Origin of the sequence: Pantanalinema rosaneae CENA516, assembly GCF_050753385.1 — a bacterium.
GTDB lineage: Bacteria > Cyanobacteriota > Cyanobacteriia > Leptolyngbyales > Leptolyngbyaceae > Pantanalinema > Pantanalinema rosaneae.
Window position 1 is genome coordinate 1 of sequence record NZ_JBLZFZ010000043.1, and the last position, 57,292, is coordinate 57,292.

Consider the following 57,292-nt stretch of genomic DNA (forward strand, 5'->3'; position numbering starts at 1 on the left):
AGATGTGTATAAGAGACAGCCCCCGGACTCTCCCCAAACCGAATCAATCTCGTAAACTCTCCTGCTCCCTTTCTTCCCCCTCTCCCCACCGTTCTTGCCGTGATCACTGGTAAAACTAAGCTTCTGGGCGTGATTGGTCATCCGATCGAGCATTCTCTCTCCCCGGTCATGCATAATGCGGCGATCGCTGACCTCGGTGTGGATTATGTCTATTTACCATTGCCCGTCCAACCCGCTGATCTGGCTTCAGCCATGACGGGATTTGCCGCGATCGATCTGCAAGGTTTCAGTGTGACAATTCCCCACAAACAGGCGATCATCCCTTTCTTAACGGCGGTGTCCCCGATCGCCCAAGCTGTCGGAGCCGTCAACACCGTTTGGCAGACTGAATCCGGCTGGCGCGGTACCAATACAGACGTAGAGGGATTCATCGCTCCCCTAAAAGCCCTGGAGCAGGATTGGACGCAGGCAGAGGTGGTGATTTTAGGCAATGGTGGCGCTGCGCGGGCAGTGGTCGTCGGCTGTACCCAGTTAGGCTGTCCGCAAATCCATGTCGTGGGACGCGATCGGCAAAAATTGAATCAATTTCAGCAAAGTTGGAACCATGCCCCACTGACAGTGAATCTCCAAACCCATCTGTGGCAGGAGTTACCGGAATTATTACCTCAAACGACGCTATTGGTAAATACGACTCCGATCGGCATGTATCCCCAGGTCAACGATTCGCCCCTCGCTGCCGATGCGATTGCGCTGTTACCCGCCCAGGCAATCGCCTATGACCTGATTTATACCCCCAACCCGACCCAGTTTTTACAGATTGCCAGTCAACGGCAACTCGTCGCGATCGATGGCTTAGAAATGCTAGTCCAGCAAGGAGCGGCAGCATTCACCATCTGGTTGCAACAGCCCGCTCCTGTGGAGATCATGCGGCGATCGCTGCGGCGGCATCTGGGATGGGAATCCTAAACAGAAACCTGCTGGTTTTAGGGTACACTACCCTTTTGGGGTGAAATCCTCTGGATGGCACTACCGCAAGCTAGCATACAAGTAGATAACGGGGAATCAATATGGTAGAGCGTCCAATCAAGAAATCGGAACGGCTGGCAAAGGCTGAATCAGCCGAGGGTCAGGGAGCTTCTAGCTTGCCATCTGCTGAGGAACGACGTGAACGTCCGGCTCGGGGGCGGGACAAAGGTGGCAAAGGCAAAGGTCGCGGGAAAGGCAAAGGTCGGGATGAAGATGAAAAACCCCAAGCCATCAATCCCGCTTTAATGCGTGGTCCGAAACCGGCTAAACCACAACCACCCAAAGCCGAAGAAGTCGCAACCGAAGCGACTGAAGAAACTTCAGAGGCGATCGCGGAAGAACCGGCTCCTGAAGAAGTCACAGCTTAAGTCGCTCAGAGATCGGGATCCCGATCGCCGTTTGAACAATCGGGGTGAAAGATTCGAGTCAACATCCTTGCCACAGCAACAAGGTCGATCGACTCAATCCTTCACCCCGATTGCGTTAGTCCCGCTTGCAAAACCTCCCCATCTTCCCTATTTCCCCATCCTCTCTATCTCCCTATCTCCCCCATCCTCTGCCCTCTACTCTTCCTGCGGATACTTCAACTTCCACTGACTCCGGATCAAGTCCATTGTCTCCATAATTCGCAGGGTTTCATCCAACGGCATCAGTGGGCTTTCCAGTTCGCCGTTTCTCAGGCAACGCATGACTTCCGCCGCTTCATACCCAAACCCATTTCCCGCGATCGGTTCCACGATCGTGGTCGATTTACGCACTAGTGGCATTAATAGTCCCTTAAATCGCTGTACCAGGGGATGCTGTTTTAGCTTTTGTTTCAAGCCCGGTTTGAAATGCACCATGCCTGTAGTTAATGCCACTGGTTCCGGCGACTGCATCACCGAAATGCGATGTGGACGGTAAAACGGTTCATGAATCACAATCTTGCCCCGATCGCCCACAATCACCGCTTCATTCGTACTGTAGGAACGCAAACTACAGGATAAAGTCGCTAATTGCCCCTGCGGAAATTTCAGGACGATCGCCGATTGTTCGTCCACTCCGGTTTCGCCGATCGTGGCTTGGCTGACCACACTCTCAGGAGTACCAAATAACCGAATCGCCAGGGATAACAGATACACGCCGCGATCGAGTAATGCCCCACCGCCTAATTCCAGATTGAAAAAGCGACTCTTGGGGTCATACGCCATTGCGGTGCCAAAATCGGCGGTTAACAAGCGAGTTGTGCCAATTTCACCACTATTAATCAGCGTTTGCACCTGTTGAATCAACGGCATAAACCGCATCCACATCGCTTCCATGCAAAACAGTTGTTTGGCTCGGGCTAGTTCAATCACCTCCCGCGCTTCCTGAGCATTCAACATAAACGGTTTTTCGCAGACCACTGCTTTCCCCGCTTCTAAACACATCAGGCAGTCGGCTTGATGCCGATGATGGGGCGTACCCACATACACCACATCAATGTCGGGGTCTTTGACTAATTCTTCATAGCGACTATAGGTTCTGGGCACGTTAAAGCAACGGGCAAACTCCTGCGCCGCCGTTTGGGTACGAGAGCCGATCGCCCGCAACTCCGCATCCGGTAATAACTGCAAGCCCTGAGCAAATTGCCCGGAAATAAACCCCGTTCCCAGAATTCCCCAACGAATCGGTTTTGGCATAACTGTAGTGTTGATCGGTGCTGGTGATTGCGGTTTCCACCTTACGGCAAATCTTTCTGTCGATTCAAGCTCTGCAACAGATCATTAAACTGCCCAGGGTAAGGGAGCGATCGGTTCAAAAGTGGAGTGAATCTTACAAGCGGTGCCTGTGCCGATCGCGTTATGAATCGCTAAAGCAATCTCATTAATATGGTAGGAATAACGAGCCGATAACCGACAGGGACGCTGTTCCTTAATCGCCTGTGCCATTTCAGCAACCCCTCGGCTAAAGTCCATTTGCTGGGAACCCTTATATTTGAACTTAGACGCTGCCCCACCACTGACTAACGGATACTTCTCCTTTAACGGGTTCATTAAGGTTTTGCGGCGAATCGTCATCATCCGTTGAATATAAACGGGCGAGGTGTAATACCAGCAATCTTTGGTACTGAGAATGCCATCATCTCCAATAATCCGCAGGGTGTGATCGTGGGGTGCAATGATGCTACAGGTGAGGCGAACCACCACCCCAGAGGCAAACTTGATGCAAGCCACCGAAAAGTCGGGAGTATCAGGGGGATCAAGTACCACATCGCTCACCTTATCCGGGATTTGGCAGGAGGCAAACGCCGTCACACTCACGGCAGGTCCGAAAAAGGCAGCTAACCAGGTGACATAGTATCCAGCATGTTCCAGCGTACAGCCCACTTCAAACTCATCTTTATACGGCCAGGGAATGCCAGATTCACTGACCCATTTCTGGTACGCCATCTGATGCACCAGACCATCGTCCATCTCGGCATACACCACTCGGACTTTACCCACTTGATTTTCCCGCAGGGCTTTCCAGATCGTCTGCGCCGTTTCACCCAACAAGCTACAGGGAGCCGAGGATATTAATAGACCTTTCTGTTCCGCTAAGTTGACCAACTCCTCTGCTTCTGCCAAGTCCATTGATAATGGCTTTTCGGAATACACATGCTTACCTGCTTCCAGGCAGGCTTTAGAGACTTCGTAATGGCTACGGGGATTGGTCAGATTCAGGACGATCGTCACCCGATCGTCATTGAGTAGTTCCTCTAGCGATCGGTAGGCGGACACTTTGTGAAATTGAGCGAAATGAGTCAGACGTTCGGGAACGCGATCGAACACCCCCATTAACTCCAACTCAGGATGAGCCGCCAGGGTTTTCACGTAATAGTCAGCAACAAATCCACACCCAACGATGGCAATTTTCATTAGTTTTTAGGATAAATGTCCAGGCTTTAGCTGCAATCCGCCCAACGTTCTAGCAGGTTTTGGGGGTAGGTGGCAAGCTTACGCTTAATCTCTGAGCATTATTTTAACCTCGCTATATTGGAGAACGTTCCGCAATCAAATCCCGTAAAACTCAATAAACAAAATTCGTCCGGATCCGGTATAGTTCTATGGGGGACAGGTTAATGTCTCGTCTGAATGGTTCTTGTCGGTTCTTGAACGAGCCTCAGGAACGAGGAAGGCGAAGAGTTCGTGTCCCCGGAGAGCGAATTTTCGGCAAGACTGGTGTTGTCCAGATCGTCCGGCTTCTCCAGGCACAGCAAATACTCAACCGTTCGAGGGGTGGCTGATTCAGTTGCAGAGTTTGCACTTGGTCATAAATCGCTGGTTCTCGTTCCGCGTTCTTCTTTGAGCATTGCTGTTGGCAAGACTGCTAGAGTGTTGCACTTTAGAGTCTGATCCAGTCCGCCCAAGCTATATCGTTAGCTCCCCGGTGATTCCGTTCTGAGGGCTCAAGCTTCAGTCCTTAGCACATTAGAATCATCAGGTTGGCTTGTCTTGTATAGCGGTTTTCAATGTCCAAAACTCGGTTGGGGTGATTTTTCGTGAGTTCCCCAGTCTTGTTTGCATGACATTGCGATCGGTCGCCAAAATCCCTTGTTCTACACCTTGTCAGGCAATTGTATGGAATTGTAAAATCCTTTGCAGTTTGGAGCGTAAACCGCTATCTATAGTAGTGTCACTTTCAGGGGAGCCTATATACAGTGTTTTCGAGGCTCCAACCCAGTCACGCTACGATCGCCTGAAAGGTTCCGTCATCAATTATCCCATTAGCCAAATTACCGAACTATGAGCTACCAAGAACGCCTGAATCCCTGGGTTATTAATAAGCTACTGCCTAACTTAAAGCACCTCGCCGTCATTCGGTTCCGTCGTCGCAATGATGCTGAAGCTTATCTGAAAGTGCTGAAAGAAACCCAACCTCATGCTCAGTTTATGATCGCATTTGAGGCGAATCAAAGTGAATACGCCAGCCAAGGCGAATAATTGTCAAGTTGCAATGCTGGCAGTTTAGCTGTTTGGTACGAGATCGGGGAGTGTGGTGTTGAGCTAAGTGAACCATCTTATGATGGGTTTTACCCAATCTGCAAACACATTTACCAGTAGTGAGCAATCTGCTGGTCAAGGTCTACACCTGTATCCGAATCAAAGCCATAATCTCAGGTGGATCAAGTAAAACAGGTGAATGCCAATAACAACATCACACTGAGTGATCTGATCAGCCAACAAATCACTGAGCGGTCTGGTCACAGAATCACGTTTGCCGACTATATGGATCTGGCACTGTATCATCCCCAATATGGATACTATGCCGCCACCGCCAACCAGATTGGAGCGCAGGGAGACTTTTTTACCTCGCCCCATCTCGGAGCCGACTTCGGAGAATTGTTGGCAGAGCAGTTTGTGCAAATGTGGCAGATCATGCAACGCCCCCAGCCATTTACGTTGGTAGAAATGGGGGCGGGTCAGGGATTACTGGCAGCAGATATTCTCCACTATTTGCGTGATCGCTATCCTGAGTTCTATGCCTGTCTCAACTACATGATTGTGGAACGGGCAGCGGCTCTGATTACCGAACAGCAACGCCAATTACACGATCTGCAAACAGGCGGATTGTCTCTGAGTTGGCGCACCTTTGCCGAGATTCCATCCCAGTCAATTATTGGCTGTTTTTTCTCCAATGAATTAGTGGATGCCTTACCGGTGCATCAGGTCATGGTGGAGTCTGGGCAACTGCGAGAAGTGTATGTCACGGTAGCCAATCAGCCAGCCGCCGGCGATCGCACCTTTACCGAAGTGACTGGTGATCTCTCCACCTCCCGCTTAGCCGATTACTTTCAATTGATTGACATTGATCTGTTATCATCCCGCTACCCATCGGGCTATCGCAGCGAAGTCAATCTGGCGGCATTAGACTGGATGGCAACCGTTGCCGATCGCTTAAAGCACGGGTATGTTTTAACGATCGACTATGGTTACACCAGCGATCGCTACTACCATCCCAATCGGAACGAGGGCACCTTGCAGTGTTACTACCACCATGCCCATCATTCCGATCCCTATATTTATGTAGGGCAGCAAGATATCACCGCCCATATTGATTTCACAGCCTTGATGCGACAAGGAGAACAGTGTGGATTATCCACGATCGGTTTCACTCGGCAGGGATTGTTTCTCATGGCATTAGGACTGGGAGATCGGATTGCCGCCCTCAGCCAGTCCCAAGCCACTGATATTCAAACGATCCAAACCACACTCCGCCGTCGCGACGCTTTGCACCTGTTAGCCAATCCGATGGGGTTAGGGAATTTCGGCGTGTTAATACAGGGCAAAGCCATAGAAACCACTGAACTGTTACAAGGACTAGCCGCCGAACAAATCCGCCTTTAGTTCCCAGCCGTTAGTGTTGGTTGGTTAACCACATCCAAGCGGACAGGGGCAACTCCAGAACCAAGCAACCCCAAGACACGGGCAGCCGCCATCGACAAATCAATGATGCGGTTACCGTGGAAGGGACCGCGATCGTTAATTCGGACAATTACGGATTGACCGTTATCCAGATTCGTCACCTGCACTCTGGTGCCAAAGGGCAAAGTCCGGTGAGCCGCCGTCAGCGCATTTTGGTTGAAAATTTCACCACTGGCACTCCGATTGCCATTAAATCCCGGCCCATACCAGGATGCCATCCCAGTGGGTTGGATTCGTAGCGGCCCCAGTGAAATCGGTTGCCGCCATGCCGCCGGTTTACCAGATACACTCTGCAACGGATCGGCATTGCCTAAGATCCGCCGTAACCGATTCGTAGCTTGCAAAGCATCCACTTCTAGGTTACGCGTTGTATCCGGCAGAATAGTTTGGCGATCGATGGTTGCTAGAGCAGTTTCACCGACTTTAATCAAATAGCGATCGCTAGACCGGTCTAGCGTGGTGGAATTATCCCAACTAACAGTGATGGTATTGGCATCGACACCATCGCGATTCAGTTGGTTAATTTTAGCAGCGATTTCCGTTGCCCGCCAAACGGGATCATCCTGGGGAACTTCGGCACTAGCCGTTGCGTCAGAGTTAGCAGGACTGGATGGGTTGAGGGAAGAATTCTGTGATGGCTCTAGCCTACGGGCTAGCGAAGCGTCGGAATCGGAAACACTGGAACGATCAAGCGACTTCGGTTGAGCAGTCAGGGTTCGTGCAGTCGAAGTATCAATCTGGGTTCCCATCTTCACATCCGTCTGGGCGATTTGGGCAGAACCCACGAAGGTGAGAATTGGGATGTTACGAACGTAGAGGGTGGCTACTTTTTGCCCGTTGATCTGATGGGGATGGACTTTGGCAATGCCCTGATCAGATGTCCTCTGGGTGCTTTGAGGTGTTTGCTCACCGATTTTTACCACATCATCTGCCGCATCGGCGGGAGTTGCTGCCAACCTGGGGGCGGGGCTTTCAGCCGATTGACTGGAAGTAGCCTCCGGGGGAGTGGGATTCAGCGGATCCTCAGAATTTACACGGGTCGATTCGGAGGGATTCGCGAGGCTGGGTAATGTACCCATAGTCGCAATCAACAGGGTTGCGGTTAGACCGCTCAGAAGTTTTCGATTCATAAATCCATGTGTGAATAGCACTTCAAACGCGAGATTGAGCCAGTGGGACGGGTCGAACCATGAAAGTTCCGTCGCTAACTCAAACTCATTTCGTGTTCACTCCGGCTTTGTTTAGAACTGCAACAGACTATCACGAACTTTTTGGTTCGGGGATCAGGGAGGTACTGAAGATCCCCAAAACTTTATCGAAACTTCATAGTCAATAAACAGGGTTTAATCCATACCTAGAAAGCATTTCAGCGATTTTCGTCATTTCGGAAGCTTCATCAAAACTTCATCAAAACTTTATATTGTTTGTGTGTCTCGATCGAAATTTGCCATCCTCCCAGGGGAACATTTAGATTCCCCAGCAATTTGGTTGGAGAGCGTAGCTGGTTGGGTACAATACTCTCTGCAATGACCACTGGTGGACGCTTTGACATGGAATATCGGGAAGCAGGAGTAGATGTTGAGGCGGGGCGAGCATTTGTGCAGCGGATCCGCCAGATGGTAGACAGCACCACCCGCCCGGAAGTCTTGGGCGGATTGGGTGGCTTTAGTGGGTTATTTCAACTCCCAACGGGATATCAGTCACCCGTTTTAGTCTCGGGAACCGATGGTGTCGGGACAAAGCTGAAATTGGCTCATACCCTCGATCGCCATGACACAGTAGGCATCGATTTAGTCGCGATGTGCGTTAATGATGTCCTGACCTGTGGGGCAGAACCGCTATTTTTCCTCGACTATTTGGCAACGGGAAAACTCAATTCCGAGCAACTGGCACAGGTCGTATCCGGCATTACCGAGGGATGTCGGCAGTCGGGTTGTGCCCTGCTGGGGGGTGAAACGGCTGAAATGCCAGGATTTTATCAACCGGGAGAATATGATCTAGCCGGCTTCTGTGTAGGGATTGTGGAAAAAAGCCAGATTTTAGATGGTTCTCAGGTGCAGATCGGGGATGTGGCGATCGGACTCGCCAGCCAGGGGGTTCATAGTAATGGCTTTAGTTTGGTTCGCAAGATTATTGATGATCATCGGATCGACCTCAACGATCGCCCAGAGGAACTGAACGGAAAAACTTTGGGAGCAGCCCTATTAACGCCAACCCGAATCTATGTGCAACCCATTCTGACAGCCCTGCGATCGGGGATGAGTATTCATGGCATGGCGCATATTACGGGAGGCGGTTTGCCCGAAAACTTACCTCGGTGTTTAGGTCAGGGTCAGGCGATTCGAGTCAATCCTGCGGCTTGGACTGTCCCCCCCCTGTTTCATTGGTTGGCAAGCACTGGTAATGTTAGTCCTGCTGGGATGTTTAACACCTTTAATATGGGAATTGGATTTGTGGTGTTGGTGCCGCCGGAGCAGGTAGATACCACACTGCAATGGTTCCAAGCTCAGGATCTGGCAGCTTGGGCGATCGCAGAAGTAGTTCCCGGCAATGGTGAATTACTGGGACTACCAGAATAGTGCAGCAATTAGGAAGACATTGTGCCGCAACCTCGTAAACAGTTTGGGCAGCATTGGTTACGCAGCGAAAAAGCGTTAGACAAAATTGTGGCGGCGGCAGAGTTACAATCGGGTGATTCTGCCACGGGTCAGAGGGGCGATCGGGTATTAGAAATTGGCCCCGGCATGGGTGTCCTAACTCGGCGGTTAATCACGGCGGCGGAGTCTGTCATTGCCGTCGAAATCGATCGCGATCTTTGTGCGCTTTTAGCTAAAAAATTAGGCAAGCAGGAGAACTTTTTACTGCTGCAAGGTGACTTTTTATCACTCAATTTAGCCGAGGTACTAGCTCCCTTACCTGCTTTCAACCAGCCGAATAAAGTAGTCGCAAATATTCCCTATAACATTACGGGACCCATTTTAGAAAAGCTGTTAGGCACGATCTCCAATCCTGTTTCCCAGCCCTTTGACGCGATTGTTTTATTAGTGCAAAAAGAAGTGGCTTTACGGCTCTGTGCCAGAGCGAGATCGACCCATTTTGGAGCGCTATCGGTGCGCGTACAGTATCTCGCAACCTGTGAGTTTATTTGTGATGTGCCTGCCAAAGCCTTTCAGCCACCACCTAAAGTTGATTCAGCCGTAGTTCGATTACGACCGCGATCGCTGCCTAATCCTGCCCAAGATCCAGTTCAATTAGAAAAGCTAGTCAAATTAGGCTTTAGTAGTAAGCGCAAAATGCTGCGGAATAATTTGAAAAGTTTGATTGAGATTGAGCAACTCAATCAATGGTTAACAGAATTAGCGATTAATCCGCAAGTGCGAGCTGAGGATTTGAGTGTCGAACAATGGATCGCTTTAAGCGATCGTTTTTCAGCCGATAATCATGCCATCGCTCAAAGTTCTGGTCTTGCAGAGTCACCGGAAACCTAACTTAAATTAGCAATTTCTAAACAGATTAAATTCTTAATTTGTCTGTTACTAAATTCTTGCCAATTTTGCGTTAATCTTAGGTTTGGGCTGAATTACCAATTATTGATTCCAGCGTTATGCGCTCCTACACTCTACTGGCACCCGCAAAAATCAATTTATATTTAGAAATCCTCGGCGATCGTCCAGATGGCTTTCATGAGCTAGTCATGGTATTGCAAAGCGTGACGCTTGCCGATGAAATTGAGTTACGGGCAAATGGTACAGACCTGATTCGAGTGCATTGTGATCATCCGTTAGTCCCTGGCGATCGCAGCAATTTGGCTTACCGAGCAGCGGAGTTAATGGGACAACGGTTTCCTGATGCCTTCGCTCGCTATGGCGCTGTCGATATCACGATTCGCAAACAGATCCCCGTAGGAGCCGGGCTGGCAGGGGGTTCAACCAATGCAGCGGCTGTCCTGGTTGGCATTGATCTAATGTGGCAATTGGGTTTAACGCTGTCTGAGTTGCAGGAGTTAGGGGCACAACTGGGATCCGATGTACCATTTTGTATCGCGGGTGGGACGGCTCTGGCTACGGGGCGCGGTGAAAAGCTAGATCCATTGCCGGATCTCGATCAAATTTATCTGGTGTTAGCCAAGTATCGCAGTCTGGCGGTATCTACCGTCTGGGCGTATAAAACCTATCGCCAACAGTTTGGTAGTTCCTATCTCTGTGCCCCAGATGATCTAGAGTGCCGACGACAAAAAATTCATTCCGGTGCAATTGTTAGCGCGATCGCTCAGCGCAATGGTAGCCAGATTGGTCAACATTTATATAACGATCTGGAAAAGGTAGTTTTACCCGCGCACCCTCAAGTGTTGCAATTGCGGGAAACCTTCCAACAACTGGGAACGCTAGGCACAATGATGTCTGGCTCCGGCCCAACGGTATTTGCCCTGGCAGAATCCCCCGACCAGGCTCACCAAATTCATCAACAAGTGAGGGAACGGATTGCCGACCCCGACTTGGAGATCTGGGTAGCAAAATTTAATCCCACTGGCATCCAAGTCGTAAAATAGCGAGTTTCTTTGACTCATCTCCGGCATCCTGAAGCATTCCACCCTACAATGCAAGTAGTCAGACGGGTTAAACTGATTCTAGATCATGAGAACTACCCGGACTGCGAACGACCTCCCATCAATATCGCTTATGAGTGATCTGCCTCAATCTCCCGAATCCGAGATGCCGCCAGCCAAACCTGGGATGCCACCCCTATCTCCCTGGCGGTGCTGGTTGGGAGCCGTGGTTGCAGGCGCGATCGCGGTGGTTCTATACTTACTCACCATGTCCATTGTGCAAACTTTTGCGGCAAAAGGGATTCATACCGATAGCTTGTTAGTTCGGCGGATTACAGCCGCTGTGCGTACCCTAATTGTTGGGATGGCAGCGTTGGGAACTGGCATCTTCGGCATGGCGACGATCGGGCTATTTGGACTGGGAGTTCAACTGACCATTCAGCGCCTGAAAGGGCAACCCGCCGATAAACCATCCGCATAAGTGGCAACTGAGGTTCTCATGCACATCGGAGAACAGCTAAGACAACAGCGAGTCAAACATATTGTCAGCAGTTATCAACTCAGGGGAATAGATGACCAGGCATTTGATGAACACCTAGCCAGCCTGTTGGAGCAGTATCCATCCCCTTTAATTGAATTAGCGCTCGTAGAAACGCTGGTAAATTGCTGGTGGCAAATTCCCATTCCACGCGGCTGTGCATTTCTGACTCGGGTGCATGAGCAGTTAGCCAACTGGCAATCGCAACCGATCATTAGCACGATCGCGCCAGACCAATTTCAGCAAATTACTGGACTTGATCCAACCCCGATCTTCGGCTCATCCGGTTTACCGCCCTCCCCCCAAACCCCATCCCTGGGGACAGGCGTTTAAGCGAAATCGAGTCGCGATCAGGAGTTGCATTAATTCCCGATCGCCCTGATCCCTTAACTGACAGCACCTAATGTCAAAGCCGCATCCGTTTGGTTCGCGGTTGTGGTACCCGAGTAAACCATGCCTCGCTGCATATCCAGGGTAATGATCTCCCCATCTCGGATCGCGGCTGTGGCATTCTTCACCCCGACAATGACGGGAACCCCCAACCGGACACCAATCACGGCGGCATGGCTGGTCAGGCTACCATCTTCGGTAATAATGCCACCCGCTTTCCGAATCGCATCGACCAGATCGACACTGGTAGACGGCGCTACCAAAATTTCTCCCGCATTAAAGTGGCTGGCTTCAAAGCCACTATGCACCACTCTAGCTCTGCCACTAACCGAACCTTGACCAATCCCAATCCCCTTACCCCGGACGGCAGTGACCACTTCGACTTTAATCAAATCTGTGGAACCCGCCACCCCCTGTAGGGTACCAGCCGTCATCACGACCAGATCGCCTTCCTTGAGCAATTCCTTCTCTTGAGCAACATTGACCGCCGCCTGGAAGGTCTGCCCTGTAGACGGTAAATCCAGTACCAGCAGTGGCTTCACACCCCAAACCAGTTGCAATTGACGAGCCACATCGACGTGGGGAGTCACGGCTAAAATCGGTTTTTTCGGACGAAATTTCGAGACGTTGCGGGCAGTGGCTCCAGTTTTGGTCAGGGTCATGATTGCCGCTGATTCCAGTTGTTCCGCAATTTGCCCCACCGCTTGACTAATCGCATTCGGAATCGATCGCCCACTTTCCTCAAAGGTACGATTCGGCGCTTCTTGCTCCGTCCGAGCCGCTACCCGTGCCATTGTTTCCACGGCTTCGATCGGATATTTACCCACTGCCGTTTCATTCGAGAGCATCACAGCATCCGTCCCATCGAGAATCGCGTTGGCGATATCCGACACTTCCGCTCGGGTCGGTCGGGGACTATGCACCATACTATCCAGCATTTGAGTTGCCGTAATCACTGGAATCCCCATGCGGTTGGCGGTAGCAATCAGGCGTTTTTGCAGAATTGGCACATCTTCGGCGGGTAGTTCCACCCCTAAATCCCCCCGCGCAATCATCACGCCATCGCTAATGGATAGGATGGCTTCCATTTCCTGAATCGCTTCGTGCTTTTCAATTTTGACAATTACAGGCACTTGCTTCCCGGCAGCAGCAATCAATTCTTTGATTTCCAGTACATCCTGAGGGTTACGGACGAAGCTCAGTGCCACCCAGTCAACCCCTTGATCCAGACCAAAGGTGAGGTCACGGCGATCCTTGTCTGTCAACGCCTTAATCGATAAATAAACGCCAGGGAAATTGACCCCTTTGTTGTTAGATAAGGCTCCACCTACAACCACAGAGCAATGCAGGGCGCGATTAGCTTGATCGACCTCTTCCACCCGCATTTCCACCTTGCCATCATCCAGCAGAATTGTGGCACCCGCTGGCACTTCATCCGCCAGCAAATCATAGGTGACCGAACTCATCTCCTGGTTGCCTACCATCGGGTTACTGGTTAGCGTGAAGCGATCGCCCTTATTCAAGACGATCGAGCTATTTTCAAACCGTCCCAGGCGAATTTTCGGTCCCTGTAAGTCCTGCAAAATCCCCACAGGTTGGTTTAACTCAAAGGAGGTTTGCCGGATCAGGCGAATGCTGCGCTGATGGTCTTCATGGGTGCCATGAGAGAAATTCAACCGTAATGTCGTGGCACCGGCTTCAATCAAAGCCCGTAGAACGGCAGGGCTGCTGGTCGCTGGCCCGATAGTGGCGACAATTTTAGTTCGACGCTGGGAATATTGAAATGGCATGGATTAAGGATCCAGAGAAGTCTCGGCAGTTCTAAAGAATTAATTATCAGGGCATGAATGGGGCTAAACCGGAACAGAGGCAGATGATGACAAAGGTCATGCCTGCTTAACTGTTGACCAAATTCTGGTGGAACCAGGACTACCCAGAGAGGGAATTATCAATAAATTGCACTGAGCGTCAGTTTCCCGTATTCCGAGCCGTACTGACAAGAGGCAGCGCAGAATTAGATACTTTAGCAGAGGGATAGTACCACGTTCTTGGATCGATTCAATAGTGGGGCAGTTCAACTTGCCATTCTTGCAGGGCAATCGCTAATCCCTGCCGTAAAGCATCGGCAGTTGTCGGGCTCCCATACATCTCTGTTAAGCGCCGCTGGACATTATGGGCAGTCAACTGTTTTAAGGCGGCAATTACATGTAAGCGTACCCCCGCATCATCAATGGCTAACAACTGAATTAATGGTTCTACGGCGATCGGTTGCTGGAGTTGCCCTAATGCCAGCGCGATCGCCGCTTTAATTGGCATTAACTCAATCGTGGGATGATTCGAGTTCAAAAACTCTACTAGCGTTTGAGCTACCAACGGTTGGCGATCGACCATTGACCACCGCCCTAACATCGTGACAATCTCCTGATACAAGCGCTCAGGTGACTCGGAGGGTAGGGGGGTCGTTAACAGCACTTGCAATGTTTCGAGGGCGGCATCTGTGCCTGCCCAGGCTAAGGCACGAACCATCTCTACCTGAAGTGCAATTGGCACATTGGCTCCCTGCAATGCCCGAAATAACGCCTTGACTGCCGCATCCGTCCCTAATCGTCCCAGGGCAGTAGCAGCCTGCTGGCACACTCCCAGATTAAGATCCCAGAGCCGATCGGCCAGTAGATGTTCGAGATTGAGTTCGTTGGCAAGTTCCGATCGTACCGCTAATCCACTAATTGCTGCTCGTCGCACCATTGCCACCGGATCAGATAAGGCAGCCACTAAAACCGGCGGAATTTGCGGATCATGGAAGCTACTCAAGGCTTCGATCGCTAGGGCGCGGATCGTCGGTTGGGCATCATCAACCACCGTTAATAACGGTGGAATAATGTCGGAATGGCGAATTTGTGCCAAAGCTTGTACCACCGATAACCGGGCTTCCGGTTGGGGGAGCAAACTGGCTAACGCCGCGATCGCCGAGGTGCCCAAATTGGCTAACGCCTCTGCGGCAATTCTACTCAGATCCTCATCGTCAGTGGTTTGCAGCAAATCAACCAGGGCATGAATGGCCGTCGGCTCTCCCAGTTCTCCCAAGATGCGGGCGGCAAACCAACGAACTTCTAACTCGGCATCTTCGTCCCGCAGCAACTCTACCAAAGCAGGCACAGCCATCCGACCCAAGCCAGGGAATACCTTTGCAACCTCCCAACAGTCCTGAAAATCACCGGATTGCAGAACTTGTATAGCCAGTGGCAGGATGGTGTCGCGATCGTCCGGAGTTAATTCCGTCTTTGAATCTGTGCCCAGGCGTTGCTGTAAGCACTGAGACAGATTCGACCAATCCCCCTGGTAGGCAAACTCTTCAGCCCGACTGAACCAATTTGCCATAGGGTTAGCGCTTTCCGGCAAAGGTAAAGGCACGGAAATTTTGGGCTTGCTGTTCAATTCGTTGTGCCAATCGATCGCAGACCAGATTACACAACTCGAAAATCAGGTCATCAGACACACTGTAGTATGCCAGAGTTCCTTCACTGCGCCGAGTTAAAATCCCTGCCTGCACCATGACTTTTAAGTGTTTGGAAACATTTGCCTGACTGGTCGCCGTTGCTTCCACCAAATCCTGCACACATTTCTCACCGTCACGGAGCAAATTGAGAATGCGCAGTCGCATCGGTTCACCTAAAACACTGAAATATTCGGCAACTTGCTGGACAACCTCTTGTGGAACAGGCGGTGGAGAGTTCATGCAATCTCTATGGGTGCGGAGGGAGAACTGATCCCCAGATTTTAGCCACTCCCCTTGATCACCGCAAGCGATTCTTGCTTAACTAACCAGATTTTTATGCATAACTTTATATGCCTAATAAGTGATAAACAGAGAATATCTACTATGGTTGAATGGCCCTGACTTAAGGACACGCTTCACTCTGATCGCCCCCTTTTCTGGTATGCCCGTAGGGCTTTAAGCCCCCAACTTTGGGGGACTTTGAGGTTCGGCTCCCCCAGAATTGGGGGTTTGGGGGCGGTTCGGATGGTTATTTCAGTGCCATTCCACTATGGTTAGAGCAATTTTGTGGATGGTTCTAACCCCGTTAACCACATAGGTGAACACTTCCCGACTTCAGGGAAGGCAGATGGCGATCGCCCAACATGGACAGCCGTTGTTTTAACGATCGCACCTGCCCTGACCGAAGCAGATGAACTGACGTTATCCCGGCAAAATTCGCATTAACGGTTGTTCGTATTCCACAGGCGACCCATTTTGTACCAGGATTTCCAGCACTTCTCCGGCGACTTCCGCTTCCAATTCATTCATTAACTTCATGGCTTCGATGATGCAGACCGTTTGCCCTAGCCGAATGCGATCGCCCACCTCAACAAAAGCGGGTTCATCGGGAGCCGGAGCCCGATAAAACGTCCCGACCATGGGCGACAAAATCTCGACCCAGCGCCGTTCATTCGTTGGCGGCAGGGCACTTTGAGTTGCCGTGGCAGGACTGTCACCGGGTCGATAATCAAAGCTACCTCCTTTCGTCGTAGGAGCAGGGGCAGGCGGAGCGACCACACTTTCTGGCTCAGTTGGCAGACTGGGAACCGTCGTGATCGTCGCTGGCACTACCCGGCTTTCTCGCCGCACCGTTAACTCATAGTCGTCGCTTTTCAGCGTGAGTTCTGTAATATCTGTTTGATTGATTGCCGCCAGCAGTTCGCGGAGTTGAGTTAAATCCAATGGCACAGTACTTGAAACCTCTCAGTCAGGGGCTAGAAGCAAATATCAGGATGACTCTCGACCCAGGTAAGAGTCGTTGCGGGTATCAACTTTGATCCGCTCGCCAATGGTGATAAACAGCGGCACCATGACCTGAGCGCCTGTTTCCACGATCGCTGGCTTAGTTCCGCCCGTCGCCGTATCGCCTTTCACGCCTGGATCAGTTTGCACCACTTCCAGCACTACCGAGTTAGGCAGTTCCACTTCCATCACCTGTTCATTCCAGCGAATGACGTTCACTTCCATCCCTTCTTTGAGATATTTAACGCGATCGCCAATCTGGCTGGCAGTCAGGTGAGATTCTTCATAGGTCTCCATATCCATGAAGACAAAATCATCCCCATCCTTATAGGTATGCTGCATTGTGCTTTTTTCCAGGTTGGCTTGAGGCACGGTTTCCCCCGCCCGGAAGGTGCGTTCAACCACGTTGCCGGATTGCACATTTTTGAGTTTGGTACGGACGAATGCCGACCCTTTGCCCGGTTTGACATGCAAAAATTCGACAACGCGCCAAACTCCTCCGTCTAGCTCAATGCTGACACCCGGTCGAAAATCGTTACTAGAGATCATTGGTCTTGCAGTTGGAGAAAATGATGGCATCCCATTTTACCGCTCAGATGGCGCTTCCAGGTCAGCAATACGGCATAAAGGCACCGCAACCGTTATATCCTGTTACCTTCCACCGGAATCCCACCAAGGGGACGACCCTATGGCAAGATAAAGGGTTAGGGCTACCTGGGCATGTGACGCGGTGCGTTCTATACGTCGAACCAGCCTAAAACATTTACAGGATAGGGCTATGCCGAGTTTGAGAGTTTCATGGTGAACAAACAATCACAGGGATTCGAGACATTAAAGCGTTGGCTAAAGACTGGCGTGACCTTACTGTTACTTGTCACGTTGTCGCTGGGGCTGAGTGCGGCAAAGGATATGCGGATCAGCCGCTTACCGGCGGGCAATGCGATTACCGATAGTCAAGCACTGTTACGCTATGCCTTGCCGATCGACAACCCCACCGTCCGAGACTTGCAAGCCAGTCTAGAGGATATTGCCGTTCAACTCCGCGCTAATCGCCGGTGGGGAGCCGCCGCCAGTGATGTCAGTAAAGCCAGCCGGATTGTCAACAACAATGCTGATAAGTTACTGGCAACCGTTCCCGATGCGAATCAGCCGCAGGCAGAAGCGTTGATTGCGCAACTGAAAGACAATATTGCCACCTTACAAACCACCGTTGAAGCCAAAGATAAGCCACAAGCCTTAGAACAGCGCAGTGCTTTACTAGATCAGGTGGGTAAATTGGAAGCCTTAATGATCGACCAATTTCCCTATGAAGTGCCCGAAACGTACAGTAATCTGCCGCAACTGAAAGGTCGGGCAACGGTGGAATTCACGACCAGCAAGGGCAAAATGACCGCGATCGTCGATGGGTACAGTGCCCCCGTCACCGCCGGGAACTTTGTGGATCTGGTACAACGCGGCTTTTACGATGGTCTACCCTTCACGCGTGCCGAGGAATCCTATGTCTTGCAGGTGGGTGATCCCCCTGGGCCGGAAGTGGGATTTGTTGATCCCAAAACCAAACAATACCGAGCCATTCCCCTGGAAGTCTTAGTCAAAGGGGATGCTGTGCCGACCTATGGCATTACCTTGGAGGATGCCGGACGATTCCGGGAACAACCCGTTTTACCGTTCTCAGCCTTTGGCGCGATGGCATTGGCACGTCCCTCTGATGATCCGAATGGCGGTTCATCCCAGTTCTTCTTCTTCCTATTTGAACCCGAGCTCACCCCTGCCGGAGCCAATCTCTTAGATGGTCGCTATTCCATCTTTGGGTTTGTCGTGGAAGGTAAAGAGGTTTTAGAGGAACTGAAAGCCGGAGACAAGATCGAATCTGCTAAGGTGATTGAGGGCGCAGAAAATCTGGTGCAACCGTCGATCGCCTAATCAAATTCGCTGACATGGCTTTGGTGGAATGGGTACTCATGGCTGGAATTGGACTGCTGGTTGGTTTTTCGATCGCTAATTCGATCCGAACTAATCAGCAGCGGCAACGCTTGTTAGAGGCGTTTTATACCCTATTAGAAACAGAGGCGGGACGAATTTCGTTGATCCAATTGGCGGCATCTGCTCGAGTGGAAGCGGAAGTCGCCCGCCAATTTTTAGATAATCAGGTGAAAGTGTTTAATGCCCTGCCGGAAGTCGATGAGGATGGCAACACGACCTATTGTTTCCCCAAGTTGAAGCATTTAGCTCCGGCTGACGAAGAATGGTAATGCCCGATCGCCCATTACAGGTTCGGGATATTGGCGAACCCGGATTACTGCAACGGCTACAAGCCTTTTGTCCCCCTGAAGTGATTGGCGATGATGCGGCGGTATTCACAACCGCTCCCGGACGATCGCTGGTGGTCACGACCGATGTCCTCGTAGATGGCGTTCACTTCAGCGATCGCACCACCATGCCTGAGGATGTTGGTTGGCGAGCCGTTGCCGCTAACCTATCGGATCTCGCGGCGATGGGAGCCTCTCCCCTGGGGATTACGATCGGTCTGAGTCTGCCGGGTGATGTAACTGTAGAATGGGTCGATCGTTTATATCAAGGCATGACTGCCTGTTTACAGCCTTATGGAACCGCGATCGTCGGGGGCGATATTGTGCGTTCTCCGGTGATCACAATCTCGATTACTGCCTTTGGTGACGTTGATCCCAATCAAGTGATTCGTCGATCAGTTGCCCAACCCGGTGAGGTGATCGTCGTCACTGGTTATCACGGCAGTTCCCGCGCCGGACTGGAATTATTACTCCACCCTGACTTGGGACAGTCCCTTGCTTCCAACGATCGCGATCTATTAATTCGATCGCACCAACGCCCTATTCCTCGCCTGGATGTACTCCCCCTCCTCTTCCCCCCATCTCCCTCACCTACCCTACCTCCCATTGCCGGAATGGACAGCAGCGACGGACTTGCCGATGCCATTGGGCAGATCTGTCGCGCCAGCCAAGTTGGAGCCAGGATCGATCGAGGTCAGATTCCGATCGATCCCGCCCTGCAAGCCTGGGTAGCCCCGGAACAGGCGATCGACTGGGCACTCTATGGCGGCGAAGATTTTGAGTTAGTGCTGACTTTACCCCCAGCACAGGCACAGATCTTGATCAGTCAACTGGGGAAGGGAGCCGCGATCGTCGGGACGACTACCTCCGAACCAGGAGTCTGGTTAGTGGATCCAGCCGATCGTTTCCCTGACCAGCCCTTAACCCTGGAGTCTGGATTTCAACATTTCGGGGTGGGTTAGGCAGCAAAACAGACTGGGAACAGCGTAAAAAATATATGCAACGGGAACAAAGCGACAACTTTTTACGTCTGACGGCTCAACTTCATGCCCAACCTGGACTGATAGCTATCCTCTAGTTGTCGGTATTTACATAAAAAGTTTTTTCTTTAGCAGAATCCTATTAAAAATACAGGGAGTCTCAGAAAAAACACGGTTGATATAGGTAGGAGCTTCTCCATTAGATCGATAACGTTGAGTCAGTAGCAAGCCCATGACAGAATCTGGATCATCTCCTGAACCCAAAAAATCAGCCTGGAGAGTCACGCTAATGCAGGGTGTGATCGGTGCTGTCTCTTTAGCAGGCACAACAGCCATTCCCTTACTTGTGAATCGCTACCTATCACCTCCTCCTACCCCTACGAGCAGCCCCACCTTAGAAGCAACTCCCGCCCAGGTTGCGCCTGCCCAAGTGGCTCCAGCCGTATCCCCGGTGCAAACTCTTGCCGATCCAGGGACTTCGGTGCAAACCAGTCCCCAAATAACGCCGGTGCAAACAACGCCAGCCGCGATCGCTCCGGCAGCAACCGCCCCGATCCCCGTCCTACCTGCCCAGAACGAACCCGTTCCTCCCCCGCCCCCCGAGATTGTCACCTCTCCTCCCCTGGAGCCACTGCAATCTGCGGACAGCCAACCCGAGATCGTGCCAATTCAGGATGAGCAGGAGACGAAGAAAGGGAAAAGGCGGAAGAAAGATAAAGATGACTAGGGCTGACGGGTCGTGCTGTTGGCTAAGTAGCTCCATCGCTTGATCGCTGTTGACCTGCGTAGATTCTGGGGCACTCTAACGACACATCACTGTAATTACGGAACTGGATGAAATTGGGTCAGCCATCCGGACGGCTTGACTTCATCTCAGCTTGATGATTACGGTTAACCGCGATCGAGTGGGCTAAAATCAATGCGACCAAATCACCCTCAGCCAGTTGGAACCCAGGGCATGAAAATTGCGTATTTAATGAATCAACATCCCTACTCTAGCTGCACGTTTATCCGGCGCGAGATGGTAGGGTTGGAAGCCTGTGGCATTTCGGTTGCCCGCTTCTCTATTCGCACCTCGGAAACCAAACTGGTCGATGAAGCCGATCAGCAAGAGGTGGCAAAAACCCGTTACATCCTGAGTGTGGGGGCGATCGGGTTACTTCGCAGTCTCCTACAAGTAGCGGTGAGCCGTCCCAAACGTTGGCTCGACACTATGCAACTAGCCCTGAAAACCGGGTGGCGCTCCGATCGGGGGGTGCTGGTGAATCTGGTGTATGTGGTAGAAGCCTGTGTCCTGCTGCGATGGTGTCGCGAACAGGGGATTCAGCACTTACATGCCCACTTTGGCACTAATCCTGCCAGTGTCGCTATGCTCTGTCATGCTCTGGGGGGACCGACCTACAGCTTCACGGTACATGGGCCCCATGAGTTTGATAAACCGGAAGCGATCGCCCTATCCGAAAAAATTCATCGAGCGGCGTTTGTAGTCGGCATCAGTTCCTTCAGTAAAAGTCAACTTTTCCGGTGGTGTAGCTATAAGCAGTGGTCAAAAATTCACATTATTCGCTGTGGGGTAGATGATTTATTTCTGACCCAAGCCCATGTGCCGTTGCCGACCACCCCTCGATTTGTCTGCGTTGGCAGATTAGGGGAACAGAAGGGACATTTACTGCTGGTGGAAGCTGTCAGCCAGTTAGCCGCCGAAGGATGGCAGTTTAAGGTCGTGTTAGTTGGCGATGGTCCATTGCGACCGCAAATTGAAACCCTGATCAGTCAACTGAATTTACACAATCACATTGAGATTACGGGTTGGGCGAGTAACGCCGAAGTGCGACAACAAATTTTAGCCGCCCAGATCATGGTACTCCCCAGTTTTGCGGAAGGGTTGCCCGTCGTGATTATGGAATCCTTAGCGCTCTCTCGTCCGGTAATTAGTACCTATATTGCCGGCATTCCAGAGCTAGTTAAACCTGGGGAATGTGGCTGGTTAGTGCCCTCCGGCTCAGTTGAGGCATTAGTAGAGGCAATGCGCCAGGCCATGCAAACCCCAGTCACGGATCTCGAACAAATGGGGAAAACTGGAGCGGCACTCGTCGTCCAAAATCACAATGCCGCCTTAGAAGCCAGTCGCCTAGCAGATCTATTTCGCCAATATGTTGCCTAAAACAGTCTGATCCCAAGCCAAAATTGCTCGGCATTCCTTTCTAATCTTGACTAAGATGGTTTACAAAGTCTTAACTGAGGATTAATTCTTCAGCGTCAGTTATTTACTATTAAAGTATGGGGACTAAAAAAACTGACGAGACAACCGAAGCGACATCTGGCGATCGCTGATTTGCCGAATCGTGCTTCTGTTTTTCTGGGTGCTAACGAGATCGCTAAACTGAAATTTGGCTATCTGACTTTCAGCAGCTATACGCCACACTATCCGTTTCTCGGAGCCAGTTATGCCGACAACGCAACCTGAACAATCGCACACTTACCGGAATGTCATGGAATCTTTGGTCGTCCAGGAGGTGGAACAGCAATGTCAACATCTACCGACCCGAGTTGCCAATTACATCAATAAAACCGAAGTCATTGCCTATGCGTTGAACCGATTACCACCCATGTACGCCACTAGCCAGCAAGGATGGCAACAACAACGGACTCGCGCCAGTCGCGAAATGCACAATAAGATCATGATGGCAGTCCGACAGGCGATCGCCGCCGTACAACGTGATCCCCTGCGATCGGCAACGCCGTTAAAGGTAGAGGAAGATCGGGATTCCCAAACCGCTTTACGGGAATTGCAGGAATTATTGAGAACGGATGAACTTTCCTGGCAAACTGTCGTCGATGTTGTTGAGCAAACCTTAATTCGGACGGCTCGTGGAGAAATTACCTGGCGTAAACGTGGTCCTTCATCTGTGCAAACCGGAGACTGGCACGACAACCGCTATTTCTTGTAGACGCAACTTAGACAAAACCAGTCGTCGATCGCCGTTAAGGCTCCGATTCGTTGGCATTTTGTTAGCCGGACTTTTGAATTTAGGTGGGTGGGCAGGCTCCTACCCCGGTGGACAGAGCGCGATCGCGGCTGAACCTGTACCATCCCCATCGGCAACTCCCAAGCCAAATCTTCTACCCAGCGCGGCTCCCCTGGATGTCGTGGCACTGAGGGCTGAAGCCTTGCCTGCCCCTCTCCGCAGCGCTGCTACTATTTCACCGATCGGGTTAACCGTTCCCAGTTTATGGTGGGCAGAAGAACATCACGCGGCTCAAGATCCTTCGGAAACTAAACTAATTGAGAATTGGTTAGCCTACCCACTGACGATCGATGAACCCGGACGGGTGGATGTTGTCGTCAATCGTCAGTTGTGGAGTTTGTTAGATTATCTGGAGCGCTATGAATTTATTAATGAGTTTGGTAATAGCGCCAGGGATTTTGGCTATAACCTGCGAGTATTTGACAGCCGCGCCAGATTGTTAGGGGCTTACACCTGTGATTTTAGTAGTGTCGATCTGGTGGAATTGCAAGAGGCTCAACGATCGCTTCGATCGCCTTTCGTTGACAACCGTACCGATATCACCATTTCTACCCTGCAACGCCCCACTACTCTAATGTGTGATATTGTGCTCGACTCTTCTGGCAAATCAGGTCTACGGGGACGCTAAGCATCCCCAGATCTAAGCTTGACTACCAGCCTGACGAACACTTGCCCATAGTGCCTGATACTGCTGAATTGCCGACTCAGACAACGGTTGGAGAAACTCACTGGACTGGAAAATCGCCCGATCGGGCAAAAGCAGCGAATCAGGTTGCCCCTCGGCAGGGCTCTGCTCTGGAGGTAGCGTTGGGGTAATCGGAGACGTGGCCTGACTTAACTGAGTAATTTGGTTTGCAATATTGGCTTGCCAACAAAAATCAATCCATTGGGCAGCATTGTTCGCTGTAGTGGCCGAACTAGACGCAGGACGTACCCATAAATCTGCCCATAACGCTGTACCAGAACGGGGAACGATCGCGGCAATCTGCTGACTTCGCTTCATCAAGGACAGGATATCCTGTGACCACCCCACGGCAACCCAGGTGTCCTCTAATAACAATGGTTGCAGGTAATTGGTAGAGCTATAAAATTTAATATTTTGCTGAAGCGCCAACAGTTCCGCTTTCAGAGCAGTCACCGCTTGCAAATCCTCAGTGTTATAGGATTTTCCTAACTTCTTCAGGGTTAAGCCAATCACTTCCCGTGGATGATCGAGCAGAGAAATTCGACCCCGTAAGTCCGATCGCCACAAATCACTCCAATCGGTGGGGGGGGGTAATTGTCGAGCCGCAAACACATCCTGCCGATAGGCAATCATCGTACTGCCCCAACGATAGGGAGCCGCCCACACCTGGTCTTGAGTCAGCTTTTGACCTGCCGGAGCCGGACGAGTGACTAAGGCTTGCCACCGGGGATCTAAATTCCGCCAGTTCTGCAATGGCGTAACATCAAGCGGTTGGAGTAACCCCTGCCGAATTGCCAGATCCAGCCAGTAATCCCCCAACGTCACCAGATCGGGAACCGATCGGTTCGAGCGATCGCCCACCCACGGCACCCAATCAGGTAATCGCCAAGAGGAAGGAGGAGACGGCGTTTTACTGGTACGTTGCCAGGTTTGCAACCGTTCAAACAACAGTTGCAATTGCGGTTCTGGCGTAGTCTGCAAGGCGATCGAGCGATGCGATCGCGTAAATTCACCGAGAACTTGCAAGGGAATTGACCGTTGCAGGAGTTGAATGGTCAATGGAGAGTTCGGTTGATTATTGCATCCTACTAGCAGTTGGCTGATTGTCCAGCCTGCGACTCCAGTCAGTAGCGATCGCCGACTTATAGGGAAAGATGAAAGCTTAATTGACATTCAGAGTTAACGGGATTGGCTAAGTTGAACGAGGACTGCTAGTTGCCACCGATGCGATTTTAGAGTAGAAATTAGCCTTCTAAGGTTACTTGAATCGGCATCTGCTGCGCCAAGTTAAATCAGACACATTCCCTATTCTGCCATCAATTCCTGCGGCTTGCCGCCAGAGCAACCTACGATCGTTTATTGATCAACGATAACGGGTGAATGGGCTGGAATCCATTAGAAAAATCGTAATTATACGGTTGTTATTTCCAGGCTCAATCCTTGTTTCGATCTGTAATTAGAGAGATCTTCTGTAACAATTCAAATTGCTTCAATCGCGCTGGGAATCTGAGGAGCAATAATATTAACCAGCCGTTGAGTTCGCTTCTCTCTTGAGGTCAGAAATTATCAATCGCTGTCTCTCGATTCGATCGGGGCGAACCAAACCACAACATCCAGCATTTGCCCTGAAAACGTTTCGATTATTTGCAAATACATCAGCATACAAATCAAGCCTAGCTGTTGTTTGAGCGTTTTACATCAGATGGAAATCCTGTGGTCTTGGCAAATCTTGAATCAAAGGTTAAATGATTCAGGAATAAGCCGCAATGTTGCAAGTCATTATCTAGAATGTAGGCTAAGAACTACTAGGGCAATTGGGGCATTAGATGGATACTCTACAAAAGCAAATTGGTACATTAACTACAAAAGTTGATGCCTTGTATCAATTGGTTGACCAGTTGAGTAATAAGGTTACGGAAGTGTGGTCTGAATGCAAACAAAGACCAGACTCGATTCATCCCTCTGATGCTGGCATGATCGCTCGCTATCGTTCTCAGCATAGTGGTTTAGATGCAGCAATGGAACATAAGGACGTGCTGATCGACGCGGGGGGCTTGGACTCACCTCTGCAAAGCAATGAAAAGCCGTTGTCGCCTGAAATTCAAGTGCAGCGATTAACCGCTCAACTGACGGCAGCCTATAGCCGCATCGCTGCTCTCGAAGAACAATTGTTTTCGCAACGGGTTCACTAAATTCCCCAGCGTTGACCGAGCCATTCCAGGGGATTGTGCGAGGAGGTGGCATCAAGCCGCTACTGAACAACCAGACTCTCAATCGCACACATCATTAAGGACAGCTATAGTACCGATCGGTCAGTGCCTCGATCGCCGCCAGTAATTCTGCCTGTTCCCATCCCTGATACAGGTGAGCTGCGATCGCACAGCCCCCGGCACCGACTCCCTCTTTCACATACCCCTGCTCATAGGCACACAATTGGGGATAGCGGGAACTCGCAAAACTCAGAGGGGTAGCCAGCAATGGCACAGGTTTAATCAACTCAGCTAACCCGATCGTGTCGCCCGTAGCATCCTCCGCTACCCATCGCGTCGTCCCCACCACAATTTGTTCTGGTTGCCACGCCAATTGCTGCTCTTGAGCAATTGTCTGGAGTAACTCATACACGGCCAGCATTTGGGTGCCACCTGCCAACATGACACCACAATGCCGACTAGCCGCGATCGCCATACCTGCGACGACAATCTGCATCGGATCACCCACAGCCGCCACAATTTGACTACCAGAAAATTGCTGTTTTGGGCAATTCGGGGCTGACCATACCCCTGCCTGCTGTAATCCTGCTGCGACCAGCGCCCATTTTTGCTGATGGTTGCAAGTGGGATGGCTGCTATTAATTTTGCAATTGGCCGCAATCCCCAGTCCTGTAAGGACAGCTAACGCCGTCGTCGTACCACCCACCACACATTCCCCCAGCATCAAATACCCTGTACCCGCTTCCGTTGCTAGCGTTGCCCCCCACTGAAGTCCTTGTTGCAGTAAGTGTTCCACCACCTCTAAGGGTAGTGCCTGCCCCTGACTTAAACATTGCGCCGGACAGCCGCCCAGGTCGATCGCTGGAACCGCCGGAGGATGCGGTAAACCAGCATTAAACAAATAGGTGGGAATTTGTTGGGCTTCAATCACCGCCCGCGAGATCAACACGGGAGAAGCTCCTACATGCAGGGGGGGTAACGGATAGGTGGGTTGAGTTTGCACTCCAGCAACGAGAAATTCAGCATCGGCGATCGCGGTGTACTGGCGATCTGTCGGGGTTGCCCCTGCGGCTGAAATGCCCGGCACCAGACCCGTGGCGGTAAACCCTAATACACAGGCGAACAGTGGCCGTTGTTCCCGATAGCGGTAAAGCCAACGTTGCCCCCGATCGATCTGCGTATACAGTCGGACAAAGCCAGATTGGAGCATAGAGAATGAGAGCGGATCCGCCATCAACAAACATTTATTTACACTAGCGTTGCTTGTTTATGCCCTCTTACCTGCTCGACCTGATCACGCCTCTCCTTCATATTCCATTAACACCTGTACCCATTTCGGGGGGCGGGGAATTGGGTTATTCAAGCGATCGAGGAGAAACCAAGCGACTAAATGCACGATAAACAAGTACACCAGATTGTTAATGATTACCATGATGATGGCAATCACCTGAATCAGCGCTAGCGTCGGCTGAAACACAATTCCTAACTTAATACACACCCAATCAACCAACTGAGTCACCTGGGTGGTGGCATAGAGCCACAGATCATCTCCTAACAGCAGCGATACCAACCAGATCCGGAAGAAAAAGCCAAACGATCCCAGAATAGCTCCCAACGCGATCGAGATGCCCCACCCTGCCCGTCGCTGCCACAGTAAGCCCAGTAGCACCCCCATAAACCCAAAGGGCATGACGAATAACACGCTACGGGCGGGACCCATCAAAACACTGAGCAACAGTCCGGATACCAAAGCTCCCATCCAGGCAGATCGCTGTCCCCACCGCAAATAAATTAAGGCGATCGGGATAGGAAAAAAGATCCGCAATAGGGGACCCATCGGAAAGTAGTAGTTGACAAACCAGATTAAACTGGCAGCACTGGCAAGAAACGCCGTCTCTACAAGGATCAAAGGACTGGATGGATCGAACGATCGCACCGTTGCTGCCGGATCGGGTGAGCGAGTTTGTTCCGAGAGCGGCGACTGTCGGGAAGAGTCTAAGGACAATTCCTGCTCGGCTTCTAACCAGGCAGATTCGATCGAGGTGGCTTCTGGTTCCGAGGACGGGGACGGTTGAGACGATCGTTCCCCTTGAGGTTCAGCTTGATGATCTCCAGCAGATTGGCTCATGTAATCGGTAAAGGATTCGCAGATCTACTCTAGATCTAAATTCCGGTGATCACGCAACGATCGGCTAATCCAGATCACCAGTGCTGCCATACTCTCCGGGTGCCGAACTAACCAGGCATTAATACTGATGCAAGTAATCCCCAATGCCATCAATACAAAGGTCGGAATCGCCACCACACCCACAACAAACCAACTCCAAACATGGAGCACCAGGGCGATCGCACCCACCCAGGAGAACGCGGCTGACTGCCAAATCCAGTGACGGGGATAGCCCAGTCCTGCCAGAGTCATCGTTAGCGAGGTAGCTAACAAATTTATTGGTACCAAAACAGTACAAATGGGAATGCAGTAGGTGTGAGAAAACTCTAGAAGAGCTGTGAAATCAATCATGCGTGATGCGTATGTGATGTGAAAACAATGAGATTTGTAAAGAAATATCAACGTCAAATCGATAGTTTTTTCAGTACGCAAGGTTTTAGTTTAGCGCAGGTCAGCCATTCCTTTGGTATTACGATTCATCATGGCAAAGATTTCCGAGTTCAACACCTACGGAGCGACTGATTTTGTCTGTGTAGCTGAAATTACAGTTCGCGATCGCCTCTGTCCAAACATCGCTGAGTGCTTGCTCTATCCATTCTTACCGATCTTTACTGTATGTCCATTTCTCCAGCCGACTCCTTGACTCGCCAAACCGCTTCTACCCTGATCTCGTTTTATCAACGGCAGATCTCTCCCCATAAAGGCTTTGCCTGCGCCTATCGGGTCTTACATGGTAACGAATCCTGTTCGCAATACATTAAGCGCACGATTCAAATCCACGGTCTGTGGCAGTCGCTACCATTAATTCGCGAACGCTTCCAAGCCTGCAAAGCTGCCAATCAACAGTTGCAACAACGATCGCAGTTCCGGCGACAACCCAATCTAGCGGCGATCGAGCCAGGGCAAGCAACACCGGATTATCCCATTGCTGACCCCAATGATCCAGAACAGTTAGAGCCAAATTCAACCTCTACTAAAACCAATAGCGTCGCTCAGCCCGCCGTAGCCAATTCCTCTGGCAGCACAGCCTGTTCTGGTTGTGAAGTGTTGGAGTGCGCGGATTGCAGTGGTCTAGATTGCGGTCTGTTAGGAGATAGCCATCCCTGTACAGCACTGGAATGCGATGGGTTAGATTGTACCGTTCTCGATTGTGGGGCACTAGATTGTGGTAGCTGTAGCTGGTGAGTACCGAGCAGCAGGCGATCGATTAACATCGGTAAGCCGAACCTGAAAATCTGTTGCACAAATTTACAAATCTTGTTACCTTTCTCATAAAGACGGGTCGGATCGGGCAGGTGTACCGTGGAGGCGAGGTTAATTCAGTTTTTACAGGAAGAGTTGGCAATTCCAGCCGCCGCGATCGCAGTGGCTCAACGACATCGTGAAATCACTCCAAACTTGCTACCGATTATTCTCTGGCAGTATGGCTTAGTCACATTGGATGATCTCAATCGCATTCTGGACTGGCTAGAAACCGCTTAGGTTAGCTACCTAGCGAAACCTCTCTTGAGAAAGACGATCCTCGATCGCAGGCTCTTTAGCATGAAGGCAGCCAAGCTCCATTGGATTGCCTCATTGGAAGCACCAATGGAGTACAGCGATGCATTAGGAGGATTCATGCGCGATTTATCAAACTTGCGAGTCGCAGTTCTGGTAGCTGATGGTTTTGAAGAAGCAGAACTGATCGAACCAGTCCAGGCTCTCAAGGCAGCAGGAGCAACGGTAGAAATTTTGTCTACGAAACAGGAACAAATTCAAGCCTTTCGCCATCATGACAAAGGCGTTACGGTGTTTGCCGAAGGCTTAATTGATCAAGCTAATCCCGATGACTACCATGCCGTATTACTCCCCGGTGGGGCACTCAATGCCGATATGTTGCGAGTGCTACCCAACGTTAAAGCGTTCTTGAAACGCATCCAGGAAACTGGCAAACCGATCGCGGCAATTTGTCACGCCCCGTGGGAACTGATTTCGGCTGGATTGGTGCAAGGACGGACGCTGACCAGCTACCACACCATCCAGGATGACATTCGGAATGCGGGGGGCAAATGGCTGGATCAAGATGTCGTCGTCGATGGCAATTGGGTCACTAGCCGCCAACCCGACGATATTCCGGCATTTAATCGGGAAATGTTGGAACTGTTTTCTCGCACTGCCTCGGAAACGGCTACAACGGGTACTCGTTAATTGATGAAACGCGGTAGTTTAATCGGTCTGGTATTCCTGGCGATCGGGCTAACGGCATGTGAAGCGATTCGGCAATTTCCCGATCAACTGCCCTCCCTACTACCGCCACGCCAACCCCGATCGCAGCAGTCCCCTGTTCCCGCCCAGTCTGTCAGTACGGCGGCAATGGAGGAGCAGGTGCGGCAACGCATTAACGCCATTCGCCAGCAGCAGGGACTCAGTGAACTCCGCCAGCATGAAGAATTGGCACAGGTTGCCCGTAACTACAGTCGCCGGATGGCAGAACAGAATTTCTTTGCTCACCAGAGTCCCCAGGGAGACACGATGGTACAACGGGTGGAATCCGCCGGAATTGCCTATCGCATGGTGGGTGAGAATCTGTTTACCAGCACCAACATTCCCCAACCTGTGCCTGCGGCTGTGAACGGCTGGATGAATAGTCCCGGACATCGAGCCAATATTCTGCGATCGGAATATCAGGAAACAGGAATTGGCATCTGGCGGCAGGGCAATACCTACTATTTCACCCAATTATTTCTCCGATCGTGGTGATTCCCTAGTCTTGCCGCTCGGGTAGCCAGAACAGTCAGTAAAATAACCGGGGGGAACGTTATGTGATGCCCATACCGCAACCCATCCGCATGATAATTATGGTGATCCCATTCCGTTGGTGAATTCGCCTCGGTTAGGGATGTGTGGGTATGATGAACCTGCCGATCCCCCTTACTGAGTCCCTCAATCACGCTGCCAACAAGTTAATCTGGCGCAGGATAAAGAACAAGATAGAGTTGATAATTGCCAGTGCGATCGCCCCTAGAATGGCACTCCAAATTCCCCACCGTAAGCGGAATCCTTGTACCAACCAGGCAGCTAAACCAAAGACGATGATGCTGCCAATCAGGGGAATTAGCCCTAAGCTGAGAACCGCGAGTGTGCCTTGAAACCAGTTAGGAAACAGACTATACAAACCATTGAACGCACCAATAATCGCTCCAGCAATTAACGCAATCACCGGATTTTCCACCTCTACACCTGTGGGCAGTTTAGAGATAATGAGTAAGCTAATTGCCGTAATTACAACTGCAATGAGAAAGCCGGTCATAATCTATGCACTCCTCAAGATTCAATAGTTAGAAAATTGCTTGGTTGTAGTGAAGAGAAAGGTATTCCTGAAATCAAACTGCATCATAGACGGAGCAGTCGCCAACCTTTGCAGTTCTTAATATCTAAGATGCTTTAGGAATCTGCGTTCCCTGTCTCATCTGTCACTACACACAAACGCCATTAAGGGGATTGATAGACAGCCTATCACTAAAATTTTCCAATTAAATCTTTAAAGATTTTGATTGACTGAATCTGCTTCATAGTTTGTTAACTAACCCGTTGAGATCAAAAGCAGCTCAAATCTTCATTTTATAGAGAAAAATTGCTTCATCTGGCAAGGTTCAGCAGTATACTAATGCTCAAACCATTTTCAATCGATCGTCAGGAGTAGAATTGAAGTAACATTAAATACTTTAAGTTTCAGTAGTTTCTGGTTTCTTTTTGTGATCAGAAGCACGATCGGATCAGCCGACGATACCCTAGTTCCTAAAACCGTAGAGGATTGATGGCAGGATATTTTACCTTATTTGCCGTCGCCTATAACTTTAGTGTGATTCCACCGATCGCATGAGATCTTGAATCCAGTCTGGGATACATTCAGGAAACATTGGTTCTATGCCAATGTCTGACTTACCTATCCACTGCGTCACCGCTCTGAATGGGCTGTATGTTATGACTTCACCGTTTAAAACTAGTCTGTGGCAAGATCTGAATAATTCTAGCCTATTGCGATTTCTGCTGCTGTTTGCCTGTAGTTGGGCGATCGTCGTTCTGATTGGTTACTTCCACAATGTAATTGCGATTTTTACAGCCGCTGCCATCTTTGCGGCACTCCTCAACTACCCGGTGCAATGGCTAACGCGGTATGTGCCCCGAGGCATTGCCATCTTGATTGTCACATTTGCCACCATTAGCATTTTGATTGCCCTAATCACAGCCCTGGGACTGCAAGTGATTACCCAAGGGCAAGGGCTACTGACTCAAATTGTGGAAACATTGACCACTCGCAAATTACCATTTAACGAAGTTTTACAAACATTGCGATTGGAGCAGGTTATTCAAACCTTGCAATCTAGCCTATGGACCGGTTTAGGCATTATTCAAAATTTATTTTCTAGCGTCTTCACTGTCATTTTTACGACGGTCATTAGTTTGTATATGCTAATTGACGGTCATAAGATCTGGACGGCTTGTTTAACTCTGATTCCCGCTGGTTCCCGCGATCGCTTTGCCTATACATTTCAAAATACATTTTTAGGGTTTCTCAGAGGGCAATTACTATTAATTCTGTTTCTCTCAACGGCTAGTTATCTCGTCTTCACCCTACTTGGCGTGAGATATGCGTTATTTCTCGCTTTAGTAGTAGGGGTATTAGATGCTATTCCGGGGATTGGAGCCACCCTGGGGGTATTAATTATTACCACACTTGTGTTTGCTTCCCAGGGATGGGAACTCGCTTTACGGGTGATCATCGGCAGTATTGTTCTGCAACAAATTCAAGATAACTTTATTCATCCCAAAGTCATGGGCAACGCTTTGGAAATTAGCCCAGTCTTATTATTTTTAGCGCTGTTTATTGGGGAACGGGTTGCAGGATTATTAGGTGTGTTTCTATCCATTCCGATCGCGGGGATGATTGCCGCCTGGTTAAGAGCAGAGGCTATGGATCCACCGATCGCAGCCCTACCACCTGATTCCAATGTAGCCAAGCCAGTCATCGATCCTCACGACATCGATCCCCTCAATGATGCGAATTAATCCTTGTGAACGGGCTGAATAAACGAAGATTCTCTTAATTTTCTACGCATCTCGATTAATTCCTTATATTTTTGCAATAGCTGGGTATAGCCACTCTATTAGGGTTGCGGAAGCTGTTCCGCCCATCATCCCTGTTGTCTACTTGCCCATGCGGCTAGACAGCGATCGGGGTCTAAATGAGTGCCGATCGCTAGAGATTTACTACCTCGGATTCACTGATACTTTCCGTTTCATCAGGATCACGTTTCCATGACACCTATTGCTCTTGATCGCTTCTGGGAAATCCTGGGTTATGTGTTTGCACTGAATGCTGAAGCGTTTCAAGCTGTCATTGCGAACGAGGGCATTGGTTTAACCCTAACCACGATCATTGTCCTGTTGGCGGGTCTGTCTCAAGCGATCGCGCAAAGTATCACTCTCTTCATTAATCGAGTTAAACCCGCTCGGTTTGTACTGAGTTTAGGAATCAACGCCTTGCTATTTACCGCCGGATTCTTTTTTCTGGTGTTTAGCACCTGGTTAGTTATCCTCCTGTCCCGCACCGCCGCCCCTGTGGAACCGAGAACCCTGTTGATTGTTCTGGGTATCAGCTATGCCCCGCTTATCTTCAGTTTCTTTGGAGCAATGCCCCATTTAGGCATCCCCATCCTCACCAGTTTGTCAATCTGGCATTTGTTGGCAATGGTGGTTGGCTTATCCACCCTGACCACTACGGGGCTAGGACGTGCCTTTACCTATGTGATATGGGGCTGGATTGTGCTTCAGATCCTGCAACAAACCATTGGGCAGCGCATTGCTCAATTTGGTCGATGGCTACTGAATCAAGCCGCCGGAATTGATCTCGCAACCAATCGCCAGGATTTGATGGATGTCTATCGCCAGCATGTGCAAAATACCTCCGCCGCATGGCAAGACGATCTGCGGGAACAGATTATTAACACCCGGCAGACAGAGTTAGCCAGGGTGGGAGAAGGTGGGGTAGGTGGGGTAGGTGGGGGAGGTAGGGAAAGTAGAGAAACTGCATTTTCCTCCTCATCTCCCTCATCCTCCTCATCTGCCTCATCCACCGTTCGCCAGAGGCACAACAACATCAGCCGCACCGGAAAAACGATCGCCGGATTAATTGGCATTGCCATTCTCACCTACATCGTGATTGTGTTTTTCCGTCCCCTGCGGGAGTGGTGGTTTGGTTGGTACAACGATCTCTCCAAATTCACTCGGTTTGTGTTTGATCTGGTGTGGATTGGCATGATTGCGATCGTGGTTGCTGGATTGCTGGCTCCCCTGGAAACCCTGGGTTGGTGGGCAGGTTGGTATGAGGATGAAGTCGATACAACGGTGAATTTAGGCGGTTTACAAACCCCGATCGCCGATACCACGACAGTTTCTCGCTATCTCGTGTATCTCGATGGCATTTGTCAATCTGACTTCAAATACCTCCCGGATGTGGAAGAGTTTTTGGATACGCTCGGCCCCACGTTACCACCGGATATCGCGCTAGTGCGGGGGTTGATGGTGTATTCGGTGATGAATAATCCCTTGAATGAAGACCGACCGTTAGCCTTTTTGTGGCAACTTGCCGATCGCAATCGTTACACCAATCCTGCGGCTCTATTGGGGTATCTGGTCAATTTCCGGAATGTGATTATGGTGGGGGTGTCGGCAGATAAACGCTATGGACCTCTGTATAACCAGGGCATTGCGCAGGTGGTTTACAATGGCTTAATTAAAAACGGCTATCAAGCGGGTAGTGGTGTCCCAGTGACATTGATTGGCTATAGCGGTGGGGGACAAATGTCCTGTGCCAGTGCTCCCTACCTGAAACAAGCCCTGCGTGCGCCAGTGGATGTGATCTCCCTGGGCGGGGTAATTAGCGGCAATAACAATATTCTGCAACTCGAACACCTGTACCATTTAGTGGGTCAAAAGGATACCGTTGAGCCGGCTGGGCCGATCATGTTTCCCGGACGTTGGAAACTGTTCTTCCTGTCCTACTGGAACCGCGCCAAACGGCGAGGCAAGATCTCGCTGATTGATATGGGACCCGTGGGGCATCAGATTCCGGGGGGTATTCTTGACCCCAAGCTGATTCTACCCGATGGTCGCAGTTCGCTTCAGCAGACGATCGACACCATCAACGCCATTCTTCAAGGCGAGCTACTGCCAGATGAAGATCTGACTGCGGTACAACCTAGCAACTACAGCCTCTACATGCAGGCGGACTTTAACCGTCCTACCTTTTACCCAATTCCCCAATCCCTTCCCGCTTCCCTGTATCAGCCGATCGCCCCCTGGATGGGACGCTTGATTCTCCCTCAACTGGCAGATCGTTGCCATGTTCAAGGTGCGTTATTTGAGGTTTATCATGCCGATGCCCAGCATCAACATCTCGTCGGCAAAATCGTCAATCTACGCTGGAGCCGTGATCCTAGAGTTCAGAAATTAGTCACGGCAGTGAAGCAGGACATTCATTTCAGTGCAGAAGCCTCCTACACCAGTAAATATGGCGGCTTAGTTCATCCCGATCGCTTAAACCACTGGTTACAAGTCGATCCGCTGGAATCCTTAGCTGGAGCCCGTCCGGAAGATGACATTGTGGTGATGCTAAATGATCCCGTTGAGGTTAAAGAGGGAGATAGGGGAGATCTGCTTTTATCCTCCTTACCCTCCTCACCTTCCCCATCCTCCGCATCTTCAACGTCCCTCTACATCACCAGTCAACCCGTCCAGATCACCGGACGCTTCTATGCTTTAGTTCGCTTCATCCAACCGATCGCTGGGGGAATTGATGAATTCCAGGTGGTTCACTTTAATCCAACATCTCGGCAGTTTGATGGGGCGACGGCGATCGTGCGATTGCCCCAGGTGGTGGTGTCAGAGGGCTATGGGAGTTCTCCATCCACCACGCGGGATCTGGAAAAATCACCTCTGAATGAAATGGGTTGGTATATTTATGGCACTCAGAATTCCAGAGGTCAATTTGTGGTGCAATCCCTCGCGCCCCGTTCCCTGTTTCGGTTGCAACCGGATGAGGTGATCTTTGGGAGAAAAGCGGCTTACAACTACATTCGTCAACGGGCTTGGGCAGATGCGATCGCGCAAAAGGGCAAAATTTCCTCGGTCTTATGTACCTGTCGCTCGAACGGATCGTCTGCCGCAATTCAAGCCGCGATCGATGAATGGCAGGAGGGCGATCGGGCGCTGTTGATGCATGTCTATGGCGGTATTGGTGGCAAAAAGAAAGAACCGGCTGCCGCTACACCGATTTTCTTTGGGCACTTTGCCTATGGGTTAGCTACTGTCATCCGAGATCCCTTAAGTGATGAATTACGCTTCGATATTCGCTACCACCAGGTCTATACCCACAACACAGATGGTTTAATTGCTGGAACCTTGCATTGGTCACGTTATTTGGGCGATCGGCAATTTGGTTGGGTAGGCAACCGCCCTGTCTGTGACATCATCATCAAACATCCCGCCTTCACGAGTTATTACGAAACCAATGGAGTGCGCCGCACCCCGCTAGAGTTAATGCTGTTGCAACTGCAAGTGATGACCAGTCGGTATCGCACCGGGGATGGGACAGGCGGTACGTATGTTGGGCCAGCCAATAACTGTGCCCAGGATTCCAATCAGGCACTATTTGCCAGTTTGCAGCAAATTGAGCAGAGTGTGCAGACTCATGCTGAAGGGTTACAGCGATGGGCAGAACATCATCCGGATCAAGCACACCGCTTTCAACAATTACTGGCACTGAATAAAGACCTGCAACAAGAGCTACAGGCGTTTGGCAGTTTACGCGCTGACTGGGAACGGAACGAGTTCAACTTGGGTAGCACCCTGGAAGATCACCCCTTGCATAACCTGATGATGGGATTAGGCAGTTGGCGGACTATGTTACCCCGGTTTGCCAGTGATACGGTAGTCAAAATTTTCCTCAAACATGGAGCCAGTGTTTGGGTACTTCGCACTAATCAAATTGGTGGCTATGACCCAGATATTGCCCCGATCGCGCCAATGACGCTATAACTCGATTTTTCAATTGCCCTGACAATCAGTTGCCATCAGAATTGCCCCTCATCCTGGTTAATCAACGATTCGGATTCAATTACCCAGTTGCCTGATGATCTGCCGTCTACGCTATCGATCAAAATTTTGTCTCCTCGCGATCTGGCAATGCGGCATGGCAATCCTAGCACCATTCCGATAACCGACTTACCGCAACATGTGATTAAGCTCCTGGCTTTCGAGTCAATCGCTCCGCACCGAATTAACATTTGTGATATGAATGAGATCAAGCTGAAAGCTTTGATTTTTATTTAATCAGAATTATTAATTCTGCGGTGATTTTTAGTGGCTAAGCGTTCTCCTCGTCCATTTTCGCCCTCTGGGCACCCGAACCGCTCCAGTAAAAACTCCCGTCAGTCATCCCCTCGATCGCTGCCGTCCCTCCTGGAACAGGCTATAGATGCGATCGCCTTGCTCGACGATCGGGGGGGAATTATCGATGCTAATCCAGCTATCTGCCAACTGTTGGAGACACCCCGCCAACAGTTAGTCGGACGCTGTATCTCCGAGTTCACCATTACTCAGGACACCGCCCCTCTACTGGAGCCATTCCTGCAAGCTAGACAGCCCGCGATCGGCCGGTTAACTCTCTGCTCTACTACAGACACATGTTTAGACGTGGAATACACCTTGACCCCTCAGGTATTGCCGTCTGCCCATTTACTCGTTCTGCGCCATATTAGCCAACACCAACGCGCCACCGAGGATGAACTACGGCGACAACGGCAACGAGTTGAGCTATTTTCGGAAGTCACTCTCAAAATTCGGCAGTCGCTTCAGCTCAAAGAAATTCTGCATACGACCGTCACAGAAGTTCAGCGCATTTTACACGCCGATCGCGTCCTGATTTATCAGGTCTTCCCCGATGGGACGGGTAAAGCGATCAGTGAAGCGGTTTTGCCTGACCACCAACCCATTTTGGAGATGTCCTTCCCGGAGGAAGTGTTTCCGTTCGATTATCAGCAACTCTATGCCCAGGGACGGGTGCGGGCGATCGCCGATGTGCATGAGCCAACCGCCGGACTAGCCAACTGCTTAGTGGAGTTCGTTGATCAATTCAATATCAAAGCCAAGTTGATTGTCCCGATCCTGCAAAATCTCAACTCCCAGCCACCCAGCGATCTCAATGCCCAACATCAACTCTGGGGCTTGCTCATTGCTCACCAGTGCAACAGTCCCCGGCATTGGATTGATTTTGAGTTAGAACTGATGCAACAACTGGCAGACCAGATCAGCATTGCCTTAGCTCAAGCCCAATTGTTGGAACGGTTAGAAGAATTAGTGGAAGTGCGGACAGCGGAATTGCAGGAGGTGAATCGCAATCTGCAACAGGAAATCAACGATCGTATGCAAGCGGAGGCGGCGCTACGGCAAAGTGAAGAACAACTGCGTTTGATTACCAATGCACTACCCGTTCTGATTGCCTATGTGGATGACCAGCAAAACTATCGGTTTAACAATCAAGCCTATGCCGATTGGCTAGGACAGGCTCCCGAAGCCATTTGGGGTCGGCATTTGCAACAGGTTTGGGCAACGGACTGCTATCAACGGATGCGACCGTATGTAGAAGCCACCTTAGCGGGACAAGTTGTGACCTATGAGAATGAGATTGTTCTGTATGATGGCAGTGTGCGATCGGTCAATGTCACTTATATTCCCCATCAGGATGAGCAGCAGGTGGTTAAGGGCTTTTTTGCCCTGACCAGCGATATCAGCGATCGTAAAGCGATCGAACGGATGAAAGATGAGTTCATTTCTGTGGTCAGCCACGAACTGCGAACGCCGCTGACTTCATTGCATAGTGCCCTGAAAATTTTGGCAACCGGACGGTTAGGCGCATTGACCCCCGGTGGGCAGCAAATGTTAGGGATCGCCGATGACAGTACGGAACGCTTAGTCCGATTGGTCAATAATGTATTGGATTTGCAGCGAATTGAATCGGGCAACGTGGTGATGGATCGGCAGGTGTGCAATGCCGCTAACTTAATGATCCGGGCAACGGAAGTCATGCAAGCAATGGCAGACCAGCATGGAGTCACGCTGATGACCCAGCCACTGGATCTGTCAATTTGGGCGGACTCCGACTATATTCTGCAAACCCTGATTAACCTACTCAGTAATGCCATCAAGTTTTCCGCTCCTGGAGGAACCGTCTGGCTCACGGTGGAATCTATTACCCATACCGTGATCACCTCTCGCTATCAGGTGTCTTCAGTCCAACCCGTCTCCAGCGCCAAACTGAATCTGCCCTACCCCCCGCCGATCGCCCTGTTTCAGGTGCGCGATCAGGGACAGGGAATTCCGGCGGATCAACTGGAACGAATCTTTGAACGATTCCAACAAGTGGATTCGTCTGATTCCCGCAAAAAAGGGGGCACAGGCTTAGGGTTAACCATCTGTCGTAAAATTATTGAACAACATGATGGCAAGATTTGGGCTGAAAGTGGGCTGGGACAGGGCAGCACTTTTTCGTTCACCTTGCCAGCCTTGCCTGAGTGATATCGCTCGCCTATGACGACCAAACGGATTTTGATTATTGATGATGAAGAAGCGATTCAAACCGTTGTCCAGTTCGGCATCAAAATGGCAGCAGGTTGGGAAGTGTTAACCGCCAGTTCCGGCACGATCGGCATTCAAACGGCACAACGGGAACAACCAGATGCCATTTTGTTAGATGTGATGATGCCAGATATGGATGGGATTGCCACCTTCAAAGCCCTTCAGTCCCATATTCAAACAGAGCATATTCCCGTCATTCTGTTAACCGCTAAAGCCCAAACGGCTGAGAGACGACAGTTCAACGATCTACGAGTCAGTGGAGTGATCACTAAACCCTTTAACTCCCTGGATTTGCCTGGACAAATTGCCAAGATTCTTCATTGGTAACCATCGCTATGAAGATCCTCCTGGTCGAAGATGATGATGTTTTAGTCAAGCTCCTGACCAAAAGCCTGACCGATCATCACTACATTGTCGATGCCGTCAAAGATGGCGAAACTGGATGGAGCTATGGTTCTACCTTCGAGTACGACCTGATCGTGCTGGATGTGATCCTGCCGCAGGGAGATGGGATTAGTTTATGCCAACGGTTTCGCGCCGCCGGTTACACCACGCCAATTCTGCTACTCACAGCCCAGGACACCAGCACCACAAAAGTCCAGGGATTAGATGCGGGAGCCGACGATTATGTGGTGAAACCCTTTGATCTGGCGGAACTGATTGCGAGAGTGCGGGCATTATTGCGTCGAGGCAGTGCCCAACCGTTTCCGTTATTGCAATGGGGCGACTTATGTTTGAACCCCAGTACCAGCCAAATCACCTATGCCGATCGCCCCCTCAGCTTAACCACCAAGGAATATGAATTATTAGAACTGTTATTGCGGGAAAGCCAGCAGGTTCTGAGTACCGAAGAAATTCTCGATCGCCTGTGGTCGGCAGCCGAATTTCCAGCGGAAGCGACTGTGCGTTCCCATATTCGGCGGATTCGGCGGAAGCTAGTTGCCGCAGGCGCCCCTCCTGATCTGATTTCTACGATTCATGGGCGCGGCTATTACCTGAAAGCCCCAGAGTCAACTGTGGCAGAGTCAGCACTAACCATTCCTCAGCCTACTGACAACAACTCCTATACACCGCCCGCCGATGCCCAACACCAATACCTGGCGTTTCTCCAGCAAACGTGGACTACCACCCGCCCCAAGTGTTTGCAGCAGATCATCGAACTTCAGCAAACTATCCAAGTCCTATCAGTCGATCGCTGGACTGCCAAATTACAACAGCAGGTACAACAGAGCACCCACAAGCTTGCAGGTACATTGGGCATCTTCGGGTTAACTCAAGCAATGCAGTTATGCCGCCACCTGGAGCATCATCTGGCACTGCAAATTCCCTTGCCCCCGCCAGAGGCTTTTAAGTTGATCCCATTGGTGACAAAGCTTCAGCAAGAGATTGAGCAGACAACCACTCTTTCTCTCTCTTCCCCATTGGATCAGCCTACCTTACGAATGTTAATGGTCGATCTGGAGGCTGACCTGGCACAATCCCTTACCCCGATCGCGGCAGAATACGGGATGCAAACAGAAATTACCACATCCGAGGAGCGGGAAATGGCAGGATGGCAGTCCTCCCAAGTGATGTCGCCGGACGTTATCCTCCTTCGCATTACATCTAACCGTTCTATCACCACCGTCATGTCGGGGTTGGCGACCCACTACCCAGACGTACCGATCGTTGTCCTCTGCGATCGCCGCGAGTTGAGCGATCGTTTAGCGGCTGTACGGCAGGGTAGCCCACTGTTTCTCGACATCCTCATGTCGCCCCAGCAGGTGATCGTTCATATCAAACAATTCCTGCATCAAACGGCGCGATCGGCAAAAGTGATTCTGGTGGATGACGATCAAACCTGGTTAAGTACCTTATCGGCGCTACTGAAACCCTGGGATTTTGAAATCACAGCTCTGGCTGAACCACAACAGTTCTGGACGGTGTTACAGACCGTGACTCCGGATGTGATTGTGATGGATGCCCTCATGCCTCAAATTACCGGGTTTGAACTATGCCAACTTGTTCGGAGTGATCCTGATTGGCAACGCTTACCCATTTTGTTTCTGAGTGCGCTAACCGATGACCACAGCCAGAAGCGAGCCTTTACTGCCGGGGCAGATGACTACCTATGTAAACCGATCGCGGGAGTGGATCTGGCTCACCGCATTCTGCAACGGCTACAACGAGTCCGTACCTTAGCACCGGATTGGACGCATCCTGGTGGCTAAGCTGATCTGCCAGTTTGTTACCTGAGATGGGCTGAATTGTAGATTCGGGAGGGCGGAGTTGGCGCAGAGGGTGCGGTTTGTTGTAGCATGTTCACTTTTTGATTCAGATCCCGAATCCGGTGAGACAGCACTCGGATAATATTGACCGCGATCGCAGGGTTTTCTTCGATCGCTTCATACAACTGTTGCTGCGTCAACACCAAACAATCTGAGGGAATCAGGGTTGTGACAGAAGCCGATCGTGGTTCCGCGTCAAACAATGCCATTTCTCCAAAACAATGTCCCTGCTCAAGCTGGACAATCTCCTGATTGGCAATGTGAACTCGCACTCGACCAGACACTACCACATACAGCGATCGCCCTTCCTGCCCTTTCGTAAAAATCGTGTGGTTAGCGGGAAACGATAGCTCATCCATAACGGCGGCCAGCCTTGCCAGAAACTCATCTCGCAGTTCCTTAAAGACTGGGACTTCCCGAATAAACAATAGCCGCTGAAAGCTGTTGAGCATAGATTTATTGCAAGTGTCCTGGCACGCACCCGATAGCAACGAAGTGGCGAGTCATCCCGCTAGAGTTATTATCCCCAGATTCCTCGCCCATACTATACTCATTTCTCCCAGTATGACTAAATTGGTTCCAGCCCAGGCAGATGACGCGGCTGTCCATCCGGTGGTCGAGGCGGTGCGGAGGATTGCCCCAACGTTGTTCGCTGCCCCTTCTGGCTAGACTGTAACTTTTGCATCATTTGTTTGACCTGATCGGCAACCAGACGATCAGGATCACTTTTCAACATAGGTAACAACTCTTGCAAGGCGCGGGGCGATGCCATCCATAAATAAGCTAGAACCGCCTCTCGCACAAATCCTCGGGGATGGCGCAAACACGCCAGAATTTGATCCGCCGTTAAGCTCCAGTGTGCCCGTCGAGCCAGTTGAAAGCAGCATGCCAACGTCCAATCCGACAGGAAATGCCGCAGATCTAGTAACCGCCGCAGCCGATCGCTCGGAGTCATCGGTTCATAGGTGACAATTTCTGCCAGACTTCGTAATTGCTCCTGGTCAGAGTTGTTATCCAAAATACTTAACAATGCCCGTTTACTCGGGATATCCAGCGTATTGTCAAGAATTTCTAGCCCCTGTGCCATGTTGGTATGGGAGTTCGATTGCAGGTTATACGCTGCCGCTTTAATCGAGCCAATCGGATACAGAAATTTCATCAGCATAAATAACCGCTCCTTGGCATCTCCCTGCAAATCCCGCAAAGCTCGCCGCAGCAGGTTCGCCTCCTGCAACGACACCTGCTCCGGTGCCAAATCTAGCAGCGCTGCCAGGGTTTGACCAATGAACATCAGTTCTTGATCAATCATGCGTTCAATCCCACTCCGTCCCAACCGCTTCAGCACACTTTCAATCCCGCGATCGTCCGGAATTTCCAGCAAAATTTTGAGCAGGCTGCGCCGATCGCTGCCCCAGGCGGTCATCAGGTGAGAGATCAGCGCATCCACCGCTTGAATTGTCCCAATCTGTCCGATCGCCCGCCACGCATACAGCCGAACTAAATCAGGTTTATGAATATCCTCCGCCACCCTAACTAGCATCGGTACAGCATCATTTTCCAGCCGGACTAGCGCTTTCATGGCGGCTTCCCGAGTTGATTTATAATGCAAGCCCCGCAGCAAAGATGGATAAAATTCCTCCAAATGGGTGGCAGCGATCGCCTCCAACAGGGCACAGCGCACCCGCAGAGATTCATCCTGCAATAATGGCTCAATATAAATTCGCAACGCCTGGAGATAGACGGCTTCCCCCAACGCCCGACACCCCATCACCCGTTCCCGCTCTTTCTTGTGGGTCAACATCCGGCGCAGGGTATTGGTCGCTTCAGCTTTCTGGGTCGGATTGCCCCGCCGCATCATCAGTGACGCTGCCGTTCCCCGCACGACGGGATCCACTTCCGGACGCAGATAGGGCTTAAGTTGGCGGATATCCGGTTCTTCCTCGGTAATCCAGACATACCGCAAAGCCACTGCTAGCACGTCGGGGGGCGGATTTTGCTCAATCAATGCTTTAATCGGAGATAGATAGGCGGTACTGGGATACGCCATCATCACCTCTAAGCTTTTACGCTGAAGCGCGGGGGAAAGCTTCAGTAACACTGGAGCCAATACTTCACCCACATTCTTGGGATCCAGTTGGCTTAAAACTTCAATACAGGATTTTTTGTTGGCTTCAGTTTCGGGTCGATCCAACGTTTCGGCAACGGCCCGTTTCAGCTCCCGCAGGTCAGCATCCCCACTTAACTGCCCCCGTTCCGCACTAATCACGAGCAGCCCGACATATTTCGCTTGTAGGAAATAAATCGTGAAGACCCAGACGATCGCCAAAATCACGATCGCGGCATACACCCAATTCAGCGCCGCCTCCCCGATCGGAGTGCTGGTACTAATCCAGGCAAGCCCTAATAGCGCCAGTCCCGTCGCTCCGGTAGACAGGGGATCAGCCACTCCCCGTACCATCGCCTGAATGTTACTGCGTAATTCTTCCCGAATCGGTTGGAACAGGACGGGCCCCACACTGGTAAATAGGGTGTAATGCAGCAATTCATCCAGAAACTTGAGAAATAGGAGCGTACCAAATAGAATTTGCGCCCAGCCAAAGCCAGCGACTACCATCACAGCGGTTCCCAGCACCGCAATTACCCCAGGCAGTAGCACCGACGAAGCAAACACACCTGCCCGTTCAATCACGCGGCTAGAGGCTAACCATTGCATTCCTAACTCGCAAATGCCCAGGAAACCACTGAAGAAGCCGAGGAAAATCGCCACCTCATCCTCGGTTTTTTGCTCCTGTAACTGGCTGAGAAACTGAAAATCAATCAGCAGAAACAGCACCTGCGCCAAGATAAAAAAGACAAACAGTAGAACGACATAAAAGCGTAGCGGTCCGCGAATCGTGCGATTGGTAAATTCCGTCTGTCGTTCTTCCCGCGATCGTCGCCACAAAAACTCGGGAAAGGCTTGCTGATATTTTTGGCTTAAATAAAATAGGATGCCAGCGCCGATCAGCATCATCAGGCAAGCCAGGATCACGACATTGGTTAACCCCACATGATCAATCAGGAGTTTAAGCGAAAAGCCACTCAGAACATCCGCTAACAGAATGCCACTGCTGATTAAGGGAAAGGTGCGCTTAATCTCACGAATATTAAATAACTGATTGGCGGTAATCGAGGTATTTAGGTCATTTAAGACATAGATTGCCTCTAACCACAGGCGCATCAGAAATACCGTGACGGCAACCAAACTGACTGTCCAGGGATTAAACTGGATGCCCGCCAGTTGCATGGTAGAAAAATAGATCTGCTCCGAGTTATTTAAGCCCCACCAAAACGGAATTAAGGGGAGTGCCATTAACACGGCAATAATCACAATAACGCGCCGCAATGGGAGATAGCGCTGCAACCAGGAATACAGAAACCCCAGCCCAGAGCCGATCCCCGCACTGGCAATATAGACCCAGGGCAACCCAGTTTCTGCCCGATATTCCCGCAGGAATAGCGCGATCGTACTCGCTTCCAGCCAAACTAACCCGATCGAGGTGACGGTATAGAAGGCGAACATCAGAAAGGTTCGCTCACTCTCCTCGGGTCGGAGATTGACCCACTGTAATAGTTTCTGCCCCCAGTTGCCGTTAATTTGCCTTTGGTGGTTGAGTCCCATTCAACATTTGCTTCCCGTGTCGTAGCATGTCCCTGAATGCGCTAAGTAGTAGCACGTTACTAGAATGCCCGGAATGGCTTTCATTTTAGATACACTTCCGACACTAGTGGCAAAAAGTTTTACCGATAGCCGAGCTGGGACAAATAACGACCCAGGGAAATGGGCGATCGACAGGGCGGGAACCCACTAAGCAACCCATCCCCTGATCCTGATCCTTACTTTTTCGGGGCTAGCAGCATCATCATGTTGCGCCCTTCTTTTTTCGGAGCCTGTTGCACTTCTGCCAGTTCTTGCAAATCTCCAGCCAACCGGTTGAGTAAATCTTCAGCAATGTCGCTGTGTTGAATTTCGCGACCTCGGAACATGATGGTGGCTTTGACTTTATCCCCATCTTTCAAAAACCGCTTGGCCTGATTCAGGCGCACGTTATAATCATGCTCCTCAATCTTGTAGCGCATTTTGACTTCTTTAACGTCAACCGTATGCTGCTTCTTCTTCGCTTCCCGAGCTTTTTTCTCTTGCTCGAATTTATATTTACCATAGTCGATAATGCGGCAAACCGGGGGGTCTGCCTTATCACTGACTAAAACCAGATCTAATTCTTTTTCCTCAGCTAGCTGGAGGGCCTCACGCGGACTCATAATCCCTAACTGGGTATTGTCAGCGTCAATGACTCGAATTTTCGGAAATCGAATGCGTTCGTTGATGGTTGGTAAGTCGCGGTTTGGTCTTTTGTCAGTCACAGGCAGTAAATAGTTTACAGAGTAGGGGTTGACAACGAATGGCTAGTCCTCAGCAGGGCTTGAATCCACACAAAACCAGGGGTCAAGAAAAGACTGCGGAACCTGTCGTCAAGCTTCAAAGAACACTTCAGAAGGTAAATAGTATAGCTCCAAAGCGTTCAGATTATTAGTCGTACCTGTCATTCTACCCACTCTCTTTCGATTTCTGCCGGATTGTTAATGGAAATCCAAGTTTTGGCAGCAATGGGGAGATGAGGCAGGTAGGGGAGATGGGTCAGGTGGGGCAGTGGGAGTGCGCCTAGAATAGAAACAGAATCCCTAGGACTGAATTTGAGGTCATGGTAACGAGTAGCATTCCCTGGCAGCAGCGAGTGGGTAGTCAGCGTGATTGGGTGTGGCGGGGTTGGCAGACCCGGTATACCTATGTGCGATCGCCCAATTCCCAAAGTTCCACGCCGTTAATTCTGTTGCATGGCTTTGGCGCGTCGATCGGGCATTGGCGACATAATATTAGCGAACTGGCACAACACCATACCGTCTATGCCCTGGATATGCTGGGCTTTGGGGCTTCAGAAAAGGCCGCGGCTCCCTATGATGCCGCCTTTTGGGTAGAGCAGGTTTATGACTTCTGGCAAACGTTCATTCGCCAACCAGTAGTTCTCGTCGGTAACTCGATCGGGTCGTTGATTTGTTTAGCGGCGGCAGCGAAGTATCCCGATATGGTGCAGGGTGTGGTGATGTTGAGCCTACCGGATCCATCGGTGCGGGAAGAGATGATCCCTAAGGCGGTGCGTCCGATCGTCGCGGCGATCGAAGGACTGTTTACCTCACCCTGGCTGTTAAAACCCCTGTTTCGGATCGTTAGCCGTCCGAGAGTTGTGCGCCCCTGGGCAGCGATCGCCTATGCCAGTCGGGATGTTGTCACCGATGAACTGATCGATATTTTGGTCGGTCCCGCCCAGGATCGCGGTTCGGCTCAGGCCTTTTGTGCCATTCTCAAATCCATGACCAGCGTCAAATTTGGTCCCCCGGTGAAAACCCTGTTACCCCAACTGCAAATTCCGCTATTGCTGGTTTGGGGGCAACAGGATCGCATGATTCCCACTTACCTGGCCCAGGAGTTCGCTGCCTATAACCCGAATTTGCAATTAGTCGAGTTGGCCAATGCAGGGCACTGTCCCCATGATGAGCGTCCTGAGGAAGTGAATCGATTGGTGCTGGAATGGATCGCGTCCTGGCAGGGAGACACACCCAATATGCAAGCGTTCTCTACCCAACCTGATAAGCAAAGCGTAGGGTTGCCCAAACATTGACATCCAATGCCACACTATCGGGGGGCACAGGAATTGGGTAGGTTGTTGCCCCATTGGCTTGATGCAGATCTTGGAGCACTGCCTGAGCCACATCCAACGGATTCACGACCACATTCAGGGCGGGTGAATCGGGGCTGGGACGAATTCCCGTTGCCAGAGTTGCTAAAGTCTGTGTAAAGGGTGCCTGACTAAAAATTAGATAGTTTTCACTCAGCCCCGCCGGATGGCGCAACATCCACTGAAACGGTGATGTCGTGGCGGGCAGGATCAGGGTAGTGCCCACCGCAATATGTTCGGCGGTAGCGGGATCTGCCACCTGGGGATCAAAGGGATTGAGATAGAAGAACGCGCCACTGTTATCCAAGCCCAACAGCAACATGTAGAGGGGAGAGGGGCTAAAGTTTTCGACTCGATAACGAATGCGGTTCCCGATCGTCAGATTAATTCGTCCAGGCTCAGCCGGAGCCGCCCGTCCCAGCAACGACTCTTTACTACTGCTTGGGATATTAGCCGCGCGGGAGGTTTCTTGCTGCACCAGCGATCGGGGCTCAGGAGTCAGGGTTTCTAATGTCACCCGTACCCCTAACTGCGACGTAGCCTCATTCACCGTGAGATTGAGTAGTTTTGCGGCTAATAGGGTCTGGAGGGTAGGAGCCAGCCGCTTAATGGCAACTTTGACCGCTTCTCCCCGCTCCCCTGCCGTACTGGAGATCGTATCCCGCCCGGAGGAGAACAGCCCGTACCCATTGGCACTGATGTTCGCTGGAGTTGTGGTACTGGCGATCGCGGCTGAAGGAAGAGCCGCCACTTGAGTCAACTCCTGGTTTTGCAGTTTGCTAAACAGATAATCGGCAGGTTGCTCGCCAGCGATCGCTGAGGATACATGCGGAATTGCCGATAATGCACTAATCGCATCCACCCGTTCGATCCGTTCTAAGGTGTGATCGATCGCCACCGTTAACCCCACATTACGAGGTAACACCCTCACCTGTTCTCGTACCCACTGTCCGGCTTGTAGGGGAAACGAGTCTGCCTCTAGCTCATTACTAGCACAGCAAATTCGGGCTTTGGCAACCAAGCCTTCCCGACTGGTAATTTGCAGCAGGGTTGGTGGGGATGGTTCACCTGCCAGTGGTTCCGCCAGTTGTAACAACGAATTGGTTCCATACTGCTCTAAGACCGCCGCCGGTAGTCCGCCTAACCACAGCCGAGCCACTCTGCCCCCTTCTTCGACAGCTTCTACGACCCCATCGACTCCTGATGTGATTAACTGACTCGGTGGATAGGGCAATCGGGTCGCATCCTGACTTTTTTGCCCTTTCAGTTCCGGTTGTTGCTGACTGACTCGCCGCCGCACCTGTTCTGCGGTTCGCCGGAAGCTAGTTTGTAAGGTGGTTGCGGGGGTAGCCTGCCACAAGGTTTGGGTCAGGGCATAGGTAAAGAGTCCAGCACTGAACCCCTGCCATTTGGCTTCCAGGGCAACCTGTCCGTCACCAGTGGCTGCCAAAACCAGACCGGGAGGCTGCGAGGCAAGTTCCGATCGGGTCGCGCTCGTTCGGCGGTTGGCAATTAATTGAGTCCACAGTTGTTCCTGAAGGGCTAGTTCTGCCGCGATCGGTTGAGCCGTAGAGGGATTCAACTTTGCCCGCACCCGCAGATTGCCCTGTAACGAAGTGCCAGGATAGGTATAGCCTGTATCGAATACCGCCACAACTTTATCCGTGGGCAGCGATCGCAGGAGTAACCAGAGTGTTGCTTCCAACAGATCATTCACCAATGGCACATCGCCGCCTGTCACTGCATCATCCGCCACGACCAAACTATTATGTGATGATTTGTTGACATCTCCGAGGGTTAAATTGCTGCCGTAGCCACTGAAGTGAAACACCACGACATCATTCGGACGGACGGATGGCATCAGATGCTCGGTAAAGGCTGTCACGATCGCCTGCCGAGTCGCCTTCTGATCCGTGAGCAGCAAAACATCCTCTGGCTGGAAGCCAAACCGGGCGACCAGCAATTCTCGTTGTAATTCCACATCAGTGACACAGCCCGTGAGGTGGTCACTCGCCGCGTATTGGTTAATGCCAACCAGTAATGCCAACTTCCGCCCCGTGGGAGCCGCTAGCACCTGTTGGTAGCGATCGCTGTATTGCCATAGAAGTGAACCACTCGCACCCCAGGTTGCCAGTGCCAATCCAGTCTGCTGTAAAAACGCCCGTCGCCTCATGGGTAAGCCGTCTGCTATCCGCCTCAGCTATCAGCCTAGCAGGTATGGGGGATAGGGGTTTGGCGTTGCGATCGAAATTTTGCAGAGAATTAGCGATCGGTCATGGGAACATGAATTTTCGCTGACCGATCGTGGCTTCAATTAGATCGCGTAGTCCTGAAACAGATCTTCGTAAGCTGCCCGCATGGCACGCGCCAGTTCCGCCGCCACTTCTGGACGAGAGAATTCTGGCGGGGGTAGTTCGCCCCGACGCAACATTTCGCGCACTTTTGTTCCAGACAGATGAATCCGTTCTTCCCGCGTACTGGGGCTGGTCTTGGTTGTCGCCATTTGCTGGGTGCGAGTGCAGTAGAAGGCGTGCTCAAATTTCATGGGTGTAATGCCCAGTTCTTCCGGCTTGAACTCATCAAAAATATGTTGAGCATCGTAGGTACCGTAGTAGTCACCGACCCCCGCATGATCCCGACCCACAATGAAGTGAGTACAGCCATAGTTTTTGCGAATCAGGGCATGGAAAATGGCTTCCCGAGGGCCGGCATACCGCATCGCCGCCGGATTAATTGCCAGAATCACCCGTTCTCGGGGGAAGTAGTGATCCAACATAATTTCGTAACACCGCATCCGCACATCGGCCGGGACATCATCTTCTTTGGTTGCCCCCACAAGTGGATGTAAGAATAAGCCATCCACCACTTCCAGCGCACACTTAATAATGTATTCATGCGCCCGGTGGATGGGATTGCGGGTTTGGAAGCCGACGATCGTCTTCCAGCCTTTATCCCGGAACAACGCGCGGGATTCCGCCGGATCAATCTGATAGGTGGGGAACAGGGGATGGGGATGACGTTCCATCAACCAGATCGGACCTGCCAGGTTGACTTCACCCTGCTTATAGACCACAGCGACACCGGGATGCTTATCCTCGTTGGTGCGGTAGACGGACAGGGCTTCATGTCGCTTGTCATAGTGATATTTCTCGGTTAGCTCTAGGACACCAACAAACCGACCTTCCGTATCATCCAGTCGTACCAGAGTCCCTTCTTTCAGGGGAGCGGCAACCTCTTCAGTCACAGACAGGGTAATCGGAATCGACCAGGGTAAGCCGTTTGCCAGGTGCATTTCATTCACGACCCGGATATAGTCTGCCTGGCCCATAAATCCGGTGAGCGGACTGAAACCCCCGATCGCGATCAATTCCAAGTCAGAAACCGCTCGTTGATCGATCTGGACTACGGGTAGATAGGCTGCCTTATCTAAAAATTCTTGCCGTTGGGCATCAGACGCTAAGCGATTAATTAGTTGCCCACCGTGGGGAGCAATTCTGTCTGGGTGTTGACTCATGGTTACTGTTAGGGTGTGGGATGGCTATTCAGCAGCGATCGTATCAAAGCCTGGGTATTATTTCCTACCTAGAAACCGCGCAAGTCAGCTTCCTGATAAAAGTTTGGTAAATCTTTAAACTAACTTTAAAGCGGCGATTGGCTGGAACGGGGCAGTGGAGTCACCGCCGTTTCTTACTGCCCTTGGCGGGTGTCTGTTGTTCCCGCTTTTCGCGATCTTGCCGCCGCCGATCGCGCCACTCCGCCAGTGTCAGGTAACCAATCCCACCGGTAACTAGCACCAACATGCTAAATGCCGCAATGACCAAAACACTAAAAACTGACGAACTTTCCACAGTACCGTTTGACCCTTAAGACTGCAAAATAGGCTCCAGACGATAGACCATTGATGAGATGGGCATGATTATGTCTATCGTCTAAAGTCCAGCAATACCTGAATTTGCCAAAACTAGCGGTCTGCCAAATTAACTTTGACCAGAGCAAACACTAGGATTTAGAACCCGTTGCGTGCCCAAACAACCAACGAGATGGAGAAGGTGAAGACAACTAACAGTGAAACCCAACCCAAGGTGAGAATATCCATGACAGTTTGTGAAATAGCCGTTACAAAATGACTCCATCGTTGATCATAATCCAAAGTGGTATCGGTGAATCGCCGTCGCCGCAATGGATCGAAAACCGATGAAATGAACCGATTAGGGATTAGACTATCGATCGCAGCGGCACTATCACGACGAATCACTGAGCTATACGGCATGACGATGCAACGATCAGAGGATACGAATTTGACCAGGGATGCGGTCAGGATTGACCTCACAGAGCGGATTGAGTCCCTGAAAGCCGGGATTTTGGGAGCCGTCGCCGCTGCGCTAGCGTTTGGCTTAATTGTGTTGGGCAACGATCGCATCCTCGCCAGCCAACTGCCAGACATAACTGGTTTGCCGACAGCCCAAAACGTTGTCAGTTTAGTGATCAGTGGCGCGATCGCCAAACTATCGGGATTCCTCTTTGGTGTGACCTATCGCTATATCATTCGCCAGGACAAAAATGCCCACCTGAAATCAGGGGCAGTATTGGCATTTGGCTTAGTCAGAGGATTAGCACAGGTAGATATTGCCCATCCCCAAACTGCCTGGTTGCCGTTAGTGTTGATGATCGGCGAAAGTATCCTGCTGTTTACGATCGTTCGGCTGATTCTAGACTGGGCACTAGGGCAAAAATGGGTTAAGCCGTTTCAGTCACTTTAAACTCTTCAAATTCGGGTAACCCGTAGAACATGTTGCGATCGACCGCAGACAAGACTTTCCCATTGGCGAGATCGGACAGCAGACAGCGACAGACTAAATCTGCTACATCGGCGCGATGGATCATGCCAGCCACTCGATAGTCTTCCGTTAACACCCCATTGCCCGTTGCCGGTTCCGATTTCAGCCCACCGGGACGCACGATCGTATAGGTCAGCCCACTGTGGATTAAATGCTGTTCTGCCTGTTCCTTCTCTTTCAGCACCTCTGCCAGGGTTTGCAACGCTTGAGGCGGTAATGCCACCACACTGTCGCCACTGCCGATCGAAGACACCAGAAGAAATTTGGGTACTCCAGCCTTCACAGCCGCATCAATTAAATGCTTGTTGCCTTTGAAGTCAGACCGCTCACCCTCCTGGGGCAATCCCCCGATCGTGCTGATCACGGCGTGAATCGGTTCTCCCTGCATAGCCTGATCCATCGCCCCGGCATCCAGCGCATCACCCATGACGACCCGAATTCCCATTGCCTCTAATTCCGGCTGGGCATCCGGCGATCGTAACAGTGCCGTCACCTGAATCTGCTGTGCCGTTAAGCAATGAGCAATTTCCCGTCCTACCCCGCGACTTGCCCCTGCCAAAAATACATGTATGGTCATCACATTTTTCTCCGACATCACCCCCAAAATTTACACCATCTAATTTATTGCTGATTAGAGAGAAATGATTCAGGAATTGTGGGAAGTGCAATTGTATCTGGTGGCAATTCTTCGCCCCTTAAGGAGTGCTCACCCCATGTCTCTGTTTCAGCGCTCAATTTTTGGCGGTATGGCGTTGTTGAGTGTAACGGCGATCGCCCCATTAGCTACCCCCGTACAAGCTATCGGCGGATCACCTCTAAAACCTGCAATAGCTACTACTAAAACAATCCCGTGGGTACAGGCAAAGTCGCACCGGAAAGCCGAAGCCGATCGCTTGGTGCAGCAAGCCATTACCCAATCCGAAGCGCAGAATTATGGTGGAGCATTACAAACTCTGAAATTAGCAATCTTGATTTATCAAGAGATTGGCGATCTAGCAGGAGAAATTGAAGCCCTGGGCAATTTAGGCGATGTGTATGCAGCCCTTCAAAGTTTTCCAAAAGCGATCGAGTCTTACCAAAAAATTGTGGCGATCGCTCGCTCCATGACAAATTCCGACTTAGAAGTCAAAGGATTAATTGTTTTAGGTGAAACCTATCGTGATCTAGAAAATTATTCTCAGGCAATCAAGACATTAGAAATGGCTGTGAAATTGGCAAGCCAGAGCCACGATCGCAGCCGATTCGCTCAAGCACTCAATGCCTTAGCCGCCGCTTACTTTGCTCAGGAGAATTATGCTAAAGCCTTAGAAATTTATCCCCAACTGTTAAGAATCGCTCGTGAACAAAAGGATCAAGATTTAGAGACGGCTACGCTTCTATCGATCGGAGCAGCCTACTATAACCAACAGCAACCGGAACCAGCCACTAAGTTTTATCAACAAGCCATTACCCTAGCCAAGACAGCCAACAATCAGGATTTAGAAATTAAAGCGATTCATTATTTAAGTGATGCTTACTGGCAATTAGGGGATTACCCAAAATCGATCGACATTTTGCAGCAAGCCGCCACTCACCGCTTCCACCAGCATCCCGAAGTCGCCGCTTTATTTCTGGTAGAAGTGGGACAGCACCACGAATATTTAGGGGATAAAACTAAAGCCACTGAAGCCTATCGCAAGGCATTAGCGATCGTTGAAAAAGCGGGAATCTCTCAAGGTGAAGCTTACATTCGAGATTTACTGGATTCGATCGATGGTACACCGGCAAAGTTTGAAGAACAACCAGACTATACAGCACTGTAATAGTCTTCTTAAAGACTAACTAATTTAGCCATTCAGGATTGATTCCTAGCGATGATAATTGTTCAGTCGGCAGCGATCGTAACTGTTCCATTAATTTCTGTTGGTTCTGTTGCCTGTTCTCCCGTAATTGGACAATAGTTTCATCTGTTTTCTGAATTAACTCCTTGAAGCTTTGGTAATTATGCTCGGTTAACCTTATCAAAATAGGAGCTTTTCTCATATTGATTGGATCGTGAGCAAATATATCCAAATACCATTTATCTTCTACTGTAAGGGCAACTTGAAAACTTAAATTCCAAAGTTTATCACCAATAGAGCCTACTTTGACTGTGACGGATTCCTTATCCATTTGATTACTCCTATATCAGCTAAGAGGTGAGGGACTAATCTTCTTAAAGTTCCCTTACATAAATCCTCAATATCACTGCTATGCAAGGTTTATGGGTAGCCAAATTGCGTTAATAATAGAGGAATGAGCTTTCGGAATTTGAATTGATGCAAACCAGCGATCGACCTTTGAATCTAACCCCAAGCCTGAACCTGCCCCACCGTAACGCTTCTGTGAGCCGGAAAACAGGTGAGACAGATGTGCAAGTGACGATCGATCTGGATGGCAGTGGACAATGTATTGCCAATACAGGGATTCCGTTTTTGGATCACATGTTGCACCAAATTGCCTCACATGGCTTAATCGACCTGGATGTGCAGGCAACGGGTGATCTGGAAATTGATGACCACCACACCAATGAAGATGTGGGCATTACCCTGGGGATGGCATTGGGGCAAGCACTGGGCGATCGCAAAGGAATTGTCCGCTTTGGTCATTTTCTCGCCCCTTTGGATGAAGCCCTAATTCAAGTGGCGCTCGACTTCTCGGGTCGTCCCCATCTGAGTTACGGATTAGACATCCCAACCCAGCGAGTTGGTACATACGATACTCAATTGGTTCGCGAATTTTTTGTGGCACTGGTCAATCACTCCCAGATGACCCTCCATATTCGGCAACTGGATGGGATTAACTCCCACCATATTATTGAAGCCACCTTCAAAGCCTTCGCCCGATCGCTGCGGATAGCAACCGAAGTTGATCCCCGTCGTGCCCATACCATCCCTAGCTCGAAAGGGGTGCTGTAATCCTATGGCACTTCATCCCGGTGATCCGGCTCCAGAGTTCAGTTTGCCAGATGGTCAGGGCAATCTAGTCCAATTAGTGGACTTAAGGGGCAAGCGAGTAGTCCTCTACTTCTATCCCCGCGATAACACGCCCGGTTGTACCAAGGAAGCCTGTGGATTTCGGGATAGCTATCCCGATTTGCAAGCGCAAGGTGTGGTGGTGTTGGGTGTGAGTACGGATGATGCCAAATCCCATGCGAAATTTACTAATAAGTTTCAGTTACCGTTTCCTCTGTTATCGGATGCCGAGGGACAGGTCGCAACCACCTATGGGTGCTATGGCTTGAAGAAGTTTATGGGTAAGGAATACATGGGCATTACACGAACAACCTTCATCATTGATCCAAATGGTAGGATCGAAAAAGTCTACAAAAAGGTGAAACCCGAATCCCATGCGGCAGAGGTCTTAGCAGATCTCGCTTCCCTAGAGCGATGACTGTTCATATCACCTGAGCTCTACCTGGGTCGATCCTATTTCCGGTTGCATCACCAAGCTCAGTTGCCTTACCTGGTTTTGTCTCTGACCTTCCAGTGAGGAACAGTGCAACTGGGTCGTGTATTAGTACCATATTGTTTGGTTTTTGTGGTAGCACTCTAGCCTATGCGTCGGTTGTGGCATTTTGCACAAACTGTGTTGGGTATCCTGTTTCGCCATCCCGTGACAGGAACCAGTATTATTCCCATCTTGCCAGATGGTCGAATTGTCTTAATTCAACGTCGAGATAACGGAAAATGGGGACTGCCGGGAGGCATGGTGAATTGGGGGGAGGATATTACCACCACCATTCATCGAGAATTAGAGGAAGAAACTGGCTTAGAAGTCTCTGAGATCCGCCGTCTGGTTGGCATTTATTCTTCCCCCGAGCGCGATCGCCGGATTCACTCGATCTGTGTAGTTGTAGAAGTAGAAGCCCAGGGTGTGATGCGGATTAAAGACGAGATGGAAGTGGCAGATGTGCAGGCCTTCCCCCCCAGCATGTTACCGATCGGGACCCTTTCCCACGATCATGATCAGCAATTACAGGACTATTTTGATGGTTTGACCACCTTAGCCTAGTCGCACCGCTCGCATTCCCCAGAAAATTAAATTTGGATCAACGGTTAACTTCGCTGCCCAGTCTGGCATTTGCGTTAGCAGGTAGCGGTACAGGCGATCGCCATCCCCGCCTGTAAACACCACCGGAGTCGCCGGAAATTCCTCCCACCATATATTAATAAAATTTTGTAGACCTGCCAAGACGGTATGCAAAATGCCACTGGCGATCGCCTCTGGCGTACTCGTTGCCCACCGAGACGGCAAGACGATCGCATCTTGCCAATCCACTACAGGTAAGGCTGCTGTGGATTGTCCCAGACTCTGAAATTGCAATTGGAGTCCGGGTAGAATGGCTCCTCCGATCAATCGCTGCTGAGCATTAGCCCCCGTCAACGTTAAGGCTGTCCCGGCATCAATCACCAACACTGGGCTGCCGATCGTAGCGATCGCGCCCCAAACGGCTAGAGCGCGATCGATGCCCAACGTGGGATATATCCCTGCCAGAGGTATCTGGTCTAGGGTCATAAATTGCGCCTGCGGATAGCCCTGCCAGAGTTGGGTTTGCCGGGGGACGACGGAGGCGATCCAGAGGTCTGAGGTAGCCGGTGGGGAGGATAGGGACTGTCTCTTATACACATCT

General features: G+C 50.7%; 59 protein-coding genes. 36 read left to right on the forward strand and 23 right to left on the reverse strand.

Translation table 11 applies throughout. The annotated features are described in order from the left end of the window. Nucleotides 1-99: 99 nt before the first annotated feature. Nucleotides 100-966 (forward strand): shikimate dehydrogenase, encoded by an 867-nt coding sequence (locus ACN4EK_RS21765; protein ID WP_431660341.1) that lies wholly within the window; start codon nt 100-102, stop codon nt 964-966. Between the two features lie 101 nt (nt 967-1,067). Further along, nucleotides 1,068-1,394: a hypothetical protein gene (locus tag ACN4EK_RS21770; RefSeq protein WP_431660342.1), complete on the forward strand. Its 327-nt coding sequence runs from the start codon at nt 1,068-1,070 to the stop codon at nt 1,392-1,394. A gap of 195 nt (nt 1,395-1,589) precedes the next feature. On the opposite strand, the gene ACN4EK_RS21775 is transcribed toward ACN4EK_RS21770, so the two are convergent. Together ACN4EK_RS21775 and ACN4EK_RS21780 are read right to left on the reverse strand one after the other, a co-directional pair. Then, on the reverse strand, nt 1,590-2,687 hold the full coding sequence (locus tag ACN4EK_RS21775; RefSeq protein ID WP_431660344.1) for a Gfo/Idh/MocA family protein: 1,098 nt from the start codon (nt 2,685-2,687) through the stop codon (nt 1,590-1,592). An 84-nt stretch (nt 2,688-2,771) separates the two neighbouring features. Continuing rightward, complete coding sequence (locus ACN4EK_RS21780) at nt 2,772-3,905, reverse strand: Gfo/Idh/MocA family protein (RefSeq protein ID WP_431660346.1); 1,134 nt, start codon at nt 3,903-3,905, stop codon at nt 2,772-2,774. An 867-nt stretch (nt 3,906-4,772) separates the two neighbouring features. Here ACN4EK_RS21780 and ACN4EK_RS21785 point away from each other — a divergent pair. After that, entirely contained in the window at nt 4,773-4,970 is a 198-nt protein-coding gene (locus tag ACN4EK_RS21785; protein WP_431660347.1) for an immunoglobulin domain-containing family protein, read from the forward strand. Nucleotides 4,971-5,147: 177 nt separating this feature from the next. Further along, nucleotides 5,148-6,374, forward strand: coding sequence for a class I SAM-dependent methyltransferase (locus ACN4EK_RS21790; protein WP_431660348.1), 1,227 nt, complete (start codon nt 5,148-5,150; stop codon nt 6,372-6,374). On the opposite strand, the gene ACN4EK_RS21795 is transcribed toward ACN4EK_RS21790, so the two are convergent. Then, complete coding sequence (locus tag ACN4EK_RS21795) at nt 6,371-7,582, reverse strand: septal ring lytic transglycosylase RlpA family protein (protein ID WP_431660350.1); 1,212 nt, start codon at nt 7,580-7,582, stop codon at nt 6,371-6,373. The two genes, ACN4EK_RS21790 and ACN4EK_RS21795, sit on opposite strands and share 4 nt — an antisense overlap. 396 nt (nt 7,583-7,978) lie before the next feature. Here ACN4EK_RS21795 and purM point away from each other — a divergent pair, with 396 nt between their 5' ends. The 5 genes from purM to ACN4EK_RS21820 all read left to right on the forward strand — a co-directional run bounded on the left by purM (nt 7,979) and on the right by ACN4EK_RS21820 (nt 11,869). After that, nucleotides 7,979-9,031, forward strand: coding sequence for a phosphoribosylformylglycinamidine cyclo-ligase (purM, locus tag ACN4EK_RS21800; protein WP_431660351.1), 1,053 nt, complete (start codon nt 7,979-7,981; stop codon nt 9,029-9,031). 21 nt (nt 9,032-9,052) lie between these two features. Beyond that, nucleotides 9,053-9,940, forward strand: a complete 888-nt coding sequence (gene rsmA / locus ACN4EK_RS21805; RefSeq protein WP_431660352.1) for a 16S rRNA (adenine(1518)-N(6)/adenine(1519)-N(6))-dimethyltransferase RsmA — start codon at nt 9,053-9,055, stop codon at nt 9,938-9,940. 116 nt (nt 9,941-10,056) lie between these two features. Next, complete coding sequence (gene ispE, locus ACN4EK_RS21810) at nt 10,057-11,001, forward strand: 4-(cytidine 5'-diphospho)-2-C-methyl-D-erythritol kinase (protein WP_431660354.1); 945 nt, start codon at nt 10,057-10,059, stop codon at nt 10,999-11,001. Between the two features lie 130 nt (nt 11,002-11,131). After that, nucleotides 11,132-11,479, forward strand: coding sequence for a DUF3082 domain-containing protein (locus ACN4EK_RS21815; protein ID WP_431660355.1), 348 nt, complete (start codon nt 11,132-11,134; stop codon nt 11,477-11,479). An 18-nt stretch (nt 11,480-11,497) separates the two neighbouring features. Continuing rightward, nucleotides 11,498-11,869 carry a hypothetical protein gene (locus ACN4EK_RS21820; protein ID WP_431660357.1) on the forward strand — a complete coding sequence of 124 codons (372 nt, stop codon included), beginning with the start codon at nt 11,498-11,500 and terminating at the stop codon, nt 11,867-11,869. A 53-nt stretch (nt 11,870-11,922) separates the two neighbouring features. On the opposite strand, the gene pyk is transcribed toward ACN4EK_RS21820, so the two are convergent. The 3 genes from pyk to ACN4EK_RS21835 form a co-directional block, all read right to left on the reverse strand. Next, nucleotides 11,923-13,716 carry a pyruvate kinase gene (gene pyk, locus ACN4EK_RS21825; protein WP_431660359.1) on the reverse strand — a complete coding sequence of 598 codons (1,794 nt, stop codon included), beginning with the start codon at nt 13,714-13,716 and terminating at the stop codon, nt 11,923-11,925. Between the two features lie 268 nt (nt 13,717-13,984). Further along, a complete protein-coding gene (locus ACN4EK_RS21830) occupies nt 13,985-15,304 on the reverse strand; it encodes a HEAT repeat domain-containing protein (RefSeq protein WP_431660361.1) in 1,320 nt (439 codons plus the stop codon). 4 nt (nt 15,305-15,308) lie between these two features. Beyond that, nucleotides 15,309-15,662, reverse strand: a complete 354-nt coding sequence (locus ACN4EK_RS21835; RefSeq protein ID WP_431660363.1) for an ArsR/SmtB family transcription factor — start codon at nt 15,660-15,662, stop codon at nt 15,309-15,311. Between the two features lie 327 nt (nt 15,663-15,989). On the opposite strand from ACN4EK_RS21835, the gene ACN4EK_RS21840 reads away from it, so the two are divergent. Next, complete coding sequence (locus tag ACN4EK_RS21840; protein WP_431660364.1) at nt 15,990-16,148, forward strand: hypothetical protein; 159 nt, start codon at nt 15,990-15,992, stop codon at nt 16,146-16,148. Here ACN4EK_RS21840 and accB read toward each other — a convergent pair. Together accB and efp are read right to left on the reverse strand one after the other, a co-directional pair. Continuing rightward, a complete protein-coding gene (gene accB, locus ACN4EK_RS21845; RefSeq protein ID WP_431660366.1) occupies nt 16,125-16,652 on the reverse strand; it encodes an acetyl-CoA carboxylase biotin carboxyl carrier protein in 528 nt (175 codons plus the stop codon). The genes ACN4EK_RS21840 and accB overlap by 24 nt on opposite strands. A gap of 39 nt (nt 16,653-16,691) precedes the next feature. Further along, nucleotides 16,692-17,255, reverse strand: coding sequence for an elongation factor P (gene efp, locus ACN4EK_RS21850; RefSeq protein ID WP_431660367.1), 564 nt, complete (start codon nt 17,253-17,255; stop codon nt 16,692-16,694). 23 nt (nt 17,256-17,278) lie between these two features. On the opposite strand from efp, the gene ACN4EK_RS21855 reads away from it, so the two are divergent. From ACN4EK_RS21855 to ACN4EK_RS21890, 8 genes are all read left to right on the forward strand, one after another. Then, nucleotides 17,279-17,464: a hypothetical protein gene (locus tag ACN4EK_RS21855; protein WP_431660369.1), complete on the forward strand. Its 186-nt coding sequence runs from the start codon at nt 17,279-17,281 to the stop codon at nt 17,462-17,464. Nucleotides 17,465-17,504: 40 nt separating this feature from the next. Next, nucleotides 17,505-18,629, forward strand: coding sequence for a peptidylprolyl isomerase (locus ACN4EK_RS21860; protein WP_431660370.1), 1,125 nt, complete (start codon nt 17,505-17,507; stop codon nt 18,627-18,629). A 38-nt stretch (nt 18,630-18,667) separates the two neighbouring features. After that, entirely contained in the window at nt 18,668-18,958 is a 291-nt protein-coding gene (locus ACN4EK_RS21865; protein WP_431660372.1) for a hypothetical protein, read from the forward strand. Next, a complete protein-coding gene (gene thiL, locus ACN4EK_RS21870; RefSeq protein WP_431660373.1) occupies nt 18,958-19,977 on the forward strand; it encodes a thiamine-phosphate kinase in 1,020 nt (339 codons plus the stop codon). Before ACN4EK_RS21865 ends, thiL begins: the two co-directional genes overlap by 1 nt. 250 nt (nt 19,978-20,227) lie before the next feature. Beyond that, nucleotides 20,228-20,722, forward strand: coding sequence for a hypothetical protein (locus ACN4EK_RS21875; protein WP_431660375.1), 495 nt, complete (start codon nt 20,228-20,230; stop codon nt 20,720-20,722). A 231-nt stretch (nt 20,723-20,953) separates the two neighbouring features. Beyond that, complete coding sequence (locus ACN4EK_RS21880; protein WP_431660376.1) at nt 20,954-22,159, forward strand: glycosyltransferase; 1,206 nt, start codon at nt 20,954-20,956, stop codon at nt 22,157-22,159. Nucleotides 22,160-22,442: 283 nt separating this feature from the next. Beyond that, nucleotides 22,443-22,946, forward strand: coding sequence for a late competence development ComFB family protein (locus ACN4EK_RS21885; protein WP_431660377.1), 504 nt, complete (start codon nt 22,443-22,445; stop codon nt 22,944-22,946). Then, nucleotides 22,891-23,652 carry a hypothetical protein gene (locus ACN4EK_RS21890; protein WP_431660378.1) on the forward strand — a complete coding sequence of 254 codons (762 nt, stop codon included), beginning with the start codon at nt 22,891-22,893 and terminating at the stop codon, nt 23,650-23,652. The genes ACN4EK_RS21885 and ACN4EK_RS21890 overlap by 56 nt, the downstream gene beginning before the upstream one ends. A 12-nt stretch (nt 23,653-23,664) precedes the next feature. Here ACN4EK_RS21890 and ACN4EK_RS21895 read toward each other — a convergent pair whose 3' ends face one another. Then, on the reverse strand, nt 23,665-24,882 hold the full coding sequence (locus ACN4EK_RS21895) for an extracellular solute-binding protein (protein ID WP_431660380.1): 1,218 nt from the start codon (nt 24,880-24,882) through the stop codon (nt 23,665-23,667). 653 nt (nt 24,883-25,535) lie between these two features. On the opposite strand from ACN4EK_RS21895, the gene ACN4EK_RS21900 reads away from it, so the two are divergent. Beyond that, nucleotides 25,536-25,901, forward strand: a complete 366-nt coding sequence (locus tag ACN4EK_RS21900; protein WP_431660382.1) for a hypothetical protein — start codon at nt 25,536-25,538, stop codon at nt 25,899-25,901. Nucleotides 25,902-25,995: 94 nt separating this feature from the next. Here ACN4EK_RS21900 and cobT read toward each other — a convergent pair whose 3' ends face one another. The 3 genes from cobT to ACN4EK_RS21915 form a co-directional block, all read right to left on the reverse strand. Next, a complete protein-coding gene (gene cobT, locus ACN4EK_RS21905; protein WP_431660384.1) occupies nt 25,996-27,129 on the reverse strand; it encodes a nicotinate mononucleotide-dependent phosphoribosyltransferase CobT in 1,134 nt (377 codons plus the stop codon). An 84-nt stretch (nt 27,130-27,213) separates the two neighbouring features. Next, the gene (locus tag ACN4EK_RS21910) at nt 27,214-28,047 is read right to left on the reverse strand and encodes a DUF2232 domain-containing protein (protein ID WP_431660386.1); all 834 of its coding nucleotides are present in this window, start codon (nt 28,045-28,047) and stop codon (nt 27,214-27,216) included. A 24-nt stretch (nt 28,048-28,071) separates the two neighbouring features. Then, nucleotides 28,072-28,338: a hypothetical protein gene (locus tag ACN4EK_RS21915; RefSeq protein WP_431660388.1), complete on the reverse strand. Its 267-nt coding sequence runs from the start codon at nt 28,336-28,338 to the stop codon at nt 28,072-28,074. Nucleotides 28,339-28,567: 229 nt separating this feature from the next. On the opposite strand from ACN4EK_RS21915, the gene ACN4EK_RS21920 reads away from it, so the two are divergent. The 5 genes from ACN4EK_RS21920 (at nt 28,568) to ACN4EK_RS21940 (ending at nt 30,825) form a co-directional block, all read left to right on the forward strand. After that, nucleotides 28,568-28,729, forward strand: coding sequence for a hypothetical protein (locus ACN4EK_RS21920; RefSeq protein ID WP_431660390.1), 162 nt, complete (start codon nt 28,568-28,570; stop codon nt 28,727-28,729). Next, nucleotides 28,702-29,271, forward strand: a complete 570-nt coding sequence (gene yidD / locus ACN4EK_RS21925) for a membrane protein insertion efficiency factor YidD (RefSeq protein ID WP_431660392.1) — start codon at nt 28,702-28,704, stop codon at nt 29,269-29,271. Before ACN4EK_RS21920 ends, yidD begins: the two co-directional genes overlap by 28 nt. 117 nt (nt 29,272-29,388) lie before the next feature. Continuing rightward, nucleotides 29,389-29,568, forward strand: a complete 180-nt coding sequence (locus tag ACN4EK_RS21930; protein ID WP_431660394.1) for a DUF2949 domain-containing protein — start codon at nt 29,389-29,391, stop codon at nt 29,566-29,568. Nucleotides 29,569-29,628: 60 nt separating this feature from the next. Then, a complete protein-coding gene (locus ACN4EK_RS21935; protein WP_431660395.1) occupies nt 29,629-30,273 on the forward strand; it encodes a type 1 glutamine amidotransferase domain-containing protein in 645 nt (214 codons plus the stop codon). A 3-nt stretch (nt 30,274-30,276) separates the two neighbouring features. Beyond that, nucleotides 30,277-30,825: a CAP domain-containing protein gene (locus ACN4EK_RS21940; RefSeq protein WP_431660397.1), complete on the forward strand. Its 549-nt coding sequence runs from the start codon at nt 30,277-30,279 to the stop codon at nt 30,823-30,825. A gap of 187 nt (nt 30,826-31,012) precedes the next feature. On the opposite strand, the gene ACN4EK_RS21945 is transcribed toward ACN4EK_RS21940, so the two are convergent. Continuing rightward, nucleotides 31,013-31,375: a phage holin family protein gene (locus ACN4EK_RS21945; RefSeq protein ID WP_431660398.1), complete on the reverse strand. Its 363-nt coding sequence runs from the start codon at nt 31,373-31,375 to the stop codon at nt 31,013-31,015. A 617-nt stretch (nt 31,376-31,992) separates the two neighbouring features. Here ACN4EK_RS21945 and ACN4EK_RS21950 point away from each other — a divergent pair. The 6 genes from ACN4EK_RS21950 (at nt 31,993) to ACN4EK_RS21975 (ending at nt 41,972) form a co-directional block, all read left to right on the forward strand. Then, nucleotides 31,993-33,135 carry an AI-2E family transporter gene (locus ACN4EK_RS21950; protein WP_431660399.1) on the forward strand — a complete coding sequence of 381 codons (1,143 nt, stop codon included), beginning with the start codon at nt 31,993-31,995 and terminating at the stop codon, nt 33,133-33,135. A 249-nt stretch (nt 33,136-33,384) separates the two neighbouring features. Then, nucleotides 33,385-37,164 carry a CAAX protease gene (locus tag ACN4EK_RS21955; protein ID WP_431660400.1) on the forward strand — a complete coding sequence of 1,260 codons (3,780 nt, stop codon included), beginning with the start codon at nt 33,385-33,387 and terminating at the stop codon, nt 37,162-37,164. 87 nt (nt 37,165-37,251) lie between these two features. After that, on the forward strand, nt 37,252-37,458 hold the full coding sequence (locus ACN4EK_RS21960; protein ID WP_431660402.1) for a hypothetical protein: 207 nt from the start codon (nt 37,252-37,254) through the stop codon (nt 37,456-37,458). Nucleotides 37,459-37,488: 30 nt separating this feature from the next. After that, on the forward strand, nt 37,489-39,702 hold the full coding sequence (locus ACN4EK_RS21965; RefSeq protein ID WP_431660403.1) for an ATP-binding protein: 2,214 nt from the start codon (nt 37,489-37,491) through the stop codon (nt 39,700-39,702). 12 nt (nt 39,703-39,714) lie between these two features. Then, on the forward strand, nt 39,715-40,089 hold the full coding sequence (locus ACN4EK_RS21970) for a response regulator (RefSeq protein ID WP_431660405.1): 375 nt from the start codon (nt 39,715-39,717) through the stop codon (nt 40,087-40,089). Nucleotides 40,090-40,097: 8 nt separating this feature from the next. Then, entirely contained in the window at nt 40,098-41,972 is a 1,875-nt protein-coding gene (locus tag ACN4EK_RS21975; RefSeq protein ID WP_431660407.1) for a response regulator, read from the forward strand. 17 nt (nt 41,973-41,989) lie between these two features. On the opposite strand, the gene ACN4EK_RS21980 is transcribed toward ACN4EK_RS21975, so the two are convergent. The 3 genes from ACN4EK_RS21980 to infC form a co-directional block, all read right to left on the reverse strand. Continuing rightward, nucleotides 41,990-42,481 (reverse strand): Crp/Fnr family transcriptional regulator, encoded by a 492-nt coding sequence (locus ACN4EK_RS21980; protein ID WP_431660408.1) that lies wholly within the window; start codon nt 42,479-42,481, stop codon nt 41,990-41,992. Nucleotides 42,482-42,597: 116 nt separating this feature from the next. Continuing rightward, the gene (locus ACN4EK_RS21985; RefSeq protein ID WP_431660409.1) at nt 42,598-45,690 is read right to left on the reverse strand and encodes an MFS transporter; all 3,093 of its coding nucleotides are present in this window, start codon (nt 45,688-45,690) and stop codon (nt 42,598-42,600) included. A gap of 215 nt (nt 45,691-45,905) precedes the next feature. Further along, nucleotides 45,906-46,433, reverse strand: coding sequence for a translation initiation factor IF-3 (gene infC, locus ACN4EK_RS21990; RefSeq protein WP_431660411.1), 528 nt, complete (start codon nt 46,431-46,433; stop codon nt 45,906-45,908). A gap of 338 nt (nt 46,434-46,771) precedes the next feature. Between infC and ACN4EK_RS21995 the strand changes: the two genes are divergently transcribed. Continuing rightward, entirely contained in the window at nt 46,772-47,746 is a 975-nt protein-coding gene (locus tag ACN4EK_RS21995) for an alpha/beta fold hydrolase (RefSeq protein ID WP_431660412.1), read from the forward strand. Here the strand turns inward: ACN4EK_RS21995 and ACN4EK_RS22000 are convergent. From ACN4EK_RS22000 to petN, 4 genes are all read right to left on the reverse strand, one after another. After that, on the reverse strand, nt 47,703-49,976 hold the full coding sequence (locus ACN4EK_RS22000) for a caspase family protein (RefSeq protein ID WP_431660413.1): 2,274 nt from the start codon (nt 49,974-49,976) through the stop codon (nt 47,703-47,705). The genes ACN4EK_RS21995 and ACN4EK_RS22000 overlap by 44 nt on opposite strands. A 141-nt stretch (nt 49,977-50,117) precedes the next feature. Then, entirely contained in the window at nt 50,118-51,317 is a 1,200-nt protein-coding gene (gene sat / locus ACN4EK_RS22005; protein WP_431660414.1) for a sulfate adenylyltransferase, read from the reverse strand. Nucleotides 51,318-51,477: 160 nt separating this feature from the next. Continuing rightward, nucleotides 51,478-51,651, reverse strand: coding sequence for a hypothetical protein (locus tag ACN4EK_RS22010; RefSeq protein ID WP_431660415.1), 174 nt, complete (start codon nt 51,649-51,651; stop codon nt 51,478-51,480). 158 nt (nt 51,652-51,809) lie between these two features. Continuing rightward, complete coding sequence (petN, locus tag ACN4EK_RS22015) at nt 51,810-52,073, reverse strand: cytochrome b6-f complex subunit PetN (protein ID WP_431660416.1); 264 nt, start codon at nt 52,071-52,073, stop codon at nt 51,810-51,812. Here petN and ACN4EK_RS22020 point away from each other — a divergent pair. Then, complete coding sequence (locus tag ACN4EK_RS22020; RefSeq protein ID WP_431660417.1) at nt 52,072-52,563, forward strand: hypothetical protein; 492 nt, start codon at nt 52,072-52,074, stop codon at nt 52,561-52,563. The genes petN and ACN4EK_RS22020 overlap by 2 nt on opposite strands. Here ACN4EK_RS22020 and ACN4EK_RS22025 read toward each other — a convergent pair. Then, a complete protein-coding gene (locus ACN4EK_RS22025; RefSeq protein WP_431660418.1) occupies nt 52,541-53,218 on the reverse strand; it encodes an SDR family oxidoreductase in 678 nt (225 codons plus the stop codon). The two genes, ACN4EK_RS22020 and ACN4EK_RS22025, sit on opposite strands and share 23 nt — an antisense overlap. Before the next feature lie 64 nt (nt 53,219-53,282). Here ACN4EK_RS22025 and ACN4EK_RS22030 point away from each other — a divergent pair, with 64 nt between their 5' ends. After that, nucleotides 53,283-54,443 carry a tetratricopeptide repeat protein gene (locus tag ACN4EK_RS22030; RefSeq protein WP_431660419.1) on the forward strand — a complete coding sequence of 387 codons (1,161 nt, stop codon included), beginning with the start codon at nt 53,283-53,285 and terminating at the stop codon, nt 54,441-54,443. 19 nt (nt 54,444-54,462) lie between these two features. Here ACN4EK_RS22030 and ACN4EK_RS22035 read toward each other — a convergent pair whose 3' ends face one another. Then, nucleotides 54,463-54,792, reverse strand: a complete 330-nt coding sequence (locus ACN4EK_RS22035; protein WP_431660421.1) for a hypothetical protein — start codon at nt 54,790-54,792, stop codon at nt 54,463-54,465. 146 nt (nt 54,793-54,938) lie between these two features. Here ACN4EK_RS22035 and hisB point away from each other — a divergent pair, with 146 nt between their 5' ends. From hisB to ACN4EK_RS22050, 3 genes are all read left to right on the forward strand, one after another. Further along, entirely contained in the window at nt 54,939-55,577 is a 639-nt protein-coding gene (hisB, locus tag ACN4EK_RS22040; RefSeq protein WP_431660422.1) for an imidazoleglycerol-phosphate dehydratase HisB, read from the forward strand. A 4-nt stretch (nt 55,578-55,581) separates the two neighbouring features. Then, nucleotides 55,582-56,052, forward strand: a complete 471-nt coding sequence (gene bcp / locus ACN4EK_RS22045; protein ID WP_431660423.1) for a thioredoxin-dependent thiol peroxidase — start codon at nt 55,582-55,584, stop codon at nt 56,050-56,052. 165 nt (nt 56,053-56,217) lie between these two features. Continuing rightward, entirely contained in the window at nt 56,218-56,673 is a 456-nt protein-coding gene (locus ACN4EK_RS22050) for an NUDIX domain-containing protein (RefSeq protein WP_431660425.1), read from the forward strand. Here ACN4EK_RS22050 and ACN4EK_RS22055 read toward each other — a convergent pair. After that, nucleotides 56,665-57,292 (reverse strand): pantothenate kinase (locus tag ACN4EK_RS22055; RefSeq protein WP_431660427.1); only part of this gene is annotated, 628 nt, incomplete at its 5' end. The two genes, ACN4EK_RS22050 and ACN4EK_RS22055, sit on opposite strands and share 9 nt — an antisense overlap.

Excerpts from the sequence above, each read along its gene's own strand:
- ACN4EK_RS21770 (WP_431660342.1), top strand. The coding sequence starts at position 1,068 with ATGGTAGAGCGTCCAATCAAGAAATCGGAACGGCTGGCAAAGGCTGAA.
- ACN4EK_RS21775 (WP_431660344.1), bottom strand. The coding sequence starts at position 2,687 with ATGCCAAAACCGATTCGTTGGGGAATTCTGGGAACGGGGTTTATTTCC.
- ACN4EK_RS21780 (WP_431660346.1), bottom strand. The coding sequence starts at position 3,905 with ATGAAAATTGCCATCGTTGGGTGTGGATTTGTTGCTGACTATTACGTG.
- ACN4EK_RS21785 (WP_431660347.1), top strand. The coding sequence starts at position 4,773 with ATGAGCTACCAAGAACGCCTGAATCCCTGGGTTATTAATAAGCTACTG.
- ACN4EK_RS21795 (WP_431660350.1), bottom strand. The coding sequence starts at position 7,582 with ATGAATCGAAAACTTCTGAGCGGTCTAACCGCAACCCTGTTGATTGCG.
- purM (WP_431660351.1), top strand. The coding sequence starts at position 7,979 with ATGACCACTGGTGGACGCTTTGACATGGAATATCGGGAAGCAGGAGTA.
- ispE (WP_431660354.1), top strand. The coding sequence starts at position 10,057 with ATGCGCTCCTACACTCTACTGGCACCCGCAAAAATCAATTTATATTTA.
- ACN4EK_RS21815 (WP_431660355.1), top strand. The coding sequence starts at position 11,132 with ATGAGTGATCTGCCTCAATCTCCCGAATCCGAGATGCCGCCAGCCAAA.
- ACN4EK_RS21820 (WP_431660357.1), top strand. The coding sequence starts at position 11,498 with ATGCACATCGGAGAACAGCTAAGACAACAGCGAGTCAAACATATTGTC.
- pyk (WP_431660359.1), bottom strand. The coding sequence starts at position 13,716 with ATGCCATTTCAATATTCCCAGCGTCGAACTAAAATTGTCGCCACTATC.
- ACN4EK_RS21830 (WP_431660361.1), bottom strand. The coding sequence starts at position 15,304 with ATGGCAAATTGGTTCAGTCGGGCTGAAGAGTTTGCCTACCAGGGGGAT.
- ACN4EK_RS21835 (WP_431660363.1), bottom strand. The coding sequence starts at position 15,662 with ATGAACTCTCCACCGCCTGTTCCACAAGAGGTTGTCCAGCAAGTTGCC.
- efp (WP_431660367.1), bottom strand. The coding sequence starts at position 17,255 with ATGATCTCTAGTAACGATTTTCGACCGGGTGTCAGCATTGAGCTAGAC.
- ACN4EK_RS21855 (WP_431660369.1), top strand. The coding sequence starts at position 17,279 with ATGGCATCCCATTTTACCGCTCAGATGGCGCTTCCAGGTCAGCAATAC.
- ACN4EK_RS21860 (WP_431660370.1), top strand. The coding sequence starts at position 17,505 with ATGGTGAACAAACAATCACAGGGATTCGAGACATTAAAGCGTTGGCTA.
- ACN4EK_RS21865 (WP_431660372.1), top strand. The coding sequence starts at position 18,668 with ATGGCTGGAATTGGACTGCTGGTTGGTTTTTCGATCGCTAATTCGATC.
- thiL (WP_431660373.1), top strand. The coding sequence starts at position 18,958 with ATGCCCGATCGCCCATTACAGGTTCGGGATATTGGCGAACCCGGATTA.
- ACN4EK_RS21875 (WP_431660375.1), top strand. The coding sequence starts at position 20,228 with ATGACAGAATCTGGATCATCTCCTGAACCCAAAAAATCAGCCTGGAGA.
- ACN4EK_RS21880 (WP_431660376.1), top strand. The coding sequence starts at position 20,954 with ATGAAAATTGCGTATTTAATGAATCAACATCCCTACTCTAGCTGCACG.
- ACN4EK_RS21885 (WP_431660377.1), top strand. The coding sequence starts at position 22,443 with ATGCCGACAACGCAACCTGAACAATCGCACACTTACCGGAATGTCATG.
- ACN4EK_RS21895 (WP_431660380.1), bottom strand. The coding sequence starts at position 24,882 with ATGTCAATTAAGCTTTCATCTTTCCCTATAAGTCGGCGATCGCTACTG.
- ACN4EK_RS21900 (WP_431660382.1), top strand. The coding sequence starts at position 25,536 with ATGGATACTCTACAAAAGCAAATTGGTACATTAACTACAAAAGTTGAT.
- cobT (WP_431660384.1), bottom strand. The coding sequence starts at position 27,129 with ATGCTCCAATCTGGCTTTGTCCGACTGTATACGCAGATCGATCGGGGG.
- ACN4EK_RS21910 (WP_431660386.1), bottom strand. The coding sequence starts at position 28,047 with ATGAGCCAATCTGCTGGAGATCATCAAGCTGAACCTCAAGGGGAACGA.
- ACN4EK_RS21915 (WP_431660388.1), bottom strand. The coding sequence starts at position 28,338 with ATGACTCTGGCAGGACTGGGCTATCCCCGTCACTGGATTTGGCAGTCA.
- ACN4EK_RS21920 (WP_431660390.1), top strand. The coding sequence starts at position 28,568 with ATGGCAAAGATTTCCGAGTTCAACACCTACGGAGCGACTGATTTTGTC.
- yidD (WP_431660392.1), top strand. The coding sequence starts at position 28,702 with ATGTCCATTTCTCCAGCCGACTCCTTGACTCGCCAAACCGCTTCTACC.
- ACN4EK_RS21935 (WP_431660395.1), top strand. The coding sequence starts at position 29,629 with ATGAAGGCAGCCAAGCTCCATTGGATTGCCTCATTGGAAGCACCAATG.
- ACN4EK_RS21940 (WP_431660397.1), top strand. The coding sequence starts at position 30,277 with ATGAAACGCGGTAGTTTAATCGGTCTGGTATTCCTGGCGATCGGGCTA.
- ACN4EK_RS21945 (WP_431660398.1), bottom strand. The coding sequence starts at position 31,375 with ATGACCGGCTTTCTCATTGCAGTTGTAATTACGGCAATTAGCTTACTC.
- ACN4EK_RS21950 (WP_431660399.1), top strand. The coding sequence starts at position 31,993 with ATGCCAATGTCTGACTTACCTATCCACTGCGTCACCGCTCTGAATGGG.
- ACN4EK_RS21955 (WP_431660400.1), top strand. The coding sequence starts at position 33,385 with ATGACACCTATTGCTCTTGATCGCTTCTGGGAAATCCTGGGTTATGTG.
- ACN4EK_RS21970 (WP_431660405.1), top strand. The coding sequence starts at position 39,715 with ATGACGACCAAACGGATTTTGATTATTGATGATGAAGAAGCGATTCAA.
- ACN4EK_RS21975 (WP_431660407.1), top strand. The coding sequence starts at position 40,098 with ATGAAGATCCTCCTGGTCGAAGATGATGATGTTTTAGTCAAGCTCCTG.
- ACN4EK_RS21980 (WP_431660408.1), bottom strand. The coding sequence starts at position 42,481 with ATGCTCAACAGCTTTCAGCGGCTATTGTTTATTCGGGAAGTCCCAGTC.
- ACN4EK_RS21985 (WP_431660409.1), bottom strand. The coding sequence starts at position 45,690 with ATGGGACTCAACCACCAAAGGCAAATTAACGGCAACTGGGGGCAGAAA.
- ACN4EK_RS21995 (WP_431660412.1), top strand. The coding sequence starts at position 46,772 with ATGGTAACGAGTAGCATTCCCTGGCAGCAGCGAGTGGGTAGTCAGCGT.
- ACN4EK_RS22000 (WP_431660413.1), bottom strand. The coding sequence starts at position 49,976 with ATGAGGCGACGGGCGTTTTTACAGCAGACTGGATTGGCACTGGCAACC.
- sat (WP_431660414.1), bottom strand. The coding sequence starts at position 51,317 with ATGAGTCAACACCCAGACAGAATTGCTCCCCACGGTGGGCAACTAATT.
- ACN4EK_RS22020 (WP_431660417.1), top strand. The coding sequence starts at position 52,072 with ATGACGATGCAACGATCAGAGGATACGAATTTGACCAGGGATGCGGTC.
- petN (WP_431660416.1), bottom strand. The coding sequence starts at position 52,073 with ATGCCGTATAGCTCAGTGATTCGTCGTGATAGTGCCGCTGCGATCGAT.
- ACN4EK_RS22025 (WP_431660418.1), bottom strand. The coding sequence starts at position 53,218 with ATGACCATACATGTATTTTTGGCAGGGGCAAGTCGCGGGGTAGGACGG.
- ACN4EK_RS22030 (WP_431660419.1), top strand. The coding sequence starts at position 53,283 with ATGATTCAGGAATTGTGGGAAGTGCAATTGTATCTGGTGGCAATTCTT.
- ACN4EK_RS22035 (WP_431660421.1), bottom strand. The coding sequence starts at position 54,792 with ATGGATAAGGAATCCGTCACAGTCAAAGTAGGCTCTATTGGTGATAAA.
- hisB (WP_431660422.1), top strand. The coding sequence starts at position 54,939 with ATGCAAACCAGCGATCGACCTTTGAATCTAACCCCAAGCCTGAACCTG.
- bcp (WP_431660423.1), top strand. The coding sequence starts at position 55,582 with ATGGCACTTCATCCCGGTGATCCGGCTCCAGAGTTCAGTTTGCCAGAT.
- ACN4EK_RS22050 (WP_431660425.1), top strand. The coding sequence starts at position 56,218 with ATGCGTCGGTTGTGGCATTTTGCACAAACTGTGTTGGGTATCCTGTTT.